This window comes from uncultured Aquimarina sp. (assembly GCF_947495315.1).
Taxonomy (GTDB): Bacteria; Bacteroidota; Bacteroidia; order Flavobacteriales; family Flavobacteriaceae; genus Aquimarina.
Genome location: NZ_CANLYD010000002.1, coordinates 230,686 through 288,356, shown reverse-complemented (window position 1 = coordinate 288,356; position 57,671 = coordinate 230,686). Strand labels below are relative to the sequence as shown.

The window sequence follows — 57,671 nt, the reverse complement described above, 5'->3', positions numbered from 1 at the left end:
TTTTAAAACTTTCCGGATTCAATATGAATAATCGTTCGAATAGTTCAAGCTCTTTTTTAGGACTAAGTCGATATTTTTGATTTTCTATGGATGACACATATTTTTCATCTTTAAGATTGAATAATGACTGACCTAATAATAACTGTTGTACTTTTTCAAAATCCAAGTCAGTTCCGAGCCATTCACTAAGCACCTTAAAATCCCCTTCAAAATAGGTATTATTAATCTTTTCGTAATAACTTACTTTTTCTGGCGTAATCAGTACTTTAGCTAGGGTAATCCCCAGTAATTTTGCACTTACCCATATTTTCTTATCTTTTTCTAAGCGTAAAGTTACATTTGGACTAAATGATTGTTTACCATCATCATACCTTACTTTTATCTTAGCATTGATTGTGGTAAAGTTAAAAGCTTTATTATAGTGATTAGCTACTATTTTTTCTGTCCTTAGCTTTTTAATTGTGGCTCCTGAAATTGCTTTAGTACCTTTACAAGATTGCAGTATAATTAGCGAAAAACATAACAAATAAAATATTCTATTCATTACCTTTTATGATTTTTTTTTAAGTTGAAAGGATCTCTCTTTATATTCTGAAGCTTTTGCTACATTTCCCATTTTTAGATACGCCTGACCAATTTGATCGTAGAAATCTGATTCCATCTTAAGATCATCAATGATATAATCCATACCAATACTTAAGATATCTATGGCTTCTTCATAATTATTTAGGTTAATTAAAGAAACTCCACTCACCAAATACAAAATTGGTTGAGAAGGATACATTTCTATAGCAAGTTCGCTTCCTACCTTTGCTTTTTCGTATCTCTTTAAATCAAGTTGCAATAATAATATCTTTCTTAGAATTCCAAAATTATTAGCATTATCCTTAATTCCTCTTTCATAATAATTAAGTGCCAACTCTTTTTTATCTTTTTCATAGAAATAATTTCCTATTTCTGTAAACACTTTACTACTTCCTGAGTCTTCAGAAAACACTTTTGTCACCTCGATAAGTTGTGTTTCATAATTTGGATTTTTATCTACAAATGTCAAGAAGTCATTAATGATTTTGTATTTAGATTCCTCATCAATCTCGTCACTTGATAACACTATCTTCATCGATTTAATCGCATCTTTCGGCATATTATCATCCAAGTAGAACTTATACAACGCCAAATGAGCTAATTTTGATTTTGGTTTTTGTTCAAGAAGAATTTGAGCAGTTCCAAAAGCCTTTTCAACTTGATTATCCTGGCTATATAAGTAAATCAGATTTAGATAGTTTTGTTCTTCTTTAGGGTTTTCTGCTATTTTTTCTTGTAACTTGGTTATCTGAGAATCAGGGTTACTGATTTTTAGTGCTATTTTTTTTCTTAGCTTATCTCTATACGAATCTATACCTAGTTCTTCTATTAATTCATCTACAACTCTAAGCGCATCATCATATCTTTCTTCCAGAAAATAGAGATTAGCCAATTGTTCTTTATATCTGCTATCAAATGTTACTAGCTTTTCAACCACTTCTACAGACTCAGTATATTTTCTTTCCTTAAAATATACTTCGAATAATAGTTCTAAAACATATCTATTATTTGGTTTTTCTTCTAAAACTTTTTTAAAATTGATAGTAGCCTGATCATACTTTTTTAAATCCAAATAATTCTTCCCGAGCTCATAATATAATGCAATAGGTTTTGGATTTGCAGAAATACACTTTTCTAGAGCGCTAATTGCCTTGTCATAGTTAGTAATGGCTCGTTGTTTTAATGCTTCGAAGAAACTTTCTCGAAATACATCAGACACATCACCAAGATCATCCAAGATCTCTATTTTCTTAAGAGATTCTGGTTCTTGGGAAAAGCCAGTATTCATAACTCCTCCGATAAAGACTATACAAATTACAATATGTCGCCAATATTTAGTCATATAAATTTTTCAAAAGCAATATAAATCACAAATTATTCCAAAGTAGAATAGTCACCAATACTAATCGTTGTATACTTTCCATCGTAATACACATGATTTCCAATCATAGCATTGTCTAAGTTAGCATTTTTTATGACAGTTTGGTTCTGTACTAAACTATTTTTAATATCACTATCCTCTATATTACAACCATCTCCAATAGATACATTAGGCCCAACTGATCCATTCTTAATAGTTACTCCCTTTCCTATACAACAAGGAGGCATAACGGTTGCATTTTCTAATACAACATCATCACTGATCAATTTTTCTCCATCTTTTTCTAAAAAACCTAGCATTCTAGTATTGGTTTCTACCGTCACGTTTTTGTTACCGCAATCCATCCATTCTTCTACCTGACCAGTAACAAATATTTTGCCATCTGCCATCATTCTTTTAATACCATCATTAATCTGGTATTCTCCACCATTAATAATATTATTATCTAATACATGTTGCAGTTCATTTTTTAATACTGCAATATCCTTAAAATAATAGATTCCTATCACAGCGAGATCAGAAACAAACTCTTTTGGTTTTTCAACCAATTCTACAATTTCCTTTTTATCATTAAGCTTTACTACTCCATAGGCTTCTGGTTGGTCAACTTGTTTTACCCAAATAACGGAATCAGCATCTTTATCCAAATTAAAATCAGCTCTAATCAATGTATCTGCATAGGCTACAACTGCTGGTCCTGATAATGAGTCTTTAGCACACATAATCGCATGACCTGTTCCTAATGGTTGATCTTGTCTATAAATGGAAGCTTTAGCACCAAGCTCTTCTGCAAGTGCTGTTAAACTTTCTACAACATCGTCTCCAAAAAATGCAGGATCTCCTAATATAAAAGCAATTTCATCTACAGGTTCTCCTAAAACTTTTGCTATATCAGAAACTAACCGATGAACAATTGGTTTTCCTGCTACAGGGATTAAAGGTTTAGGAACCGTAAGTGTATGAGGCCTTAATCGAGAGCCTCTTCCTGCCATTGGTACAATGATTTTCATTCTTTATATTATTATTTTTGATTGGTTGATTATTTAACTCCAGTACTTCCAAAGCCACCTGCTCCTCTTGAGGTTTCCGAAAGTTCTGCCACTTCATTCCATTCGGCTCTTTCGTGTTTAGCAATTACTAACTGCGCCACTCTTTCTCCGTTTTCTATCACAAAATTCTCATTGGACAGATTCACTAAAATAACTCCAATTTCTCCTCTATAATCAGCATCTATAGTTCCTGGAGCATTCAACACTGTAACTCCCTTCTTTGCAGCTAGTCCACTTCTAGGACGAACTTGCGCCTCAAAACCTACAGGTAACTCAATAAACAGCCCTGTTTTAACGAGTGTTCTCTCTAAAGGTTTTAGTGTTATCGGCTCACTTATATTTGCTCTTAGATCCATTCCGGCAGAAGCAATTGTTTCATAATGTGGCAACTCGTGTGATGACTTGTTGATAATATTTATCTGCATATTGTTTTATATAAATCACTGCCATCTCTCGAATCCGCTCGAGAGGACAGAAAAATTATCTTTTTAATAGTTGTTTTAATTCCTTTTTTTCCGAAGCATACAAAATTACTAAAAACACGAGTAATAAAGGGATAGAAATCACATAATTACTATCAAATATGTAAAACGAAATGATTGAAAAACCTATTGATAACGCTAAATACATTCCTATCTTTTTCAGATCATATGGAATTGGGTAATATTTTTTTCCAAAATACCAAGATAGTAGCATCATTGTTCCATAAGCTGCTAAAGTGGCTATTGCAGAACCTACATAGGTATATTCTGGAATTAGCAGAAAGTTAAGAAGTAGTGTAATAATTGCTCCGCAAACAGATATATATGCTCCAAATCTGGTTCTATCTGTTACTTTATACCACACAGATAGATTATGATAAATTCCTAAACAGAAATTGGCTAATAAAATAAAAGGAACAATTTTTACCGCTTCCCAATAGGATGCATCTCTTAAAAAAGCAATTTTCAAAACGTGAACAAACACAATCACGAACAAAAAGATAAAAGATCCTAAAATCACAAAATACTTAGTAATTCTAGCATAGGTTTCTGGTGCATTTTTATTCCCGGCGTAATTAAAGAAAAATGGCTCTATCCCTAATCTAAAAGCCGTAGCAAATAATGTCATAAACAACGCTAACTTATAACAAGCAGAATATACACCAACCATATGTTCAGCCACATTTTCTGGCAATAACTTATCTAATAAAATTCTATCAAATGTTTCATTGATGGAATATGCTATTCCCGCTATCAGAATTGGCATCGCATATTTCATCATCTTTTTCCATAAAACGGCATCAAAACTATATTTAATATTAGTGTAGAAAGGTAATAATACCAGCAATGCAAATCCGCTAGCAATTAGATTAGAAATAAAAATGTAACTGATTTCATAATCATCTTTACAGATCCAATCTATTACTGAAAAATGAAATGAAAGTTGTTTTAAATAGAGTAAGAAAAAAACATTAAGTCCAAAATTAATCGCGACATTCGATATTTTAATAATTGCATATCTGATTGGGCGTTCTTTTGCTCTTAACCAAGAAAATGGAATAATAACCAAAGCATCCAAGAGTAATATCCAAATTACTAGATTTATATACTCCAACTTAATATCGGTCCAGACTGATATTTCTTCTTTTAATAATAAAGCAATCACTAAGAATATAAAAGATGAAATGGCCATGGATATCGCTGAAGTGCTCACGACTTTTTCCTTATCCGATTCCTTACTAAAGAACCTAAAAAAAGCAGTTTCCATCCCATATGCTAATAACACATTGAAAAGCACTAAATATGAGAAGATAATTGAAACCTTACCATACTCTTCTGTTGGTAGTTGATCTGTATATAGGGGGACTAAAAGAAAAGACAACATGCGCGGTAGCACTGTTGCCATTCCGTATATAAGTGTTTGCTTAAAAAGTTTTTGAAAAATTCCCAACTGCTATTTAATTGTGGCTCTAAAAATACAATTTTTATTGCCTTGGCCGCATTGGATATGCTTTCAATTCCTTCTCTGGTAATTTATCAAGTTTAAAATATCCTTTTTTACCATCTTTAGTGTATGCGACCACGCATTCTCCGTCCTTAAGCTCGAATGGTATTTTTTGTTCGATTTCAGAGACTTTGTTACTATATTCTTCCTTTGGGTCACTACTCATAATAATATCCTTTCTAACTGTTTTAGGATCTGTATATCTTCCACTATAAACAGCTTTATTATTTTCAAAATTAAGTTTCACCTCTTTCCCTTTGAAATAAACGGTTTCTAATTGTACATCAGAAGTTCCATCTAGAGGAAGATAAACCATAAAACCAGCCCCTCCTCCTCTTACTCCAGAAATCCAATTTTGAAAATAAGGGTCTTTAAGTTGTACTGGTGCTATTTTATCAATTTTTTGACTTGTGGCACATTGCGTAAAAGCGACCAAAATACTTAGTAAACTGATTTTGATAATAATTGTTTTAAGGTTTATTCGTTGTCCCATTTTTTCTTTAAATGTTCACGATATTTTTCTTTCATCTTCTTTATATCCCTGGTATTAAAGACAAAGTTCATACCAAAATTAAACGCTACTCCAGAAAATAACTTAGTATCATCACCATTGGTAATGTTTAACCCATACATATACGGAAGACCAAATTCTAATTCTAGACATTTAGCAAATCTATAATTAATTCCGGCTCCGGCTGTTAACAGTAATAAACCTCCACTATTATCTTCAATAGCAATATCAGCAGGATCGTTTGCCTTGTAACGAATAGCACCGATTCCGACTCCGGATTCTAAATAGAAACTAAATTTACCACTATTAATTGCATGTTTCCTAAAAGAAGGAATAAAACCGTATGCCTGAATTTCAGCATCTCTCCCATTTTCCTGTTCAATATCTTGAGGAAATAACACAAAAGCTGATGTATTGATAGCGAAACGTTCGGACACATAATAGGACAAACTTGGTTTAGCTGCGATTCCACTATAACCATTGCCAAAATCCATAAGTGGAACGCCAGCGATCCCCATTTTTATATCACCTGCTTCATAAAGGGTTTCTGATTCCTGCGCATTGACTGTAGATACTAAAGACGCGATAACTAGTAGCGCGAAAAGTTTAATTGTTTTCATTTTTCTTTTTTCCCTTAAAGATAGAAAACGAAAATGTCCTTTATCATAAAAAAAACAAAAAACCTCATACATCATTGTGTATGAGGTTCTTGAATACAATTTTTTGAATTCCTATTTCTACTCAATTTTAGAAATAAGATTTTCTATATATCCTTTTTGAAAAAACGTTATTTGATTTTTGAATTTAGGTGTTCTACATTTTTCGGTACAAGATCAACGGACATAGCATTATAATCGTGATATATTATCTCACCTGTATATCCGTCTATAACTTCAACAAACTTCTCTTTTGCAGCACTAGTAGACATTAAATAATAAAAGGTTTCTGTAGCATTTAATATTTTACTTTGCAAACTCTTCCTATCAATATATTCATATTTCCAAGAATAATCTTTAAAAAGCTTATCAGGATCTTTTCTATCAACAAGTACTAACTTTCTTGGGTGTAATCTCATTTTTATTTCTTCAGGAACAAACAGAGTTTTTTCTTTTAAATCTGCTAGTTTTTCTGAGTTTTCGTGGTTTCCATAAAATCCATGTTTCTCATTTTTTAAAAGTAACCTATTAATCTCTGTTAACTGATTTTTAAGATAACCAAGACCATAATTAAGGCTAAGATACACCTTAGCAATATCTTTAGTTTTCTTTTTACCGTCTTTGATATGGTATTTTAGCTTGTAATAGTTCCTTGTAAATGTGCTACTAGAAAACCAATTATTAGCGTTACCAGCATTGCTTACTGAACAGCTTGAACTTAAAGTACTAGTGTAAGAGCCAAATGAAAATACAGCATACTTAGTATTTCTATCATAGTCCTTATATTCCTCAGTAGATATTACCTTAAAATCATTAAAAGTCCAAACCTCCGAAATTGCTTTCTCTAAAGAATCCTTTTCATAAATATCGAGAACAAAAAGAGTAGTTCTGTTTTTCAGATTTTCATATTCTTCTTTTTCGAAATCCCAAGTAGATACTTGAGCAAATAAAGAATTACTTATTAAGTATATACAAACTAACATTAAACCATTTCTCATAACACAAAATTATTTAAATCTCTTTAATATAATATAAAAAGGTCTTGTAATCACTTACAAGACCTTTTTATATTTCAAATTATATTCTTAATTATTCAACGCTTCTGCACCACCAACGATCTCTAGGATCTCATTAGTAATAGAAGCTTGTCTTGCTTTGTTATATTGTAATTTAAGTGCGTCTCTTAATTCTGTTGCATTATCAGTAGCCTTATGCATTGCTGTCATACGTGCTCCGTGTTCTGACGCAAAAGAATCACGAATTGCTTTGTACAATTGTGTTTTAAGCGATTTAGGAATCAATTGCTCTACAATCTCTTCTTTAGACGGCTCAAAAATATAGTCTAAATTAGCGCTCTTTTCACCCGCTACCGGCTCAATCGGTAGGAACTGCTCTGTAGTTACTATTTGAGTTGCAGCGTTTTTAAATTTGTTATATACAACGACTACTTTATCATAAGAACCATTCATAAATAACTCCATTAGTTCTTCTGCAATATCAGCAACATTAGCAAATGTAAGATCGTCAAAGACTTCACTTTTATTAGCAACGACAGTATGTGTTTTAGAAATAATATCATTCACTTTTTTACCGATGGTAACAAAGTCAACTTGCTTACCTGCATACACATTATTGTACAGCTCTCTTGAACCCTTAATAATATTAGAATTAAAAGCACCTGCCAAACCACGATTAGAGGCAATTGCTACTACTAAAACTTTGTTTACCTCACGCTGCTCAGCATATGAACTTGCACTGTCTCCTTCCAGAGAAGCACTTAAACTCTGTAATAATTCAGTAAGTTTATCTGAGTAAGGACGCATAGCAGTAATTGCCATCTGTGCCTTATTCAACTTCGCTGCCGACACCATTTTCATGGCACTGGTAATTTGCATCGTTGAGGATACAGAGGTAATTCTACTACGTAATTCTTTTAAATTTGCCATTTTTCTTAGTATTGAGTATTGACTAGTTAGTAGATAGTACTTCCTAAAACAACACCTTTCTAATAGTATAACTTTATATAAAATACAGAGTACTAAAAATCTTAATACTCTGTACTCAATACTATTTACTTATATTTTGCTGAAACCTCTTTACAAGCTGAAAGTAATACGTCTGTTACTTCATCTGTTAATTTTCCAGCTTTCAAAGTGTCTAATGTATCTCTATGTTTTGCATTAAGATATTCTATAAAGTCACTTTCGAATTCTTTGATCTTATTTACAGGAACATCTCTTAACAGGTTCTTAGATCCTGCATAGATGATCGCGATCTGATCTTCTACTGTATATGGATCATTCTGAGCTTGCTTTAAGATTTCTACGTTACGCTTACCTTTTTCAATAACATTTAAGGTAGCTGCATCAAGGTCAGAACCAAACTTAGCAAACGCTTCTAATTCACGGAACTGTGCTTGATCTAGTTTTAACGTACCTGCTACTTTCTTCATTGATTTAATCTGTGCTGATCCTCCAACACGAGATACAGAGATACCTACGTTAATTGCCGGACGAACACCAGAGTTAAATAAATCTGAAGTTAAGAATATCTGACCATCAGTAATCGAAATTACGTTAGTTGGGATATATGCTGATACATCTCCCGCCTGTGTTTCGATAATTGGTAGGGCAGTTAATGATCCACCACCTTTTACTTTATCTTTTAAAGAATCAGGAAGATCATTCATATCTTTTGCAATACTATCATCTGCGATTACTTTTGCAGCACGCTCTAATAATCTAGAGTGAAGATAGAATACATCTCCAGGATATGCTTCACGTCCTGGTGGACGACGTAATAATAATGATACCTCACGGTATGCAACTGCCTGCTTAGACAAATCATCATAAATGATTAAAGCTGGGCGACCTGTATCACGGAAATACTCACCGATTGCAGCACCTGCAAATGGAGCATACACCTGCATTGGAGCAGGATCCGAAGCATTAGCTGCAACAATAGTTGTATATGCCAATGCACCTTTTTCTTCTAATACTTTAGCAATTAATGCAACAGTTGATGCCTTCTGACCAATGGCCACATATATACAGTATACTGGTTCACCAGCATCATAAAATTCTTTTTGATTTAGAATTGTATCAATACACACTGTAGTTTTACCAGTCTGACGGTCACCGATTACTAACTCACGTTGTCCTCTACCAATTGGCACCATTGCATCGATAGATTTAATACCTGTCTGTAATGGTTCTGTAACTGGCTGACGGAAAACTACACCAGGAGCTTTACGCTCTAATGGCATTTCGAAAGTTTCACCTTCGATCGCACCTTTACCATCGATAGGGTTACCCAATGTATCCACTACACGACCTACGATTCCTTCTCCAACATTGATGGAAGCAATTCTTTGTGTACGTTTTACTGTTACACCTTCTTTTACTTCTGTTGAAGAACCTAAAAGTACTACTCCAACATTATCTTCTTCAAGATTCAGTACGATTCCTTCTAATCCAGATTCGAACTCTACTAATTCTCCATACTGAACGTTAGACAATCCGTATACCCTGGCGATACCATCACCAACTTGTAATACTGTACCTACTTCTTCTAGTGAAGCCGTAGCTTCAAATCCAGATAATTGTTGTTTTAATATTGCTGATACTTCAGCAGGATTCACCTCTGCCATTTTATAATAGTTTGTAAAAACGAGCCTAAATGCTCATTCTCTTATTATTAAATTTTTATTATTAAAGTAATTTATTAATTACTCAATTCTCTTTTTAAACTTGTTAGCTTATTAGCTATACTTGCATTATACTGCAAATCTCCTACTCTAAGAATAAATCCACCAATGATACTTTCATCGATAATATTTTCTATGGTAGCCTCATTACCAGTTAGTTCCTTTACTTTAGCCATTACTTTAGCACTTAATCCTTTATCTAAAGGAACAGCGGTAGTAACCGTGGCAACTTGGGTATTATTTAACTGATCAAATAAAACAATGTACTGCTTAGCAACATCTTCTAATAGGTTCACTCTTTTATTTGTAATTAACGTATCAAAAAGTTTTTTTGTCAGGTCGCCGGTATTTTCGAAAACCTCACGCAAAGAAGCTAGCTTTACTTCGCTTTTGATCAAAGGACTATTTAATACCATTTTGAGCTCAGCACTACTATCTATAGTAGCGATAATACTTTGCATATCTCTCTGAACATCCTCAGTAGCATTTTTATCTTGAGCTAAACTCAAAACTGCCTTAGCATAACGTATTGCTGCTCTACTCATCTTATGATTAGTTTAAGGTAACATCTCCTAACATAGACTCTACCAACGCTAGTTGCTTGTCTTTGTCAGCTAATTCTTTTCTTACTACTTTTTCTGCTATCTCCACAGAAAGTCCAGCCACCTGACTTTTAAGATCAGCAATCGCGGCTTTCTTTTCACTTTCGATAGTAGCTTGTGCTTGAGCAACAATCTTATCAGCTTCTGTCTGTGCTTCAGCTTTTGCATCTGCGATCATATTCTCCTTCAACTGTCTTGCTTCTTTAAGCATTCCATCTCTTTCTGCACGAGCTTCATTAAGGATACGCTCATTATCAGCCTGAAGGTTTTGCATTTCTTTTCTAGCCGCCTCTGCAGACTCTAATGCATTTTTGATCCCTTCTTCTCTATTATTTAAAGAGTCTAAAATTGGTTTCCAAGCATACTTTCTTAATAAAAACAGTAATACCAAAAGTATTAATGCTTGCCAGAAAAATAGTCCGAATGAAAAATCGTTAATTAATTTATCCATTTCTTATATACTTATTAGTGTTGTCTAATCTTTAATTTCTAAATGGTAAATATCACTTTCAACCAACCGTTGAAAGTGATATTTTTTTAATTTCTTACTTCCCAAGGATTAAAGCAGCGAATGCTAAACCTTCTAAAAGTGCCGCGATAATAATCATCGCAGTTTGAATCTTACCTGTAGCTTCTGGTTGACGAGCGATTGCTTCCATTGCCGATCCACCGATTTTTCCTAAACCGATACCTGCTCCGATTACAATCAAACCTGCACCTACTAAACCTGGAATTTCCATAAAAAAAGTATTAAATATTAAACAATTATTGTTCTTATTCTTAATGATGATCGTGATCTTGAACTGCCAACCCAATAAACAAAGCAGATAACATTGTAAATATAAATGCTTGTAAAAAGGCTACTAAAAGCTCTATCACTGATATAAATATTGTCAACAGTAATGACACAGGTGTCATCACATATATGTTTTGTGCTGTAAAAATTAATGCTATCAAACTCATAATTACTACGTGACCCGCAGTAATATTAGCAAAGAGACGAATCAATAACGCGAAAGGCTTTGTTAATGTTCCTAGAATCTCAATTGGCATTAATACGATTTTCATAAGTACCGGAACACCTGGCATCCAGAAAATATGTTTCCAATATTCTTTATTTGCGCTAAATTGAGTAATGAAGTATGTAAACAAAGCTAAACATACTGTTATTGCTATGTTACCTGTCACATTAACTCCAAGAGGAGTCATTCCCAGTAAATTCAAAATCCATATGAAAAAGAATACAGTAAGCAAGAATCCCATAAATTTTCTATGCTTTTCTTTTCCAATGTTAGGAATAGCGATTTCATCACGAACATAAATAACTAAAGGTTCCAGCACTCTTCCAAAACCGGTAGGTAAATCACCTTTTTTATAAGATTTTGCAAGACCTCCAAACATCAAAAACATCAAAATACATACAATAAGAATGGTTACCACATTCTTTGTAATTGAAAAATCTAATGGCTTTACATTGGTTGCATGATGATCTTCATCATAAGTTATAGTACCTTCTGCATCGGTCTTGTATATTTTACCGTGATCTAACTTGTAGAAATTATCATCAACCTCTGCAACTGTTTCACCATGATGGAATTTAGAAGAAGAGAAAATCTTTAAACCATCATCCCATAAAATTACTGGAAGAGGAAAACCTACATGAGTTCCTTTTTCCCCATCAGACCAAAGTGTAAAATCGTGCGAATCTTGAAGGTGATGTTCTATGTAAGCATCAATCTCACTTTTTGTATCTACTTTACCTTCGTTTTCTCCTTTTTTAGCATCTTTTGCAACCAGATTCAAAGAAGTGAGAATCAAGGCCAAAGTCATAAAAATTCTAACTACACTAATTTTTTGCATTCTAGGTCAGATTTCGGTTCCTAAATTTCGGTGCAAATGTACATAATTAAGTTAGATTCTTAAACTATTTTTAGCAAATAAGTTTTTTGAAAAAAATAAAAAAATAAAACACTGATAATCAGTTATTTATTATTATTAAGTAATTTAGCTATATAATATATTTCCAAAGACAAGCATACTAAATAGGGTATAAAGAAATCCAAGAATACACTTTTATCAATTTCAATATTATTCATCTTTATTAGCGCAAGAAAAATACCGGTTTTCACAAAACTTCCTGCCAGAAAGATGAATCCTATCTGATCTTTATATTTTTTACTTAGTAAAATTATTGTAGATGTAAAAGCAAAGGTAAAAGCAGCGTTAAACTTATAAGATAGATCAACAATTTCAATATTCTCCCCAGCAAAGAAATGATTAATAATTGACTTATGAGCTAAATAACCGCCTAATACTATTAGTATAAAAAGTATTGTAAATCTTACTAAATTCTGAAGCATACTGTTGAATTATATTTTGCAAAGAAAACAAATTATGCTACATAGTTTAATTAGACCTGTTAATTTTATTCAACTGCTTAATAACCAAGTATAATGATGAGGCCACTCCTAAAAGAACAAATACTATTGTTAGCCATTTCTCTTGAAATCCAAAATAAGCGTCTAGTTTTTCGCCTATGTATGCAAATAGAAATATAGTAGCTCCCATCTGAAAAGCTATACCAGTTAAGACAGCAAACTTTCTAAGCTGATTTCCCCTGTCCTTGCTGTCCTTGTTTTTGTCCATCTTGTTTGCCTCCAAGAGATTTAACGCCACCTTTCATCACACAAGATGCATTGAATGTTGCTCCTGGCTCTACAGCCAGTTTACCAACAGAAACTTCTCCTTCGATATGCGCTGTTGGTTTTAGCGATAAGGTGCCAGATATTACAAGGTTACCTGAAAATTTACCTTCGAAATCAGCATCAGAACATTCTAATGTTCCCTGAATAAAACCTGATTTTCCAACCACTACTTTTCCTGTAGTTTTAAAAGTTCCCTCTATGGTCCCTTCTACTCTAAAACCGCCTTCGGAAATAACATCTCCTACAATTTTAGTTCCTTCTGAAATTTTGTTTTGGTTTCTGGAGAAATCGGTTAAAGCTTGATCTTTTCCTTTCTTGTTGTCTGAAAACATATTACTGGGGGGATTAAAATTATTATTCTGATTTAGGCTCTAAATATTTATCCAGGTTCTTATGTATCTGGATAATTCTATAATTAGGTGATGCTACTATAAAAAATTCTTTGTTCACCTTTTCATAGTATTTCTTTTTTCTATTCCATTTAGTAAGGTCTACTCCTCTTGTATCTTCAATTTTACCCAGAATTAAAAGTTCTGCCAGACCTTCTGCTCCTAATTTATCTCTTTTGGTATGGATTACCACAAATTGTTGATCTTTTGTATAGATATCCAATGAAACTTTCATTTTATCATACCTAAGGTCTTTGATGATCGCATCTAGTCGTTCCTTCAGCTCTTGCGCCTGATTATCTCCAAATCTGGAATATGCATACACAAGCTTATGATTTTTTTCCTGCTCAATACCCTCTTTAAAATCGCTGTTTTGAATTTGAGGAATTGTAGTTTGATATATTAATTGTGCTTTTTTGCCTTCTGGACTTTGAGGATAATTTAGTGAAACATAGTTTAAAGCTTCTTTATAAGCCTCAAATCCTTTATAGCGACCAATTGCCTGTGCTTTCAATAACTCAAATTTCGAAACAAAATCCTCTCCACCAAACTTAGTAATCAACTCATCACTTTCTTTAATCACTGAAGCATATTTCTGATTTTTAAAATCCTTATACAATCTATTATACATAGATTCCGGACTGTTTTGATCGTCCTTTAATGCTTCATCAGGGTTTTGAAGAATTTTTGCGTAACGAGAATCTCCATGTGTATTAATGATGTCCTGCTTAAGTTCATTTGATTTTGTTATATCTCCTTGTAAAAGATATATTTTATACAAATTATATTTAGAAGGGACTATTAAGCGTTCTTCGGGATTACTTTTTAAAAGATTTTCAAACTTATCTATCGACAATCCATACTCCTGAAATTTCTCTTTATATATAACGCCCAACTGATAATACGCAAAATTTCTGTCGGTTTGTAAACTATCTAAAACTACCTGGTCCGTTGGCAATTGTGTAATATATGTTTGCGGATCGAAAGTAGGATCAGTATCTATAGAGTATTCGTCTTGTTCAGTCTGATCCTCATTAGATACAGCACTAGGATTTGTAATACTGGAAATTCTCCAATTATCCTGTAATTCTCGATTTCCAAAGGTTCTTTTGAAAGCAGTTTTTCCATAAGCTATCGTAGTCGGATTATAAAAATAAAATGTACCTCCTTCTTCTGGATTTGGACCACTACTATTTCCTAATCCTGTTCTTGGCTGACTAAATCGTTGCTCATTAGGAAGTTCTCCTTTTATTCTTGCGATTTCTGCAGCTTCCTGAGCAGCAATAGCTTCTGCCTTTATTTTTTCTGTATACTCTGAGTAGTATGCTATTCTTTCTTCTGGAGACATTGCCACTACAGATAGAATACTATCATTAGTCTTTGCAATTCCTTCATATAAAATGACATCGTCCAGATTTACTCTTTTCTTTTTAAGTACGCGATATTTTTTAGAATCTACCACCATGCGCTCCAGTGTACTATCATAATAAGCACCAGCGATAGCATATTCTTTATCATCAAAATTAATATCGCCTAAAGCTTTATAGTTCAGTGATTCCAGATGTTTATCTTCAGACTTAGTTCTTAGTGATTTATTGTAATTTTCCACTGCTAAATCAATAGAATCCAGTGTATTGAAGTACACTGCCTTTTGATTATAAATTTTATCAAGGAAAGGTCTATTCTCTCTATTTTCCTCTAGATCCGTTAGAAGTTCCAGAAATTCTATCTTATTTCCCGTTTCGTAGTTAAAATTTCTTGCCTTTGCCATATAAGCATTAAGCATATATCTTCTAGGTGTTTTTCTATTAAGCTCAATAACCTGGTCAAAAGCATAATTAGCACTGTCCTTATACCCTAATTGATTAAGTAACTGTCCTTTTATGTATAAGTATCTGCCTTTTTCCTCATTATTCTTAGAATGGATAGCTGCTTTGCTAATATACGTTACGGCAGAATCTTTCTGTTCCAAATTGATATAAGCTTGAGCAATCATAGCCACAGCATCGGAATAGTCCTGAGCTTCCATATACTCTTCTTCTACCATCTTCATTAGATCTTCGACGGCTTTTTCATTATTATCCAAACGAAGATTAGTTTTTGCTCTCCAGACCTTAGCGTGATTGATATTATTACTGGTAGGATACTTATATAGTATATAATTAAAGGCTTCTAAAGCAGGGATAAAACGCTGTTCATTATATCTGGCTTTCCCTAAAAGTAAAAAAGATTCATCGATTTTAGGGTTTCGCTCTCTATCATCAATAAGCATACTATGCTTCTGAATTGCTTTTGCGGCTTTTTCCTCGGCTTTATCAAAATTTTGATTTAGCACTTCGTTAGGTAATCTAACATCCTCACTAACAATCAACCTTTCTACCGGAAGTAGTTCCCAAAAATTATCTCTATAAGTTTGTACAATATCTTGTTTTCCTTTTTCGAAAGCTACTCTACCATTATACAGAGTATTGTTTTTGGTAGTTACATCGTGCCAAGTCCTATTAGTCCATTTGTCTTTTTTACGTGAACAACTGAACCCAACTGCTATTAGGAGAAGTACAACGATGATTTGTGATAATTTTCTGCTCAAAATCTCAATAATTTATACGCTGATAACTTAAAAACTTGTGTTTTAGTGCATCAGAACGGCACAAAAATAATGTGTGAGATGTAAAAATACATTTCTTTCTGTAAAAAATAGGTTATTAACAACTTTTTCTCACTGGGTTCGTGCTTTTATTATATCTTCCAAAGTTGTTAACAATTTGCCTTTCAGAAAGAAGAACCTCTTTCAATTTGTTTTGTCTTTTAAGATAATAAACAAAAAACTCACCGAATACAGTGTATTACTACTATTTAGATTTATCGATCTTCGCGATTCATTCTTAATTGGCCTAACATCATGAGAATCATAGAAATTCCTATTGACGATATAGAAATCCTGAAGATTTTTTTGAATTCCAATAAAAAATTGGAAGCGATAAAATACATTATAGATACTTATGAATTATCACTGCGCGATGCGAATAAGGTTGTTAAAAAAATAATTGCCAATCCAGGATTAAATGTTATTAAAATTGAAGTAAGTCAAAATTTTCAAAGAGAAGTCAAAGATTCATTATATACTAAAACATCTAAGATTTCCACAATTATGTACTATTTATTGCTTTTTGTTGGACTTTGTTTATTGGTCGGAGGAATATATAATCTTGGTAAAACATTAAATTCTTTAGCCCAAACTGAAAAAACAAGTGCTACTATAATCAGATATGAATCTCATCTTTCGGTTACAAATAGCGATAACAGAAAAATTATACAAACTATGTATAATCCTGTAATGCAATTTACTTTTAGGAATAAGATTTACGAGCGCAAAACAAAAACTTCTTCATCCTCCAAGGACTTTGTCATCGACGAACAAGTTTCTGTTTACATACATAAAGATTTTCCAGCAGTTAATGAAGTCTATTTAGATGATTTCATAGAAAAATATGGGCTTGCATTAGCTCTTCTTTTATTTGGCGTTTTGATTACGGGAGCAGGATTTATTGTAAAAAAATTCTAAGTCTTTTTTATTACTTATTAAAATGCTCTTCCAGCTCTTTTAATGTCTCTTGCGATGTTACCAGATCTTTAATCACTTCTCCTTTATCTAACACTACAATGCGCTCACAGACTTCTGTAACGTGCATTAAATCGTGACTAGAAACCAAAACCGTCACATTAGGATCCGCAGCTAGTTCTTTAATTATCTTTTTTAGTCTAATCTGAGTTGTCGGATCTAAATTCGCAAATGGTTCATCCAGAATAATTACTTCTGGATTACCGATTAGTGCTGCTACTATCCCAGCTTTCTTTTGATTTCCTTTAGAAAGATCTCGTAAATACTTCTTTTGCCCTAAAATTTCTCCGTGAAAGAAATCTTCAAACTCAGCGAGCAATGCATCCACATCCGCTTTATTCTGACCACGAAGTTCTCCTATAAAATAAAAATACTCTTCTGCAGTAAGATATCCGATCAAGAATGTTTCATCAATAAACGCAGATGTAATAGATTTCCATTCTTCGCTTTCGCTAACTTTAATACCACTGTTTTCTATATGGCCTGTTGTAGGTCTAATTAAATCCAATAAGGCACTAAATAATGTTGTTTTTCCCGCTCCATTGTTTCCAACCAATCCAAAACTATCTCCTTTTGGTATTTCTAAGTGCTCAATATTCAACACTGTATTTCCTGCATAAGTCTTCGTAATATTATGTACTCCTATCATCTTCTTATTTTTTTTGTTTGTATGCCCAGATTGTTTTGTACTTCTCTGTTCTATAAATTCTTTCAATTTTATCAAAAACCATATTTCTGAATGCAAAACCTGCAATTCCCGCAACTGCTACTAATAAGTAACCCGCATATGGACTGTATGCATAATGCCCAATTGCGTATAACACCATTGGCAACGCTAATTTTGGTAACGACAGCATTAATGTTTTTATATTGAATGCTTGCTTATCTCCAAACGCTTTTTTATTACTGGTAAGGTCTATAGGTGTTTTTACATAAGCACCTGCCCACAAAACCACATGAGAATTTACTCCCATATTAAATATAGCACCTACAACAACAGCTAAATATGCCTCCCATCCAAAATATAAATAACCTGATGCCAGAATAGCGGAGATGAATGTAGCCATTACCATCAACCACCATTTTGAAGAAAGGTACTCTCGGTATTTGATGTTTTGACTCATCATCAAGGGATAATATGAACTATCCCAGCTTGGTACAAATTGCCCAAAACTCATTAAAAAACCTCCAGACACAAAAATTCCTGCAAATATTTTCCATACAGGACCTTCATAGGCTTCTACAGCGCCAGTAAAGAATAGTAAGCCATAGAAAAGAAACAATGCACTCACTAATACTGTAGTTCTAGCTCTTTTATTTCTTTTGATCAATTTAATATCATTTTTAAGGAAAATCGCAGTTTTACCAAATCGATCTAACCATTCTAAATTTTCGGTTTTTACCGTTTTAGATTTAGCTGCTAATCCGGCATCTAGATATAAATCCTTGACAAAAGATTTAAAGGCAATGATATACAACCCTATTGCAGCTACTATAGGCAACGCAAACAAAAACTGAGATCCATATAATCCTTGGAAAAATGGAGCGGTATACAGTGTAACATCAAAATATCCAAAATAATGCAGTCCTCCTAAAACAGCCATAACTCCTCCAACACCATAAATAAGACTATCCTTATTGTTTAATAAAATATTCAGGAAGTTATTAGCATATGTTAATGCAATCAATCCAATATTCCACAAAAGTACATTTAGTACTGGAGCGTTTCCTTCTATGATTAGTAGCAGGGAAAATGGTACAAAAAAGAACGCATGTATGATATTGAAAAACGACAACATTGTTTTACCCAAGGCAAAAGAAACAATTTTGTTTTTGGTAAAAGGTAAGATCAATAAGGGTGTTATATTGATTACTGGCATTTTTTGTAAAGCATATCTAAAAATAAGATCAAAAGCCCACCAATAGATCAAAAATCTACTAACCACTTCTAATGGATCTAGGCATAATTCTTTATTGATATATTTATAGGCAATAAAGCTTCCTCCCATCATCATCAATATGAAATAGACTGCCCAAAAACCCATAAAGATTTTCATCCAAACTCCTGATGAAGCAGATGCGGATCGCCAAAAGGATTTCCACCGTAATGAAATAAAGTGTTTAAACATAGTTGTGATAGTTTTAAAAGAAGTTAGGAAAAACCTCTTATACTATTTAGTAAGCAAAAAATAGATTTTGTTACAAAATAATTTCGTTAAGCTTTTAATTATAGTGATTTAATCTTCTTCAAAGCAGTTAACTTTGTTATTTTTGCAAAAAATTATTGATCCACGAAAAACAATAGGATTTTAATAATTTCTTCTGAAAACTTAAAAATCAAGTATTCGCTTAAAGTTTATCACATTGCTATGTCAGATTTTCATACACTTACTATAAAAAACATTACAAGAGAAACCCCTAAGGCAGTTTCCATAGAATTCGAAGTTCCATCAGAATTAAAAGAGGCATATTCTTTTACCGCTGGGCAATACATTACCTTAAAAACAGAAATTGACGGTAAAGAAATAAGGAGAGCCTACTCTATTTGCTCAGCTCCAAATAGCGGATCTCTTCGTGTAGCAGTAAAAGAAATTGAAAACGGAACATTCTCTACCACCGCAAATAACACCTTAAAAGTTGGTGATACTCTAGATGTTCATACTCCTGAAGGAAATTTTTTATTAAAATCAAATCCAACTGCAAGCAACACCTATGCTGCATTTGCCGCAGGAAGTGGTATTACTCCAGTAATGAGTATGATCAAAACCGTACTCGAGGAAGAACCTAATAGTGGTTTTGTTTTGGTTTACGGAAATCAAACCTCAACTGAAACCATATTTCTGAACGAACTTCTTGCATTACAATCACAACATCCAGAAAGATTGTATATAGAATTTTTATATAGTAGAAGTCAGGAAGAAGGAGCACGTTTTGGAAGAATAGAAAAATCTACCATTAACTATATCACTAAAAATAAGTTTAAGGATACTACTTTTGAAGCATTTTATCTTTGTGGACCAGAAGAAATGATCAATACGGTTACGAATGTTTTACTGGATAATGGTATTTCAAAAGAAAATGTGCATTTTGAGCTTTTTACCAGTAGTACAGAAGCAACGGAAATTGAAGCAAACTTAGATGGAAAAACAAATGTTACGATATTAGTTGATGACGAAGAAACTTCTTTTGTCATGGATCAGAAAAAAACCATTCTTGACGCAGCATTAGAGGAAGATATTGACGCTCCGTATTCTTGCCAAGGTGGTGTTTGTAGCTCTTGTATTTGTAAAATCACAGAGGGTAGTGCCGTAATGGAAAAAAATAGTATTCTTACTGATGGAGAACTTGCCGAAGGTTTAGTATTGGCTTGTCAGGCACATCCCACCTCATCTACCATAAAAGTTGATTTTGATGATGTTTAGGTTAGTGGTTAGTTTTGAAAAAAATTAACAACTCTTATCAAAAATTGGATTCCAGCCTACGCTGGAATGACAAAGTAATTTCTAGAAAAAATTACAGTTTATCTATGGCTTCGATCACAGTATCTGGTTTGATTGTATGCATTACCTTTTCGTACCCTTCAGGAACCTTGTTTCCGTATATCGATGTAGGGATTTGGTCATATTTTGCCAGATTAGGCAAAATTGCCCTTTCCATAGGTTGCCCAAAAGGCATAAAACCGGCAAAAGGATGTGTTACTCCCCAAAGCGTTATTGTAGGCACTCCGTACATAGCTGCTAAGTGGGCATTCCCACTATCCATAGATAACATTGCATCCAGATTTCCTATAAGTTTTAGTTCATCTTCAAAAGATAACTTACCGGCAACATTAATCACATTTTTATATTTGCTCTCCATATTATTAAGCAAATCAATTTCTTTTTTTCCACCGCCAAACAGCAGTATTTCATAGATATCACCTTGATCGAGTTTTTCAATAACCTCAACCATTAATTCTAATGGGTATACTTTACTCTCATACTGGGCAAAAGGTGCAATTCCGAGCCATTTTTTAGTAGAATTCTCCGTTAGTTTAAGAATCTCTGGAGTTAATGCAGTTTTCTCAGGGAACGTATGTCTTTCTAGGTTTATTGGATATCCTAATGCTTCAAAAACATCTGCATATCGCTGATGTGTTGTTTTTAATTGTTTAAACTCTTTATTTACTGGTCTTGTTAATGTTTTTTTCTCTGCTCTACCTTTGTCAATTTGTACTACTTTAATTCCTCGCAGTGCGAAAAACTTCTTAAGTATATTTGATCGCAGTACATTGTGCAAATCGGCAACTACAGTTATACCGAGTCCTCTTAATTCTTTAGAGAGTTTTGACAACCCAAAAAAACCTTTGTGCTTTCCTTCTACATCTGCGTGATATATTTCCAGATTATCAATACCCGAAAATATAGGCTCAAAAAATTTTCTTGTAAGCACAGTTATTTTAACATTGGGATATTGTGCTCTAAATGTTCGCAATATCGGCACAGTCATAGCCACATCTCCCATCGCGGACAGTCGAATGACCAGAACATGAGCATCAAAGCCCTCAGAAAGGGCTTTGTTATTTTTTACTATGTTTTTGCTTTTACTCAAAAATATGTTTCTATTTCTCTCCTCGCAAAACCGGATTTAACTCATCATCGTTATACATCTTCATCTGCTTATAGACTTTCATGTATTTATCACCTTTCTCTATATCCTTTAACAAGGTATCTATTGCAGTAGAAAGATCTACTTGTTGCTCTAGTAATACATTATATTTTTTTTGGCAAGCAGCTTTATGGGTGTCTGATGCACCTTCTCTAACTGTTTCTTCGTGCATATGATACACTTTAAGCGCTAATATCGATAATCGATCTACTCCCCAAGCCGGACTTTCTGTATTTATTGTTGCATCTTCTTTAGGAATAACATCCTTATATGTTTCTAAAAAGTAACTATCTATATACTCCACCATATCTGTACGATCCTGATTAGATGCATCGATCTGTCTTTTTAGTTTTAATGCCGCTACCGGATCAATTTCGGGATCACGAATAATATCTTCATAATGCCATTGCACCGTGTCAATCCAACATTTACGATATAATAAATGTTCTATCTGCTGTGATTTACTGTCGTATGGGTTCGAAAACTCTTGATCTACGCGATCCATCACGTGATACATGTCTATAACTTCTTTAAAAATCTTGTTTGCTTTATCTGTAAACATTGCTTTTATTTTTCTAAGATGTGTAAATATTCTGTCGTTTTTGTCGCTTTATGATTTCTGTTTTCGGTTTTATCTGCTTTAAATCTTTGATAGGCAGTAGTTACCAAATCATATTTTCCATAACGCTTCATGATTTGCCTTATTTCTTTTTCTGCCATTAATCCTTCATTATTATAACTAAGAAAAATGTAGTTGAATTTTGCATTTCTGATTAATTCTTCAAAAACTAATGCTACTTCACCTTTTTTACAATAATTGGATCTTTCATAAGGTCGTAAACCTGTTTTTCCGGCAGGTACAAAGGTATCATATTTTGCAATAGTATTTAGCATATGATAATTGGCTCCATATTGCCGAGCATTATATGGTGGATCGAGATACAAAATATCTCCTTCTATATTCTTAATCAAAGTATTACTATCTTGATTGTACACTTCATGTTGATTTTCCGTAATTTCGAAATCAGCCGAAATAATCTCTATTTCTTTTTGTGCAGTTTTCTTTAATTCTTTTAGATACGCACCATATACTGAAGCAGTATTGGCAACTTTATCAGCACTCTCCAATAGCGATGCTAGTAAAAAATAATAGATGTCTTCATTAATTTCTCCAGATTCATTCCAGTTTTCGATCTGCATTCTCGCCGCATCTATTTTCCGACCATTATCATTACTAAAATACAGACGTTCTGATGTTCCTCCTGTACAATAATTTTTATAAACGAACCCTTCTTTTCCTTTCAGCAGATTTAATTCAGTAACATAGTCTGAAGCTTCTATGGGTAGGTAGTTCCCAATATAATTTCGATTTAAGGCATAGCTATAATACTCTAAATCATTAGATATCACCTGTTTTACGGAGGTTTTAAAACTTCTTCCTATAATACCTGTTCCGGCAAAAAGATCGCAAAACACTTTGCTTTTCAGTGTTCCACCAACTGTTTCCTGAACAGAAGTTTTGATAAAATCAGAGAGTTTATATTTTGATCCTATATAATTCATTTCCTACACAACCAATATCATTTTATTTTATGGCCCATATTAACCCTGCCTTTGTAATTTTATAAGGTTGTAATTGTAATCTAAATAATTTTGAGTCGTCAAATGTAGCAACATATGTTGAGATAATATCTTTAAGCCAAGAAATTTGTGCTTTTAACTTCCAATGCTCCCCATTATTTGCAAACACAACAACAAACATTCTGTTTTCCTGATGATTTCTCTGCTGTTGGCTTTGATTAGTATACAACCAGTTAATAAGTTCTTCAGGGTGATTTTGAGCATACGCTAATGACTTTTTAAAACCTTTTGGAAAAACACTAGTCTTGTGGTCAAATTCCTGTCCAAATAGAGAAAAATCAATCAATTTATTCTTTTTATTTTTGACAGGAATAACTCCATCGAGACCAGCGAAAATTAATTCTATTGCTAAAGCGCTCCAATAGTTATACCATCGATTGATTGCATAATAAAAGAATTCGTTTTTATCTATGTTAAACTTTGAAACGGCTTCAGAAATTTTAGGCATTAGATCTTCCCATTTTACCGTTGTATATATAAAACCACTATAGCCATCCCATATGTCGTTTTGAATTCTATACCATACATATTTATAAGACAACCTATGTTGTAGTTCTGATTCTATTGTTTCTAAATAAGGTGTGATCAAAATAGCAAAATCATAAATGGTAATAAGAGAAATACCCAAAGATTAATTTCTTGTAGAAACTTACCATGATCCATTTCTAAATAGGTTGTTCCTATAATTGCCAAAGGACATGCTATAAAAATCATTTCTGCGGTATTTTTCTCCGGAACGATCATTACTATAGCCAATGCAATCAACAATTGTGAAATAAGTAGCTTTAGAAAAGGTTTTGATTTTGTAGGTTTTCTGTTAAACTTTATCAAATATATCGTGAAGAAAAACAATGTACAAATCGTTAAAACACCTATAGAAAAAACACCTCCTTTATACCCATATCCTTCAAAAGAAAATGATATTGGTTCTATATATTCTGTAATTACAAAAAATGAATCATAAAATAATAAAGTGAAACAATTGGACAATACATATACTATCAATAATCCAATAATCGGAATAATCCAATTTCTATAATTTTTTGGTTCAAAATAAAAAATCCCTAAAAATATAATGACAATGAAACCGATACTCCAGAAATATGCTAGAGAAGCTACTCCAATACATAAAGATGCGTCAAGAATATTGGATTTAACATACTTACCATTTCTTAAACTCAACACACTTCTTATTGCTAAAACAACAAACAGGTTTGATAATAACATACCTGCATTGGTTAGAGAATTAGGTAATATAGTGGTCAGAAAGACAAATAGCATTATTGTATTTGTGCTTTTTTGGGTTAGATCATTTTTCTGGGTTATTAAGTTTACGATAAGCATTGCCAAAACATATGCTATAAATCCACCAAGAAACATAATAAGAGTACTATAATCCAGAGTAAAACCTTTTTTATAATATGCGATTGTATAAAGTACAAACATATATAAAGCAACGATTATAAAATTAATCGGTTTTGATTTACTAAAAAAGCTTGATAACACTACTATTTTTTATATTTTTGCATCAAACAATATATCATTGTTTTTAATTATAATATAACTAATTTATAAAAAGTTTTTGTTTAACTTTTTATAATGAAAATGAAGATCATATTATGAAAGATTTTTTTGAAGCTATCGCATCTCTATTTGTAGACGTACTTTTCGCTCCTATGGACGCTCTAAGATCTTTAGAGTTAGAAAGTTGGGGTGCTGCCAATATTGTAAACTGGTTATTTATGCTTATCGGCTTTGTGGCTTTTTTCTATTGGATGAAGGAGTTGAAAAAATTTAATGACAATAATGAAGAGGATAGAGATCCAAAAGCTCATTCATTTTTGGATTAAACATTAGGAAATATATTTATTTTAAAAAAGCTCAGTGTTTACTTACACTGAGCTTTTTTAATTCTTTTTATTGATATGATTATAAATCAAAACCAAGATCCTTTCGGTAGTACATTTTATCAAAATGCAACTTCTCTATATTATAATAGGACTTTTTTAATGCCTCTCTAAAATCATCATCAAAAGATGTCACTGCAATAACTCGTCCTCCATTAGTGACTATTTTATTTTCAATAAGTTTAGTTCCTGCATGGAAAACTATAGAATCCGACACTTGATCAATTCCTGTGATTTCTTTACCTTTTTCGTATGCTTCAGGATATCCTCCCGAAACTGTCATTACCGTGGTAGCACTTCTAGGATCTATTTCGATCTCTATTTGATCCAATGTTTGATCAGATACGTGTTTAAATAAAGATACTAAATCCGTTTTTACTCTTGGCAAAACCGCTTCCGTTTCCGGATCTCCCATTCGTACATTGTATTCTATTACCTTAGGATCGTCTCCTACCTTAATCAATCCGATAAAAATGAAGCCTTTATAATCGATTTTTTCTTTTGCAAGACCTTCTACTGTGGGTTTAATAATTTGTTCTTCAATCTTACTCATAAAAGCTTCATCAGCAAACGGAACTGGTGATATTGCTCCCATTCCTCCTGTGTTTAAACCTTTATCTCCTTCTCCAATACGTTTATAGTCTTTGGCCGTTGGTAATGTTACATAGTTCTTACCATCAGTCAACACAAAAACGCTTAATTCGATTCCATCCAGAAACTCTTCGATAACTACCTTTTCACTGGCGGCACCAAACTTTTTATTGGTTAGCATATTTTCAAGCTCTGTCTTGGCTTCTTCGATATCCTGAAGAATAAGCACTCCTTTTCCTGCAGCAAGACCATCTGCTTTTAAGACATAAGGCGCGTTTAAAGTTTCTAGAAATTGTTTTCCTTCATTAACAGTATTTGCTGTGAAACTTTGGTATGCTGCAGTTGGGATATTATGTCTAAATAAGAATTCCTTAGCATATTCTTTACTACCTTCTAATCTTGCTCCTTCTTTTGATGGTCCGATAACCGATATACTCTTTAGGTCATTGTCTTCCGCAAAGAAATCGGTTATTCCTTGTACTAAAGGATCCTCTGGACCCACGACAACCATTTCTATGTTTTCTTTTAACACCAGTTCTTTTATAGCTGTAAAATCTGTTACTGATATTACCACATTAGTAGCAATATTTGCAGTTCCTGCATTTCCAGGTGCAACAAATAACTTTCCACATAAATTACTTTGAGCAATCTTATACGCAAATGTGTGCTCTCTTCCTCCAGATCCTAATACTAAAATGTTCATTCTTTAAGGTTGTTTGATGGCTAATATTTAAGAGTTCAAAAATAACCCTTTACCTTTTTTATTACTAATAATTTTTAGACCTATTCTGTTTGTTCTAGTATCACTTATGACACAGTGACATTCCGTATGACTCTACTACTTAAAATACTTCTCTTTTTGAGCAATAATGGAATAACAATAGAGAAGAATACAATCCCATTAAATCTTACCAACATGGATTCGAAGGTTAGTGATATAAAAAGAATTAAGAAAACTGAAAACTCATTTCTACTTCTTTTCATATGTATTGCCAATAGAATAAAAATAGTGACTAAAACTCCAAATCCAATAACTCCTGTCTGAAGAAATGTCTGAAGGAATTGATTGTGTGCATTATACTTATTTTCATAATTATAAGTATATCCTAATTCTTTATATTTTTGGATCAAAACATCATTCGCATCTCCAATTCCATATCCTAATAATGGTGCCTCTTTAATTAACTTAATGCTGGCGTCCCATGACAACAACCTTGCTTTTTCTGAGGTAGAATTATCATACTCAATAATATTCCCAAAGTCTTTGACTTTCGAATAAAAATCAAAAACTCGAGGATTGTTTAGAAAAACGATTAGTCCTAAAAGAAGCATAATCAACATAGTATGTTTTCTGCTCTTATCCTTAATATTAAAGGTTAGCAATGTTGACATTATTACTAATATCATATAAGCAGCTATAGATGCTAATAAAAATAGATAAAGAAATAGAAGAACAACGATAAACGTCCTTATCCCTGTATCCAATTTGTTTTTTAGGTAATAGCTTAACACTAATAAAATATAAAGTGAAAGATAACTAGGGTTGATTAGTTTAGAAAACTCATCTCCAACAAAGTAATTCCATCCATTTGTAAGTACATCTATGAATGCCGTAAGATCGTCCATTGAAATTTCAAACGAAAACCCTCCCTTTATAATAGATGCTGAATTGTATATATTTATTGAAAGATTTATAAAAAATGAGATAACCAATCCCAAAAGTAAAAAATCAAATAACTTTCTCACCGTAGAGGCGTCTTCTTTAACAAAAAGAAAAATTAAAGGAAATAAGAACAACGATAGGGATCGCTGTAATATGTTTAATCCATCAGAAATATTATCTGTAAAAAAAAGACTAAATAACATTATTATAAAATACAGTGGTAACAGTAACACTATTTTGTTATCCAGATCGAACTTCTTACCAGATTTAAAAATATTGACTAGGCCAAGAATAATGGAAACCACTAAAAATGGGGTTGGAAGATTAATTCCTAAAGGCAACAATAAAAAAGCTATATAAAGGCTATTCCAGAAAATAGTGAGTACCAAATCATCGTCATGTTTATAAAACATTTCGGAAAGCTCGTTTATTTTTTTGTTTACTCTCACTTATTTGAGTCTAGTTATGTGATAATAAGTATTATGTTAAAAGTAAATATCTTTTCAAAAGATCAACCACTTCCGCTTGCGGCTTTCTATTTACTTCACTTTAGAGAGTTAGATCTCACTAATATGCTTTTTCCTGTCCTTTTATAAGGTTAACTATAGTATCGACTATAATTTTTGAATCCAGCAATAAAGACCAATTTTCTATATAAAAAATATCATATTTAATCCGATTTACAATATCTTCCTTATTTTCCACTTCTCCTCTATACCCTTTTACCTGAGCCATTCCTGTTATTCCAGGTTTAACCGAATGGCGAAAAACAAAATTATATTTATCAATTCTTTTTCCGTAATCTTTTGTATATGAAATCATATGTGGTCTAGGTCCTACTACAGACATATCCCCAAAAAGTACATTAAAAAATTGCGGTAGTTCATCTATACTTGTTCGTCTTATAAATCGACCTATTTTAGTAACTCTCTCATCCTCTTTCTTAACCTGCACAAGATCTGAGAAATTTTCATCTCTCATTGATCTAAATTTATAACAAACAAACTCTTTGTAGTTTATTCCATTTCTTCTGTGACTATAAATTAATGGACCTTTGGATTCTGTTTTTATAAGAATATATAATAAAGGAATTAACCAAGAGAGGATTAGAATGATAACTAACAAGGAAAAAATAATATCAAAACCTCTTTTAACTCCCCTGTTGGTAGCACTATTTAATGATACATCTGGAATTGATAAAACAGGTAAGTATTCATAATAATCGGTTTTGAGTCGCTTCGAAAAAATACGTTGTGAATTCGGTATAAACTTAAGAACACTGTAATTTTGATCAGCATATTTTACATATTCATTTACTACTTCATCCGAAATTTCATCTATCGAGCAATAAATTTCATCAACATCTTCTTTCTCTAAAAAATCAAAGCTATCTTGTATTTTGTTAGTAAGTTCATCTGAGAACACCTCTAATACCTGATACCCTAAGTCTTTTCTTTTTACAAAAAAGGTTTTGAGTTGCTGTGCACTTTTATTATTTCCAATAATAATCACTCTCCTATTATTTCCACCCAAATAAGAACGATATCTTCTAAGTGCATAATATGTAATGACCTTAACAATCCCTATAGAAGAAATAGTAACAAAAATAAAATAAAAAGTGTCCTTTACTGAGAAAAAATTTATCTTAAGTAGCCCGAAATAAGCATATAGAAGAATAAGGATTAGTAATCCTTGGCGGATTAATAAAGAAACAATCGTAATTGTTTTGGTAAATCGATATACTTCATAAAAATTCAATAAATATGAAGATACCAACCAAACAATAGACAGAAATATGTAGAGTTGATTTGAAACTATATTACTAAGAAAGTAGTAAGAAGAAGCTAATAGTATTATGAGATCAATTACAATGAGTATTGGTCTAATTAAATATGAATATCCTCCTCTTTTATGGTGCATCCTACATCAAGAATAAGATGAAAAATCCTTATGTTCACTTCTATACAACTCTTCCTGAGAAAGACCTTTAAAATATTCTAAAGTACGTCTCATTCCTTCTGATCTATCAACTTCTGGTTGCCATCCTAAAATTTCTTTAGCTCTTGTAATATCCGGTTGTCTTTGCAAAGGATCATTGACGGGAAGTGGTTTATAAATTACTTTTTGATCCGTTCCGGTTAATTTTATGATCTCTTCAGCAAAGTCTTTAATTGTAATTTCATTGGGGTTACCAACATTCACTGGATATACATAGTCACTAAACAATAATCTATAAATCCCTTCTATTAAATCATCCACATAACAAAAAGAACGAGTCTGTAAACCTTCTCCAAAAACGGTAAGATCCTCTCCTCGTAATGCCTGTCCTATAAAAGCAGGAACAACCCTTCCATCATTCAATCTCATTCTTGGACCATAGGTATTAAAAATACGAACGATTCTAGTCTCCACTTTATGATAGGTATGATAGGCCATCGTTATAGATTCTTGGAATCGTTTTGCTTCATCATACACTCCACGTGGTCCAATAGTGTTTACATTGCCATAATAATCTTCTGTTTGTGGATGGACTAATGGATCACCATATACCTCACTAGTAGAAGCGATTAATATTCTTGATTTCTTCTCTTTTGCTAAACCTAAAAGATTATGTGTTCCCAAAGATCCAACCTTTAATGTTTGGATTGGAATTTTAAGATAATCTATTGGACTTGCTGGGGAAGCAAAATGTAATATATAATCTAAATTACCAGGGATATGAACAAACTTTGAAACGTCATGATCATAAAACTCAAAGTTTTTTAATTTAAATAGATGTTCAATATTCTTTAAGTCACCAGTGATCAGGTTATCCATCCCGATAACGTGGTACCCTTCTTTAATAAATCGATCGCAAAGATGTGACCCTAAAAAACCCGCAGCACCTGTAATTAGAACTTTCTTCATGTTATAATTTTATATCCTTTCTTCCTATCGAAAAATAGGAGACCATTTCTTTTTTCATATCTTTTAGATCATATAAATTTCTTCCATCAAAAATAACTGGATTTATAAGGTCATTCTTTATTTTTTGAAAATCTGGTGTCCTAAAAATACTCCATTCGGTACATATAATTAAAGCATCTGAACCATCTAAAGCTTCATACATAGAATTAGAGAAGGTGATTTTATTTCCATATTTCCTAGCCACATTCTCCATTGCTTCGGGATCAAAAGCTTTTATCTTAGCTCCTTTGCTTAGTAAACCATCAATTATATCTAATGCAGGAGCCTCTCTAATGTCATCTGTTTCTGGTTTAAAAGCAAGTCCCCAAATTGCAAAAGTCTTTCCTATAAGATTGTTATCAAAGTAATCTACAATCTTAGGAATTAATACTACCTTTTGACTTTGGTTTACTTCTATTACAGAATCTAAAATTTTAAAATCATAATTATCATCCTTCCCAGATTTATGTAATGCCTTTACATCTTTAGGAAAACAAGAGCCTCCATAACCAATCCCAGGAAATAAAAAACGCTTCCCGATTCTGGAATCAGTCCCCATCCCTCTTCTTACCTTATCCACATCTGCTCCAACCTTTTCGCAATAATTAGCTATTTCATTCATAAAGGTAATCTTCGTAGCTAAAAACGAATTCGCCGCATATTTGGTTAATTCTGCAGATTTTTCGTCCATTATAATTATCGGGTTACCAGATCTAACATATGGTTTATATAGTTTTTCCATAAGTTCAGTGGCTCTATCTGAAGAAGACCCTATCACAATTCGTTCTGGTTTCAAAAAATCATCTACTGCAAATCCTTCTCGTAAAAACTCAGGATTGGACACTACATCAAAACTACATTTGGCATTAACAGATATAGTAGCATGAACTTTTTCGGCAGTACCTACGGGAACTGTACTCTTATCTACTATAACTTTATAATCAGAAATAAGCTTACCTATTTCATTCGATACACCCAGAACGTATGATAGATCTGCAGATCCATCCTCATCTTCTGGAGTCGGTAAAGCCAGAAAGATAATTTCTCCATGATCTAAGCCTTCCTTAAGCGAAGTTGTAAATCGCAATCTGTTTGCCTTGATATTTCTCTCAAAAAGTACATCTAGATGTGGCTCATAAATTGGTACTTCACCGTTACGCATTTTTTGAACTTTTTGTTCATCTATGTCTACACAAACTACTTCATTTCCAGTCTCTGCTAAACATGTTCCTGTAACCAATCCAACATAACCTGTACCTATTACTGATATCTTCATGTATTATTTTTCTTATTTTTCAAATTAATATGCTTTCTCCTCTCCCTTAAAGATATTCACAATAGTTTGTAAAATTATATTAAAATCCAAAATCAATGACCAATTTTCTACATAAAATATATCATATCTTACTCTATTTAACATATCAGAATCATTTGCTATATTACCTCTATATCCACTTATTTGTGCTAATCCAGTTATACCAGGTTTAACATTATGGCGAACCATAAATTTATTTATTTTATCCTTATAATCATCCGTATGACTCATTAGTAAAGGTCTGGGGCCAACTACAGACATTTCGCCATATAATACATTAAAAAACTGAGGTAACTCATCCAAACTTGTTCTTCTTATAAATTTACCAATGCGAGTAACTCTAGCATCATTTTTTGATGCTTGAACCTTATCTGATTCCGTATTAGCTGTCATCGATCTAAATTTATAACACAAAAACAAATTAAAATCAGCTCCATATCTGTATTGTCGAAAAAAAACAGGGCCTCGGCTTTCTATTTTAATTAATAAAGCTATTACAGGAATTAACCAAGATAATAAGAAGACTATAACTGAAATAGAAAAAATAATATCAAAAGTTCTTTTAATTAAATCTTTTATTGGGTCGTCTAATGGTATTTTAGAGAGAGATAGGATTGGTGTTAAGCTATAATAATCTAACTCTAAATTTTTTGAAAAAAGCTCTTTATCGTCTGCAATGAATTTTATCACTTTCATATTACGCTCACAAAATTCCGTAAGCTCTTTTATCTGTTCATTCGTAAGTTCTTTTGTTGAGCAATATACTTCATCAATCTTATTTTCAACTATAAAATTGTAACTCTCTTGAATAGTTCCTTTAATACAGGAATCGTTATGATTATCAAAGAAACCTTTGAATTTATAACCGTATTCTGGGGAATTATTAAAAAAAGAAGATAGTTTTTTCGTGGACTGATTTAACCCAATAATAATTACATATACATTATTACTTCCAGTAATGACCCTATATCTCTTGAAGAAAACAAACAAAAATACTCTCCAGGTGGTAATCACAATAAGCAACGCTACAAAGAAATTAATAATATTAGCCTTTGGGATAAATCGTTCACTTATATAATAATAGGTAAAAACTAATAAAGCTAGTAATACTGTTTGTCGAAAAAATAAAGATATAATCTTTACAATTTTAGTAAAACGATATATGGCATATATAGAGATAAGAAAAGATAATATTATCCAAAACAAAATTATAAAACCTATATCTAACACACTTTTGGTAAGAAAAAAATATGCCAAGAAACAAACCATTAATAGGTCAATCCCATATAAAAGTGGTCTTATATATTTAGAATATCCACCTTTATTCATAAATAGTTTTTTCTTGTTTGTCTTGAATTATACTATTTTCATTCATCCTATTCTTCCAACGATCATATAGCTCTTCTATTGTTTTTTTAAACTCTTTTTCGAATCGTTCTTGACTAAAAAACTCTGCGTGTTTACGTATTCTTACTTTATCAAAAGACTGTTCGTGTCTTTCAAAAAATTCAACTGCTCCAAGCAATGAACTAATAGTCTGCTCTTTAAAAAAAACTCCTGTATTTTTGTCTACTACACTATCCGTTACAAAACAACCCTTAATCGTTTCTAAAACTCCTCCTTTAGCAAAAGCAATAACTGGTACTCCACAAGCCTGAGCCTCTATTGGTGCTATTCCAAAATCCTCCTCTGCAGCAAAAACAAATGCTCTGGCCTTCCTTAGTATCTCAATCATTTCCGCTTTTCCAACATGCCCCATTAACTCAATATTTGAAGTAGCAAGCTTCTTTATTTTTCTAAAATCCGGACCGTCTCCAATTACAATAAGCTTCTTATTTGTTTTAGAAAACGCCTCTACTATCAAATTTATTTTTTTATAAGGCACCATCCTAGAACAAGTGACATAGTAATCTTCCTTCTTATCCGATATTGTAAAAGATTTAGTATCCACAGGAGGATAAATTACTATCGATTCTTTATCATAAATTTTTTTTATTCTTGCAGCGATATAATGAGAAATTGCAATGTAATGATCAGGCCTGTTAGCAGTACTAACATCCCAAATTCTTAGTTTATGAAGAAAATATTTTGCTATGAAACCCTTTATTCCTTTATTAAGTCCACTTTCTTTTAAGTACTGAAAATATAAATCCCACGCATAACGAATTGGTGAATAAACATAACTTATATGTAATTGATCTGGTCTTGTTAATGCACCCTTTGAGATAGCAGATGATGAAGAAATAATCAAATCATATTCATTTAGATCAAATTGTTCAATCGCCAAAGGGAATAGAGGTAAATAAGAACGGTATTTTTTCTTACCAAATGGCAACTTTTCTATAAAAGAAGTATTTGTTTTTTTACCTTTAAGTACTTTTTCTCTCTGCTCATCAGTTAACGTATCTACCAAAGTAAAATGATCAAAGTCATCCCAAATATTTGTAAAGCTTTCAACACATCTCTCACCACCACTATATTGCGTATACCAATCATGTATTAAAGCTTTTTTCATTTTCAACATTTATAAATTAATTATTGAATTTAAAATTTTAACAAAGAGCAGCAAAAAAGTTTATGATTATTAAACTAAAAACTTCTTGAAGAGTTCTAAATTAAACAAAAGCAAAGTTAAAGCAATTTATCAGTATTAAATGAAATTTTGTCAGAAATGAAGTGTTTAAATAAACTATATTTCTTAAGGATAGAAAACATTTTTAATGCGCTCTTTTTTCCAAAATTGAAAATCAAATCACTATCTATAAGTTTCTGAATTAAACATTTTTGTTAATGTATCCTCTAAACTATAATTTTTTGATAGATTTCCTATTAAACTAAATAATTTAGACGAATCTCCTTTCAAAATTTTTATTTCATTTTTCCTAATATATTTTGGATTTACTTTAATTTCTATTTTGTGATTTGATATTTTTTCAAGAAAAGAAAGTACTTCACTTATATTATTCGTTCTTCCAGTACAAATATTTACAATTTCCGAGGTGTCTTCCGACAACAATAACTTATAATAGCATCTCACTAAATAGTCAACATCATTAAATTCCCTATAAACTTCTAAATTTCCAAGTTCAATTATTGATTTCTTATTCTTAAAATGAGATACTATTTTAGGAATTAGAAACTCCAATGATTGTCCGACACCCGTATAGTTAAATGGTCTAGTAATAATAACATTAAGTTTAGAAAAATAAGCCTTAATCAGATTTTCCATAACCAGCTTACTGTTTCCATAATGATTGATAGGGTGAGGACATAAATCTTCTGAAAGCGTTTCCCCAATATTACCATAGACCGCGGCGCTACTTACAATGATTATTTTTTCTGGATTTATGTTAGATTCAATGATAGCATCCAAAAGGTTTAATGTACCAAAAACATTTACCTTATACATCTCCACTTTATTACTGGCTTCAACAAAAGACACTGCTGCTGTATGAACAATATAATTTGGCTGTAAACCTTTTATGATTTTTTTGATTTCTCCTTTTTTCGTGATATCACATAAAAAATGATTTTTATTTTCAGATGTTTGAAAGGTTGTTCCAAATACTTCCCAACCTTCACTCAGAAAAAAATTCTCTAAATGTACTCCTGTAAAACCTGTAATACCAGTTATAAAAACAATTTTTTTAGAAAGATCCCCCATTAGTATTTCGTTTAATGTCACTCTTTACCATCATTTCAGCAAGTCCTTCTATAGTTGTTTTAGGCATCCATCCTAAGTCTTTCTTCGCTTTGGATGCATCACCAATCAAGAGATCCACTTCCGCTGGCCTGTAAAACTTTGGATTTACTTTTACAATTTCGCTTTGTGTTTTTAAGTCAACTCCTACTTCATGTTCATTCTTTCCCACCCATTCAATATCAATACCTACGGTTTTAAATGATAGAGTAACAAAATCTCGAACTGTGTTTGTCTGATTTGTTGCTAACACATAGGTATCTGCAACTGGTGCTTGTAACATCATATACATCCCTTCAACATATTCTTTTGCGTAACCCCAGTCTCTCTTTGCGTTAAGATTTCCTAATTCTAGTACGTCTTGTTTTTTTAAATGTATTTTTGCTACTGCATCTGTGATTTTTCTAGTCACAAATTCTTTACCCCTTAGCGGGGATTCGTGATTAAATAAAATCCCACTAGTTGCAAATAAATCATACGATTCTTGATAGTTCAATGTAGCCCAATGGGCGAAAACTTTTGCAACACCGTAAGGGCTTCTAGGATGAAATGGAGTTTCTTCGTTTTGAGGAATTCTAGTAACTTTCCCAAACATTTCTGAAGTTGATGCCTGATAAAATTTAATTTTTGGATTTATTGTTCGAATTGCTTCTAATAAATTCATTACTCCAATCCCTGTAATATTAGCAGTTGCTATTGGTTGTGTAAAAGAAACACCCACAAAACTTTGAGCAGCTAAATTGTAAATCTCATCGGGCTCCACTTTCGCAATTATTCTATATGCACTAGACAAATCGATCAAATCATATTCTAGTAAATGAAGGTTTGGGTGATTTTCTATTCCTAACTCTTCTATTCTCCAAAAATTAGTAGAGCTTGTTCTTCGATATGTTCCATATACTTTATAGTTTTTTGTTAACAGCAACTCAGCCAAGTATGCTGCATCCTGACCTGTAATCCCAGTGATTATAGCTTTTTTCATTTTAATTTTTCTAGTTTGTATATAATAAATCGCAGCTATCCAAAAGTTTATATTTTAGCTTAAACTGAGTACAGAGTATTTTAGTTTTAGGAAAAAAACATCTTTTAGAAAATTCTCCCAGTGGACTAAAAGTAACCATTAGACATTAATTGGACAAGTTATAGATTTTATTTTTGTTAGGTGTTTTATCTTCATATGAATCTCTATAAAAATCATATCGATTAACCTATATTATCCTAGTTTATTTTTCATCTCATATTATTTTTAATTATCAAAATAAAATCTTCTGCCGATTTATTCCAATTGTACTTTTTCACATTTAAAAAACCTTTGGATATTAACTCATTTCTCTTTTTTTGATTAGTTAAAATATCAAGGATTTTATTTTTTATATCTGTAACACTTCTGGGTTCACAATACTCCACAGAATCTTGATAAACTTCAGGCAATGAGGTTACATTTGAAATCAAACAGGGAGTACCACATTTCTGTGCTTCTAAGGGAGGAATGCCAAAACCTTCGAATAGTGATGGATAAACAAAGAGCTCTGCTTTATTATAGAGTTCAACCAATTCTTCATCACTTAAGTATCCAGCAAATTTTATCTTTTCCTTTTTTCTTAGCTCTGGAATTTTCAAGTCTGAAAAGGCAGTACCTCTTGCCCCAACTATTATCAACTTATGGGGAATGTCTAATTCATTAAAGCTTTTAATTACGCGTATCATGTTCTTCCTTGGATCCAAAGAGGAAACCATTAAAATTATAGGTTCTTTACTTGTTTGTTTTTTTACAAATATTGATGACGGTGCAGCATATACAACATTAATTTTCTCAGGTAAAATATTATAGGTCTTAATAAGGTCATTCTTTACATAATTACTATCCGTGACGATATGCTTTGAATTTTTTAAACTTTTAGGTATAAACAAATTATACATCAATTGAAAACTCTTAGAAAACCACTCTGGATGATGCTTAAATGCGAGATCATAAACCATCATTATTTTATTTTTATATCCAATAGGCCCTATTCCTGCAAAGTTGATTAACAAAGGAGCACCTCTTCTTTTTAAAAATAAAGGTAAATCTATTTGCTCCCATAATTGACCTTCCAATTTTCCTACAACAACACTATTAAATTCTTTAAAAAGAGGATTTAACATAGCTCCTTGAGGTGCTAGAAAGACTATTTTTTTTCCTAAAACCTCCTTTGGTAATAGTTTACATATCTCAATTGCATACCTTTGAACACCTGTTACTTTTTGTGTTAAAAATCTAGCATTGACATAAATCATATTTCTGTTTTATTTTTAATAGACAATAAGATAAGTGAAGTATATAAACCAAAAAATAAAACTCCGTCCGAACGAGAAATTATATTTTCTGTTAGCATAACAATACATATGACTGTCAAAGCATAAAACAATGAGGCATTTCCTAATATTATCACCTTTCTAAAGCAATAAAACAGAAAACAACAAAAAGAAAATAATGTCACAATTCCTGAACTAATCAAAAAAAACAAATATTGATTATGCGAATTATAATCCTGCCATTGATAAATTTTAGCACCTATTTTTTGATCGTAACATTTCGATAAGTTTTCTTGAACATCTCCAATCCCTAATCCAAATAACCAATTATCTTTCGCAACAATTCCTGAACAGTAATAAATCCCCGCTCTTACATTAGTAGAATTATAATTATATATATCATTCCCTTTTGTTGGAAAAACAAAAATATTATCTAAAATCTCTTCAAACCTTGTTTGCATGGGTTTTAATGTTACAAATAAAAGGCAAAAACACCCTAAAGAAATACATCCTAACAAAATTACCATCTTAAAATTATAGTGTTTGAATATTATTATTGTTATAATTCCTGCAATAAAAGTTGCTATCAAAGGCATTCTTGAAGAAATTAAAACCATCCAAAAAAACATCAACAAAATTATAAAAACCCTAAAGATTTTTTGTGTAGCGGAATTTGAATTAAATTTAAGTTTATGAAAATTAAAATAGATAACAAACGACATCCATAAACCCTGATAAATAGGATGTGAATCCACAAGTTTAGTGATAAAACTCCTTAATCTTCTTATCTTTATCTGCTGAATTTGATCCTGACTTATATTATTTAAATGATGCAGGTTATTTCTTTTAATTTCTATTAGACTGAGGTCATTTGTTAAAATATCAAAATTAAACCCTAAACATAAAACCTGATATAAAACAAAAATTATTACTGACAAACAAAACAAATTAGCAATCCAATCAATTCTTTGTTTTGTAAAAATCTGCTTGTTTAAATAAAATATTAGAGGAATCAAAACTATTGGGAACATTTGGATCAACCTTTTCACTCCATCAGAAATATTTTCCGTATACCACAAACTAAAAATTAAAAAAATAAAAGAAGTGGATAAAAAGACAATTATTGACTTATCCGTTTTATCAGTTATAATTGGGTAGGAATAACTCCTTATCAGACATAAAATTCCTAAAAAACCCCAAACCGCAATAAGTATAGATCTAATTCCAAAAGATAATATTGGAAAAATAGATAACACATAAGAACATATTAAAAACAAACTATTAATACTAAATTCTGACTGTAATCCAAAGAGGTATTTATAGTTATTTAATTTCATAATTTTTATCATCTACCCAATATCTAAACACCAATCCAAGACATATACTCATTATCGGTAATTCAATAACATTTGTAGTTACACCATATCCAAATACATAAATTGAGAGTATATAGAATAATTTGTATACTTCCGTTTTTGTCACTTCTTTATTGTAAACGCCTCTTACCAAAAAACTATATATCACAAATGCTCCAATACCAAAAATAGCCATAAGATATACAAACAAATTATCCCCTGGATGCGATAATTCTGGTTCAAAAATGTTTTGAGGTACTCCTATCCCTCCTATTCCTCTTCCTGTCAATAAATTTCCTGATTCTGAAATTAGTCTATATGCTTCTGGCCAAGTACCTTCTAACCTCATTTCAAAAGACCTTAAAAATTTAACACTGGTCATATCATCAATAGAAAATGACCAAGAAAGCAGAGGTAGCGCAAGATTAATACACAATATCGTAATCAATCCAATTTTTTTTGAAGAATCTGAAATATAATTCCAAAGTAGTACTACTAACGAAATAAGAATATATGCTATTAAAATCCCTTTAGTATCAGTAAAATAAATAGCAATCCCCGCTAATATCCAGACAAGATTAATTTTAAAATTCTTTAATATATATATAATCCCTAAAAAAAGTATATATCCAGCTGTTTCGAATGAAGATCTTCCTAATCCAGAAAGCCTCTTTGTACCTAAGGAGGTCCAAAAACGATTCCCTTCAATAGTTTTTCCATAAACCTCATACTTAAATCCTTCCCAAGGAAAAATAAAAACCAGATTAAGAAGCACACCTACAATCCCAATAATCAGTATGGTCTTATAAAAATGTCTATAACTCAATATTCTTTTAAAAAAAGGATACATTACAAAACCATAGAAAAGAGGTATTAAAATATAAACTCCCATACATACCTGAAGAATAGTATTTGTATAAATGACACCTATAATTAATGCCAAAAGAATCATAATAGCAAGTATTAGAAAATTTCTATTGACTTTAACTTGATTCAAAAAAGACACAAAATGAATACCAACCACAACTATCATTAATAGCTGGGAGACATAAACAATAGGGAAAAATGGAGTGCCTAAAAGGTAATAACGAAAAAAAGAATTAAAAACGCCTAATAGAAGTACTATATAAAAAGTGACACCTTCAAGATTAAAACTAATTTTCATTAATTATCATAATTATTAAACATATCTATTAAATCTATGTTTTTGAGTAAATTTACATTTTTATAGGATATTTAATTATTTGGGGAAACATTTTTCCCAAACTTGAAAATGTCCATCTCTCTTTATCAATCTAAAATCAAGTTGCGAAAGAATCCCTTCACATTCTTGAGCCTCCTCATTAGTTAATATACCTGCAAACGGATGAACTTCGAAAAATATCATTTTAAATTTCGCGATTTCTTCTTTATGATTTCTAAAAAGTTCTAATTCGCCTCCTTCTATGTCCATAATCAAGGTATCGAAAGTAAGAGCATATTTTTTTTGTAATGAATCAAAGGTAGTGCCTGGTATGTTAACTTGGTTTCCTGTTTTTCTTTTAAGGCTTCCTCCTACAATTAAATCATGAATATAAAATGGGATTTCTTTTTCTTTGGTTATCACCACATTTTCGATAGAAAAAAAACAACCGTTCTCTTCTTTGTTTTTTTGAATCCACGGTATCAAATTTGGATTAGCTTCCAAAACTAAGTGTCTCGCTTTATCATTAAGTATTTTATTAGTTAAGCAGGATACAAACCCTAAGCAACCACCTAGCTCAATTACCGTTGCATCTGGAGATAAGTATTTCGAAAGATATTCTGCCTCTTCAGTTTCATATGTATTAAAAACAAAACGTCCTCTAAATTTAAAACTAGTAAGTGAGAATGGTATTGAGATAGAAACCCCGTGACTCTTGTATTCTTTAATGAAGTAAGTAAAATAAAACCCTGCTAAAATAAGCTTAGTATTTTGAGGAAAAAGTTTTATTCTTCTTAATCCATTAGAAACGCTTTTGGGTAATAAATTTTTTATCCGTTTTTTAATTTTTACCATTACTATAATTCTTTCATTTTTTGTTCCAAACTATTCTTTTACAAAGAGAAATGAAATCAGTTTTTTAATTCCTTATATATTTTTATATATTCATCAATCATACTTTCTAAAGAAAATGACTTGTAAAGATAATCTATATCAAAATTAAATGTATTTAACTCTTCTGGATTTTCTAATATTAGTTCTAATAGGTTTTTTAAATCTTCGTTTAAAGGATTAAAAGTAAACTTAGAATTACCACTTAATAGTTCCTTTATACCGCCTTTTTTACTGCCTAATACAGGAACATTGCTTACTATTCCCTCTAATACAACTCTACCAAATGGCTCTTCCCATAAAGAAGGAACTACTAAAACATTTATGGTTTTAAAAAAAGTTTCTTGTTTTATATATCCCATAAACTCTATCTTTTCTTCGGGTAAAAAGGCTGATAAATAACCCCTAAATGATGAATCTACAGTTCCTGCTATATACAATTTCCAATTATTATAATTAGAAAACTCCGCCAGAGTTTTCATTAAAACTTCTATTCCTTTTGCTTTATTTATCTGTCCAATAAAGCCAAACTTCAAAAAAGTCTTCTCATCAAAATTTGAGCTTCCCAATATTCTTTTTGTAATATCGAATCCGTTATAAATCACTTTTTTTGTTGAATGCCTAAAATAACCTTCTTCTATATGATCTTTTAATATAAAATTACTAATCCCTATAACGCTATCCACAAGATGAGACTTAGCCTTCTTTATTTTAGAAAAAAACATGCATTCATTACACTGTTTAGTGCAACTATTGTTCTTAAACTTATTGGTTTTAGGACATTGTAAATAATAATCCCTAAGGGTATGTACAACTTTAATTTCCTTGTTTTTAGCAATATCCCAAATCGCTACAGAAAAACCAGTAAGATTATTTGTGTGAATTACATCTGGATGGAACTCATTAATTATTTCATTAATATTTTTATTATATCCTTTATTATATATATCTGTAAAGTGCCATTTTAGCTTTTTGATTTTCGAATAGTTTACTTGGTCAAAAGGCCAAAATATATTTTTAATTTTAAGACGATAAACAGATACATTATTTATGCTTGTTTTTTCAGTTTTTTCACCCAAGGTCAATACTGCTACTTCTATTCCTTTTTTTTCCATACCTTCAGCAATAGCACGAACAGAAATTTCCGCACCTCCTACTTTATATGGCTGATATAGTGTATTGACAATTAAAACCTTCAACTAAATATTTTCTTTTCTTTAAATAAAATTTTTATTTTTTTCTTAAAATGTAAAAAGCATAAAACCATAACAACAACAAAGATGATAATTTTTATACTTAAAAAATGATACGTTTCTAAATGCGATATATAACTTATCAGTGAAACTATATAAAATCCTAAAGGTATTAAGATCATATAGAGCACAGGATATTGTATCTCTACGAATCTATTATAAAAAAAACTAAGAGATACTGATAATAAAAACTTACTGATCAACGTAGCTACTGCCGCTCCAAAAATCCCATATTGAGGAATAAATGTAATATTTAGAACAACATTTATTATAGCTGCCAATATTGTAAATATAGGTATAATGCGATTTCCTCGACCTTGAATATCATAAAACAAAGCACTCACAAAAAAATAGTATACGCCATGATATACAAATGCAAATGAAATACAAGGTATTACCATCCAAGAAATATGATATGCTTTTGGAGTAATCAACATAATCACTTCTTTACCAAAAAAAGATAACCCTAAAGCAATTATACAATAAAAAACAATGAGAAATTTTGCAATTTCGGGAATAGATTTTTGGTCGTTATTCTTTATTTTCTGATTAAACCAGGGAACAAAAGCTTGGTTTATTCCTGAGGCAATTAAAAAAACAATACTCCCAAAGTTATTACCAATACTATAAATTCCTACTAACGATGTATTCAATAACTTATTAATAATTATTCTGTCAATAAGCATGGTAGTCACTCCAGATAAAGTGTGTGGGATTAGTGGAAAAGCATATTTTAAAGATTTTTTAAGTATATCTATATCAATCCCAAAGGTTATATCCTTTCTAAACCTTGACAAGGTATAGATAAAAAAAACAACATTGGTTATTGCCAAAGATCCCAAAACACCTTTGGCACCCATATCTAATAAAATTACGCTGGTTAATAGTAATACAATATTTATTAAAAAAAATATCGCATTATTTTTTCCAAAACGAACCCCTTCTTGTCTTGCTTGTAATGAACTTTGATATATTGCATAGCAGGGATTAAAAATAACTGATACAAGACCAAGAGCCATAAAGGGGAAAAAATCAACATTTTCCAAAAATGGTAACAATAACCACTTTCTCCCTAAAAAGATAATTAATGTAACTACAAAACTATTAAGTAAAACAAAGGTAATTATAGTTCCAAAAAGTTTTTTTATCTTTTTTTGATCATCCTTAAATTCATAATAAAACCTATTTAATGTACCAGGTAGAGACAACAAATAAAATACATTTAGAAACGTATTAATCGCAATAACAATAGCTACAACACCATAATCATAGGTGGATAAATAAATCGTCAAAACAGGAATCAGAATAAAATTGATCCCTTTTTGAAGCAGCATTAAAATGCTGTAAATTCCAGAATTCTTTAGAAGCTTTTGTTTACTCAATTCATTAGGTTTTTTATCAATAATTACTAACTAATTGAATATTTTCGGAATTTCGATTTGCTTCAAAAAGGTTTTCAATTTCTTCTTTCCGATATAATAATTTATCAGATGGAATAAAAAAAGACCTAAGTCTTAATTCATTCCCAAGAATGATCGACAGCGTCTCAGCAACCGATGAGAAAAAAAGCCCAACTTCTTCTGGAAATTGCGATGAGAAGAGAAAATGCAACTCTAATGGAAGTTCGTTTTTTATAATTTTCCAATTAGGTATTTTTTCAATTAACTCTAAAACCTCATCAGATTCATTTCTATGAGCATAATATTCTATTGTAATTCCTTTTTCATATTCCTTTCTATAGTGCCTATCTATATCTTTAAGCAAGATAATATAAGAATCTAGAGTAACCAATTTAGAATCCACTAGACTTTGTCCAACGAAAGCAATTTTCTTTTCAACCTTTAAACCCTTTTTAATTCTTTGCTGTTTTATAAAGGAAAAATTATTCTCTAATAAATGGATATGACCTTTTACTTGGACTTTCTTAGCATAGTAAGAGAAAAAGGTATATTCTTTGGATATTAAATATGGTTTTAATAATAAAAAACCATAGAGTAATTTTTTTAGTTTATAAGCTGTTGTATTGTAACCAAACATATTTAGAAAAGCGATGTCATCTAACGTTCTTGTACCATCATCTAAAAAAATATATTTTGTGTCATATAAGTTTGCATAACTGGCTTGATATATAGACCTAAAATGGCCTATAATAACATACTCATAGGTATCAACATTTGATTTCTTTTTATTTAATTTTTTTAAGAATAGTACTCTTTTTAAGAAACTTGGATTTTTGGGTATTTTAATCGTTGCTAGCGTTGTCTCAATTTTTAACTTTTCTAGTAACAATGCTATTTGTCTTTCATTGGTGAAATTCCCATCACTAAAAAAAGTAATATCTATATTTTTAATCCCTAAATATTCTTTTGCTTCAATAGCATTAATCAACTGTAAAGGAGATGCTATAATAAGTTTTGCCTTCATAAAAGTTTATCTTAAGATTGAGAGAAAGCTATCAAATATCTAAAGAAATTTTAATAAAACTTCTTCATAGAACTCTCTTACAACACCTTCTCCCCCTTTTTTAGAAAGTTCTATAATGCCCGGAATATTTTTGATTTTTCCTAAAGCATTAGATGGACAAGCTGCCAGTCCAACTGCGCTCAATAATTCTAAACAATTGATATCATCACCTATATAAGCTACATTATCAATTTCAATTCCTTCTTTTTTACATATTTCTAGAGCAGCTGATAGTTTTCCTCCATCCCGTTTTCCCTGATATAAATAATCAACTTTCAATTTATTTGCTCTCCTTTTTACCAACTCAGTATTTTCTGATGTTATAATAGCTGTTTTTACTCCACTCTCACGGATCAATTGAAAAGCCATTCCATCGTGCGTATTGAATTTCTTTAACTCATCTCCATTTTCACTATAGTACATCCCTGCATCTGTCAATACTCCATCGATATCAGAAATGAATAATCCTATTTTTTTGTTTGATTTGTTAGATAGCAAATATTTTTTCATCAAAATTTCTGCTCTTTGCCAATCATCCTCTTCATCTAGTTCTACATCTGTATATTCTGGCATTAAAGATATACCTATATTTCCTGAGAGTCTATTTTGATATTCTTTGATCTGTCCAACGGTATTTATATAAAAAGCCCCATTCTCCATATAAATGCCTTCAAAATCTTGTCTTCTAGGTCTATTATAAGGATCATAATTTATTGGAGTGTTATTTGCACTCCAATAAAACCGTTTTGATAGTACACAAGAAAGAATACTATCATATTTACGTTCTTCAAACATCTTAATTCCTGCGCCTAAATCTTTTGATGTTAATAAAGGTGATGTTGCTTGAATTAAGATAAAGGCATCATTTTCATCTAACTTTCTTGCTTCTAAGTATTCCAAAATAACACTCTCTGTTGATGAACTATCCTGAGCATTACTACTACTTCTTCTATATACCGATACTTTATTAAAGCCAAAAGAATTTACTACAGTCTCAATTTGTGCGTGATCTGTAGCAATAACCACTTCATCAATAGTATTAGTCTCTACAGCAGCTTTTATAGTCCAATACACTAATGGTTTCCCACAAAATTCTTTAATATTCTTTAAGGGAATGGATTTACTGCCTCCTCTAACGGGTATAAATACAATTGTTTTCATTTTTTACGATACTTGAGTTTATCTCTTTGTACCTGTTCTATTTCTAGAATTTCTGTTTGTTTATAGTTCAATGCTTTAAAAGTTGCCAATAAATCTCTACATAGCTTTCTTAAACCTGTAGGTTCTAGAGAAGCTGCATGATCAGTACCTTTCCAGGTTCGATCTTTGGTGAAATGCCTTTCAACCCAAGTAGCTCCTAGTGTATAAGCTGCATTATCAATAGCAATCCCCAAATGATGTCCAGAAAATCCGATATCCCTCACTCTATTACCATATTCATTCTTTAATCTAGAAATTTCTAATAGACACACATCCTTAAATGGCACTGGATATCCTGATGTACAAGAATATATAACCAATCTGTTTTTTGCTTGATCAGTCTCCTCAAAAAAAGAGATAATTTGCTTTTCTTCTTCTTGATTTGTCATACCAAATGACAAGTGTACTTCACCAGCGTATTCATCCCTTAAGACGCGGAGCATATCAAAATGATTATTACAAGCAGATGGAACCTTTAGCATAGATGGATTGAAGGTTAACATTTCTCTTGCGGAAGTAACATCCCAAACGGATGTAGAATATTCTATCCCTATTTCATCACAATAGGCTTTAAGTTCTTCGTGCTGTTTTACTGTAAATTCAAGAAATTCTCGATGCGCACCATAGGTATCTCCGTAAGAATTACTAGGATTAGGATGTGGAGCATTATACTGTTCTTCTGTTAGCAATTCTTTATTGTTCCTTTTCTGGAACTTAGCAACATCAGCATTGCATTCTTTTGAGAGGCGTAATAGCTCCTTTGCTATTTCCATATCTCCTTTATGATTACAACCTATCTCTGCAATTACTTTTGGTTTTTTGTACTCCATATTCATCGTATTTAACCTATTTATTCTAATAGGCCAATAATTATTTGTATTCTCTATATTCTATGTTTAAAACAATATAGAAAATTGCTATTAGATAAAGAGGGCAAAAATACTTAAAATATCTTATAGATCTCTTTTAAATGAATATTTACTAATGTAGTTTGTGGTTATAGAAGCCAATAGCTTGGTTACTTTTATTATTATGGGAAAAACATATTGAAAATAGTATATGAAATTTGCTTTATAAGAAAATCAAATAAGTAATTAATATGCTTTTTCTTCACCTTTTATAGCATTCAGTATTGTTAAAAACATGATTTTAATGTCTAAAAGAAGAGACCAATTTTCTATATAAAAAATATCATATTTTACTCGATTTACAATGTCTTTGTCTGTTTCAATTTCGCCTCTAAAGCCACTAACCTGAGCTAGACCAGATATCCCAGGTTTCACAAAATGACGAACCATGAATTTATCTACCTTACGGGCAAAATCCTCGTTATGCTTTACCATATGGGGTCTTGGTCCAACTACGGACATATCACCTTTTAGTACATTTATAAATTGCGGCAACTCATCTATACTTGTCTTTCTTATAAATTTTCCAATCTTTGTAACCCTATCATCCCCTTTGATCGTCTGATTACCAGTAGTATTAGCTATCATTGACCTATATTTATAGCAATAAAATTCGCCATAATCTATACCGTTTCTTCTTTGCATAAAGAATACCGGACCTTTAGATTCTAGTTGCATTAAAAAGAACAGTAATGGTGTTAACCAAGAAAGAATAAAAATCATTACAGCTAATGCTAATATAATATCAAAACTCCTCTTCAAAAACTTATTTATTGGATCATCTAATGGTATCTCTCTAAAAGATAAAACTGGAACGTACCCATAATAATTAAAAACTAACTTCTTCGTAAAAATATCTTTATTGTCAGGAATAAACTTAAGCACCTTTAAATTATTATCAGTAAAATTTACAATTTCTCTCAACTGTTTGTTTGTAACTTCTGCAACAGAACAATATATTTCATCAATATTATTATTATTTATATAATCAAAACAACTTTGTAAATTAAAATTCTCTTCTCTGACACAAAACTTATTTTGAAATTTGTAACCAAAGTCGCTCCTCTCCTTAAAAGTTTCAATTAATTGATTCGTTTTTTTGTTATCTCCAATTACAACAACATTTCTAAAATTACCTCCAAAATTCTTTCTATACTTATTTAATAGAAATAGAAGCAAATACTTAAAAAAAGTTATTAAAAGAAAAGAAAAAGAAAGATATTTTGCCAATGCTAATCTACTAATGTCTGGTTGTTTAAAAAAACCAATGAAAGCATATAACACTAACGCAAAAAGTAAAAACTGACGAATAACAGATGTTAAAGTCTGAGTTACTTTCTCAAATCGTTTTGTATCATAAAAATTTGTCGAAAAGGATAAAATCAACCAACTAATTGATATATATATAGGAAATAACCATACCGGTTTTGACAAAACCTCTAATAATAAAATTAAGAGAACCAATAAAACCAAGTCCACCAATAAAAATATTGGTTTTATAAAAATTGAATAGCCTCTTTCTCTTGATTTCATTTGTAATATGATAAAAAAGTTTCTTCTAATAAACTTACAGATAAATTAATTTGAATAACTGAAGAAACTTTATTTTTTATGAATTCTTCGTTTACAAAATTTTGAACGGTTTGGTAACTTTTGTCAGCCATATAATCTTGGAATATCTTTCTTATTTTATGATTTCAAGGTTTTCTAAAGCGGTAGATTCATACTTTCAAATACTCTACTTCCTATTAATCTCATTTAAATAATCTTCATATTTTTTGTTGATTATATCCCAACTATAAAGGTTTTCTATTTTGATATAGTTCTCTTTAGAAAATTTAGACTTATTCTTGAACAATACATCCTCGTTCAAAATATTTTTTACATCTTCATGGTTTACAAAATATTCTGCTGAGGTTTCTAATATACTTCTGTTAAATTCATTGTCATTTGCTATTATCAGACTATTTGAAGCCATTGCCTCCAATAGGGAAGGATTAGTTCCACCTACAGAATGTCCGTGGAAATAATACCTTGAAAAATACCTTAAATTATTCAAATGACTAAGGTCATAAATAGCTCCTATAAAACGTACTCTTTTATCATTTTTAAACTTTTCTTTCAGATATGTTCCAAATTTATTTAGTTTACCAATAACCAAAAAAGGATATTCTTTGTTAGATTCATGAAAACCATCTAGTATTGTTTCAATATTGTTTTCAGGCTCCATCCTTGCAATTAGCATTGAATAGTTACTATTTGTAACATTATAAGTTTTTAACAACTCCTCGTTTGGTGTATCAAAAGTAGTAGCACCGTAAGCTATATACTCTGATACTTTATTATATGTTGACAGCAGATGTTTTTGTATTCCTTTAGAGTCTGCGATTAGATAATCACTATATTTTGCTCCCCATCGTTCCGCATGTTTCAGAAAAGTTCGTACAAGTTTGCTATATTTAGATCTTTTCCATTCCAAACCGTCCATGTTAGTCACAATAATTGCATTCTTTGGAAAAAGAAAACTCCAAATGGAGCTACTTGTATAGCCTAACTGTAGAATAATATCAAACTTTTCTTTTCTACAATGTAGAATACAGTTTAAATCATAAATGAACTGACCTGCAGTACCTATTTTGTGTTCTGGGTCATACTTATGAACTATTTGAACTCCTTCCCAAGTTTTTTCCTGATAAGGATGATCATTGGAGTTATATACATATACCTCATGTCCTTTATCCGCTAAGTATTTAGAAAAAAATTCCGCAAACTGTTCAAAACCTCCATGATTATTTGGAACTCCACGTGTTCCTAATATTGCTATTTTCAATTTTACACATTTTTAGCGGTTCCACTACCAAACAACTTATTTTTTATTTGTACAGCCTTATTATAATGTTTTGCAGCAAATTGTTTTATTGCAGATGCTTCTTTATCAGGGAACCAATCTGTAGTTCTGGGTTTCTCCATTAATTGATTATGTTTGGTATAGGCATAGGTTGCTATCGATGTCCTGTAATTGCCATCTGGGAAAGATGTCATATCATACCCATGTAACGTATAAGGCCCACATTCCTGTATTATTAATCTATTAAAAGGAACTCCTAGCTCTGCTTGCTTATTTGTTCTTAAATCTTCGATTTTTAATTCTCCTCCATATTCTTCTTTCCAATCTTTATTTAAATATAGCAATAAGTTCATTTGTCGATAAAGATTTTTGTCCAGAGGATGATAATTAAAATCCAAATGCATGTCAAGAAAGCTATTTTTCTTTCCTTGATGTAACCCTCCTCCATGATTTTTGGGATCCACAAAAACTTTTTTAGCAGAAATAAAAGATAAGAATTCATTAAATCTCTCTGATTTAAAATCTTCATAAATTTCATTAAATAAAGGCCCTAATTCTTTATAATTAGATTTTTCAAATTTATTATTTGCGAACATATAATCCCTGCTTTTATTTTCAAGTTCAGGAATTTGATTTCTCAATTCTTTTAATTTATTCTCATCACAAAAATCATCAATTATTAAGTGAGAAAAAGGTTGGTTTGTCAAGTACTTTAATCTTAACTCTTCTTTATTTTTTTCTAAAAAATCAAAATTTATCATCTTCTTATCAATATTTTTTTATTTTCGTCCCTAAAACTAATCTATGCCTATAGAACGATACAAGTATATAACTCTTTTATTGTTGTTAATAACGATTCCTCTTGCTCGATTATTTAATATAAATACTTATGCTATAGTTATTTTTTTAGCAATGAATTTGTTAGTTAATCCTAGAAAAGTTTACTCTTTTCGCAGCAGTTCTTTTGTTTTGTTTATTATGTATTCCGGTCTGATCGTTTTAAATTTGATATTTATTAATCAAAATAATAGTATTAAATCCTTTACGAAGCTTATTCCGTTAATCATTGTCCCGTTCGCTTTACTTTATGTTAAATTCGACAAAAAAGCATTAAATGTTTTCCTTTATACGATCATTATTTATTGTCTAACTTGTATTATATATACCTATTATATTAGTAAAGGATATATTTTTTTTTATCACAATCCAACAGAAATCATGCAGATCCAGTCTAATTATTTAAGCATTTTTATATGCTTTTCTTTGTGCATTTTATATACAAATATACTAGAAGCAAATATAATTAATTTAAAACATTGGGCTTTTATACTTATCTTGTTTTTTTCGCTAGCTGTTTTCTTCAACAGAGCTAGTATAATTATTTCTATATTAATTACTCTACTATTTGCTCTAACCTATTTAGTAAAACATAAAAACTGGAAGCTCATTACACTGTTTCTTGCATTTTTTACTATTTCTACTGTATGGATTTTAAATAGGCCAATTGTTAAAACTAAATTCGAAGAAATAGTAAATACAGATTATCTCAATATTACAGATTATAATAATGGTATAAACAGTAGAATTCTTTCATGGAAATGCAGTATAGAAAATATTAAAAATACTGGTTTTTGGGGTCATGGGATTAATAACTCAAGGAGTTTACTCAGAGATTGCTATAAAGATATAGCAGGAGAAAACTCTGTTCCTTATTTGGAAAAATACAACTCACACAATCTGTTTCTACAAACTACTATGGATCTTGGGTTTGTTGGCTTAGGAATACTACTTTTAATATATTTTTATGTTCTTTATGTCGGTATAACACATAGAGATTATCTTACTATTTCATATTTTATTGTTATTTTTATATTTGGTCTTACCGAATCATTTTTGAATAGACAGTGGGGAATTATTTTCTTTGCTCTTTTCACTCCGTTCTTACTAAATAGAAAAATTGGACAATAGACAACTCTTGCGTTTTTTGAAATGTTTTTTTGTAATTTTGCTTTTAACTTTTTACTTGTATGCAACTTACAACAAACTTTTTTAGAGCTTTATACGGATTTAAAAAGTAATCTTTTTTATGTATAACAAATGTTTACAGTATTTTTAATTATTATTAATGTTATACTCTCAATTTTTAAGACAGCTATTTAAAATTCCAAAATCACTTAGGGATAAAATAAAAGAGATCACCCCCAGATATGGGCTAACTATATGAAGATCGTTTCTAAGAAATGTTTTCCTAAAGCCCGTTTCCACGTACAAAAACTTGCTTTAGAAGCATTGCAAGACAGCAGGATCAAACACCAATGGGAAGAAGCTATTAATCAGAAGAACGAACAAATCAAACTAACTAAAACTAAACAAATAGAATGTCGACCAGAAACATTTGACAATGGGGATACTAGAAAAACTCTTAGCTATAAGTAATATAAATAACTGGACGCAAAATCAAAAAACATATAACTTCGTGAGATGGAGAGCAAACTGGATTTAAAACTTTTAATACTATCACAAACACAATAACTCTAAATTATAAATCTATATTAAATTACTTTATAAATAGAAGAACAAATGAATCTGCAGAGTCATGCAACGCAAAGATAAAAGTCAAAACAAATCTACAATATAATCTTCATAAGTATTAGCTAGTTAAATTCACAAATAGGGAAAAAATGTCTTTTAAAACTATTGACCAATCAAAATGCGGAGATTGATTTTCTAAAGAAAATCTTATCATAACAAAAAGAGAATGCTCAACAAAGTGCTCAAGGTTAGTAGATCGAATCACGCCATTTTATAAGCTTCTAAAGTTTTTAATGCCGTTTTTTCCCAAATATAATCTGATAGTATTTTATCTTGTAGTTCTTTATTAAATGGAGCATTATAGGCCTTGTCGATTGCCTTAGTTATTGAATTCACATCATCTGGTTCACAGTAAAAACCATAATCTCCAAAATAATCTCTAGTGTCACCTTTTGCTGTTATTACTATGTTAGTTCCCATAGCGCCAGACTCTAATGAAGATAGCCCAGGAGTTTCCATCCAACTAATTAAAGCATGAACTTTTGCAAGCTTATAAAATATAGGTAATTTATCATGTGGTACCTGGCCTAAAAAATGTACATTATCACCTGCTGCCTCATGAACCTCCTTAATAAAAGAAGGGTTGTTTTTTGTTTCATTTCCTATTAATACTAAAGGATATTTATCTCCTACTGATTTTATAAGATTTAAGGTAGATTTCCTTCCTTCAATACGTCCCACAGAAAGAATACAGTCTTTATACTTCAGTAATTCTTTATCCACTTTAGAAATATCAACCTTTCTAGAGTCAAATAGTTTTTTATCTACTGCATTTGGAATTACAACATGTTTATAGTTTTTTAATTTATACTCTTTTTCTACTCTCTTCATTTCGGAAAAAGAGTTTGGTAAAAAAACATCAATATTATGAGCCACTTTTTTCGCTAAACTATAATACCCTCGAAACAACATATAATAAACTCCTTTATTAAGTCTTTTTTCTTTAAAATGTCTTAAAAAAGTTTTTATATAATAAATCGTATATGGCGAAACTATATTTGCCACAAATTGCGCTATACCTCCCCTAGCCCTTCTTTCGTATTCTGTATATAATCCATAAATAGTTGACAAAACAACTTTCTTGTTTTGTTTTTTAGCATTCATCAATTGGGTATATATCTCTTGGGGATCCATTAGATTAAACAAATGAATTATATCATAATTACTCAAATCTGGCTCTAATGAAACAGAAATGTCTATTTCGACTCCCAGCTTTTCCAGATATTCTTTTGTTTTTTCAATCTGAATTGTATCTCCACCAGGTGCAGAATATAAATTAGTTCTTGTTTGAAATAAAACTTTCATAGCTTAATTCTTAATTTTGAAATTATAATAAAAAATGAGCTTAGGATTAATTGAGGAAGTAAGAAAAAGAATCCCGGACCCATAATTCCTCCTACTGCCAATCGTGAAAAATTTAAACTTAATAGGCCAAGTAAGATAAACCAACTTAACTTTCCGCTTCTACTTACAAATTCATAAAACAATCCAGCAATAGTGCCTAATAAAAATGCATGAACAAACACACCAAACCAACCAAAATTTAAATATGCTTCTCCGGGTGATGTTATGGTCATCCCTTCACCTGGAAAATCTAATTTATATTTCTTTTTCAAGATACTCCCCGTAAATCCATTCTCATGTATGCTTAATACAGCACCTATATCACTTATAAAAGTTTCACCGTAATAAAACCTCCCACTTTTATCTGTGTTATAAATAATTTTTTCCAGATTACCAACATTTACTGCCGTTGTCCAGGAGGTTGAGCCAATTGCGTGAATGGAAAGCTTTCCTGTATGTCTATAGTAACCAATTATAGAAAGAATTATAATAAAAAACAGTCCAAATATGACATACTTAAATGAGACACCTTGTCTTAGTAAATATCCTTTTGAAAAAAACAAATATGCAAGGAAACAAGCTACTAACAAATATGCTGCAGGGCCCCTAAATCCAATCCCCATAACAAAAAACATGCCTATGAGCAAATAAAAAACTGACCTTTTCTTTATCTTATTTAATACAAATTTTTCTATTGCAAACCGATAAACCAAACTAACACTTATCAATGCATTACCTATCAAAATATATTTCCCTATACCTTTTTTAGCTTCTACCCGAGAATTTTCAAGATCATCCATAAACATTGGGATAGTTCCTATCTTCACAAAATAGATATATAGATAGACAAAAATCCCTCCTATAAAAAATACATAAAACGCTCTTTTCCAGTATTTCAAATCCATTCTTATATTTGGAAAAATATCAACTAGTCTAGGAAAATTTTTTACAAACAAATAATGTGATACTATATGGGCTGAAATTAAAAACACTAATATGTAAAAAACTAAAATTAATCTTGTCTTATTTGATGTTTCAAAAAATGGGAAGTAATAACATAGAAAAAATGGGAAGATCAACAAAAAGAAAATGTAAGCCGTTAAAAAGAAAATTGCAGGATGCAGAATATTGAAAATTCTAATTTTTCTCAAAACACTAATTATTTAATTCATTGATAAATGACTCTATTCTCTCACAACTATTCATCATATTGAATTCATAAGGATCATACTCATTTCTAAGCTCATTCTTATTTAGAATAAAGCCTAAGAGTTCTTCTTTATTTTTTGCTATATTCGTCTTTAATCGTTCGAAAGAGAAGTATAAATCTCCATTTTGATTAATATAGTTATTTAAATCAAAAATATAAGAAATTATAGGTTTATCTGTTATCATAAAATCAAACATGATAGATGAGTAATCAGTAATTAGAACATCACTAACACATAAGAGTTCCTGAGTATCGTAGCTAGAAACGTCAATTATGTTTTCAAGAGTATTAAAAAATGTCATGTCAAAAATCTCTTTATCCAAAGGATGAGGTTTGAAAAGAAGTACGGCATTGTTCTCTTTTTTGATATTTTGATTGATATACAACAAAGTTTCTTTTATTTTTAAAGTACTCGTTTCATCATTTCTAAACGTAGGTGTATATAAAATTTTTAACTTAGAATCTACTTTATATACCTCATCAAACCTATTATCAATTTCGTTTTGATTTTTTTTGTCATTCAAATAATTATAAATAATTTGAGTTCTTGGTAAACCTAACCCTTTAATTTTGGATTCTTCTAACTTCATCGCTTTACTGAAAATATCATTAAGGTTTTCAGATGCAGTTATAAAATAATCCCATTTTTCATAAGGTAAGACTCTTTTTTCTTGAATATACTTGTCAATCCAAACTCTTTCTTTTTTTGAATCAAAACCAATAGTTTTAATTGGGGTACCATGCCACAAATTTATAACACTAGTTCTTCTCGTTATGAATGGAAAAACATCTTTTATGTTATGTGAAATAATAATAACCTTAGCCCTAAGAACCAAAAATACCGTTTTTAAGTTCCATTTGTAGGAACATTTGAAACCCATTTCTCTTATTTGACGGGCCTCATTTTTGTCTTCAGAAATCCAGTAAGACTCATATTCTATATTTGTATTAGAGTAATGTTCAAACAAAAACTTAGAATTTCCAGAAAATCTTTTAAACCCAGATCCAAATAATAATAAGTCTTTCTTTTGAGGAACAAGCCTACAAAGAAAATTAAACAATATTTTTTCAATAAGGTATAACAAAAACTTCTTCATCAATTTTTAACTCTATTTATTTAAAATAAAAGTATGATACTGCTGCTCTATATACAACAATAGAAAACCAATTTTATTTCTTTAATTTCAATTTACGAACCCCAATTATTCTAATCGTAAAAACAACACTTTGCGCGAAAATTAATAAGTAAACAATTTTATTAACCGTTAAATATTCATAGAAAGTAAAAAGTAAAAACATATGTAATACCGAAGCAAAAACAACGCTATAATTTGCATATTTTTCTTTACCTAAAGCACCAAGTAAAGGGTAACCAATCATAACTGAAGGAACATAAATTAAAGACACGTAACAAAATAATTTCAGTAATTCACTGCTCTGTTCAAATCCTTCTCCAAAGACTAAAAATACAATTTCACTGCTAAAAAAATAAACTCCAGCGGCAACTACTAAATTCATAATAAGAACACTTATTAGTATTTTCTTATACAAAACCATGTTTCTGTTTTTTGCCATATATGGGTACAATGTATCTCCAAGAGGGGTATATATAACCGTCATTGCAGTAAATAATCTCTCTGCTGCACCGAAAATCCCAGCAAAATAATCTCCTAATGCAAGTCCCGACACAAAAGTATTACTGGAAGTAAACATTGCAGCTGCAGATCTTGATAAGAAGTACTGGGTGCTATTTTTTATTAACCTCTTAATTATTCCCAAATTTGGTTTTGTAAAAGCTACATCAAATTGCTTCAAGGCAATAAGGATGGATATGATTCCTCCTGTCATAAATCCTATGGAATATAATAAAGGAACTTTAATATAATCACTTTTAGTTTTTATTATCAGAAATATTAAACCAGTAAATATTCCTTTAGCGATAACATTTACAATTGTTATATATTTCATTCTTTCCATTCCTTGAAATAGCCATATTGGGTTTAAAACCTGGCCGATTACTATTCCAAAACCTAAAAAATATGCCGTCCTATGTGTCTTCAGTACATCTATATAAGATACCAGGTAAAATAAAACAACAAAAGAAGACATTATTAGCCCTAGCTTAATGTAATAAATGTTACTAAATATTTCGTTTATTTTTTTCTTATCATCTCTATAAATTGACACATCCTTTGTTGCCGATAAATTAAACCCATAATCGCAAAATACAAATAGATATTGCATTACTGCGTATACCATTAAAACAACACCATATCTATCAGTACCCAACACTTTCCCCAAATATGGAAGAGTCAAAAAAGGAAGAATCATATTTACTCCTTGTAGTGAAAATAAGGATATAAAATTCTTAAACAATTGATTTTTTCTAAACCTATAATATATTCCTTTTATCTTAGACAATTAAAGCGGGTTATTTTGTGTTTATGTCGCATATATACTTAACTATCTTTTTACAAGATTTTCCATCACCATATGGATTATGGAGTAAGCTCATATTACTATATGC

At 31.0% G+C, this 57,671-nt stretch carries 57 protein-coding genes (2 of these 57 only partly in view); 6 read left to right on the top strand and 51 right to left on the bottom strand.

The features are described from left to right. From Q0910_RS04670 to Q0910_RS04585, 18 genes are all read right to left on the bottom strand, one after another. Positions 1-544, bottom strand: partial view of a DUF4292 domain-containing protein gene (locus Q0910_RS04670; protein ID WP_299213088.1) — the 5' portion only. 230 nt of this gene lie to the left of the window's left edge; the window shows 544 of its 774 coding nt (coding positions 1-544); its start codon is at positions 542-544; the stop codon falls past the left edge of the window. 6 nt (positions 545-550) lie between these two features. Continuing rightward, on the bottom strand, positions 551-1,873 hold the full coding sequence (locus tag Q0910_RS04665) for a tetratricopeptide repeat protein (protein WP_299213086.1): 1,323 nt from the start codon (positions 1,871-1,873) through the stop codon (positions 551-553). Positions 1,874-1,959: 86 nt separating this feature from the next. Further along, positions 1,960-2,976, bottom strand: a complete 1,017-nt coding sequence (locus Q0910_RS04660) for a sugar phosphate nucleotidyltransferase (protein ID WP_299213084.1) — start codon at positions 2,974-2,976, stop codon at positions 1,960-1,962. 29 nt (positions 2,977-3,005) lie between these two features. Continuing rightward, positions 3,006-3,440, bottom strand: coding sequence for a dUTP diphosphatase (gene dut / locus Q0910_RS04655; protein ID WP_299213082.1), 435 nt, complete (start codon positions 3,438-3,440; stop codon positions 3,006-3,008). Between the two features lie 55 nt (positions 3,441-3,495). Continuing rightward, positions 3,496-4,947, bottom strand: a complete 1,452-nt coding sequence (locus Q0910_RS04650; protein ID WP_299213080.1) for an oligosaccharide flippase family protein — start codon at positions 4,945-4,947, stop codon at positions 3,496-3,498. A 34-nt stretch (positions 4,948-4,981) separates the two neighbouring features. Continuing rightward, positions 4,982-5,494 carry a hypothetical protein gene (locus tag Q0910_RS04645; RefSeq protein ID WP_299213078.1) on the bottom strand — a complete coding sequence of 171 codons (513 nt, stop codon included), beginning with the start codon at positions 5,492-5,494 and terminating at the stop codon, positions 4,982-4,984. Beyond that, entirely contained in the window at positions 5,479-6,132 is a 654-nt protein-coding gene (locus Q0910_RS04640) for a hypothetical protein (protein WP_299213076.1), read from the bottom strand. Before Q0910_RS04640 ends, Q0910_RS04645 begins: the two co-directional genes overlap by 16 nt. Positions 6,133-6,299: 167 nt before the next feature. Then, on the bottom strand, positions 6,300-7,166 hold the full coding sequence (locus tag Q0910_RS04635; RefSeq protein ID WP_299213075.1) for a hypothetical protein: 867 nt from the start codon (positions 7,164-7,166) through the stop codon (positions 6,300-6,302). Positions 7,167-7,253: 87 nt separating this feature from the next. Next, positions 7,254-8,114: an ATP synthase F1 subunit gamma gene (atpG, locus tag Q0910_RS04630; RefSeq protein WP_299213073.1), complete on the bottom strand. Its 861-nt coding sequence runs from the start codon at positions 8,112-8,114 to the stop codon at positions 7,254-7,256. A gap of 125 nt (positions 8,115-8,239) precedes the next feature. Beyond that, a complete protein-coding gene (gene atpA, locus Q0910_RS04625; RefSeq protein WP_299213071.1) occupies positions 8,240-9,817 on the bottom strand; it encodes a F0F1 ATP synthase subunit alpha in 1,578 nt (525 codons plus the stop codon). 74 nt (positions 9,818-9,891) lie between these two features. Then, entirely contained in the window at positions 9,892-10,419 is a 528-nt protein-coding gene (gene atpH, locus Q0910_RS04620) for an ATP synthase F1 subunit delta (protein WP_299213069.1), read from the bottom strand. Between the two features lie 7 nt (positions 10,420-10,426). Then, the gene (locus Q0910_RS04615) at positions 10,427-10,927 is read right to left on the bottom strand and encodes a F0F1 ATP synthase subunit B (RefSeq protein ID WP_299213067.1); all 501 of its coding nucleotides are present in this window, start codon (positions 10,925-10,927) and stop codon (positions 10,427-10,429) included. 94 nt (positions 10,928-11,021) lie between these two features. Continuing rightward, positions 11,022-11,216, bottom strand: coding sequence for an ATP synthase F0 subunit C (gene atpE, locus Q0910_RS04610; protein ID WP_201921264.1), 195 nt, complete (start codon positions 11,214-11,216; stop codon positions 11,022-11,024). A 40-nt stretch (positions 11,217-11,256) separates the two neighbouring features. Further along, the gene (atpB, locus tag Q0910_RS04605) at positions 11,257-12,306 is read right to left on the bottom strand and encodes a F0F1 ATP synthase subunit A (RefSeq protein WP_299213493.1); all 1,050 of its coding nucleotides are present in this window, start codon (positions 12,304-12,306) and stop codon (positions 11,257-11,259) included. A gap of 152 nt (positions 12,307-12,458) precedes the next feature. Next, positions 12,459-12,836, bottom strand: a complete 378-nt coding sequence (locus Q0910_RS04600; RefSeq protein WP_299213060.1) for a hypothetical protein — start codon at positions 12,834-12,836, stop codon at positions 12,459-12,461. A gap of 46 nt (positions 12,837-12,882) precedes the next feature. Continuing rightward, positions 12,883-13,122, bottom strand: coding sequence for an AtpZ/AtpI family protein (locus Q0910_RS04595; protein WP_299213058.1), 240 nt, complete (start codon positions 13,120-13,122; stop codon positions 12,883-12,885). Then, positions 13,079-13,513, bottom strand: coding sequence for a polymer-forming cytoskeletal protein (locus tag Q0910_RS04590; RefSeq protein ID WP_299213056.1), 435 nt, complete (start codon positions 13,511-13,513; stop codon positions 13,079-13,081). The genes Q0910_RS04595 and Q0910_RS04590 overlap by 44 nt, the downstream gene beginning before the upstream one ends. A 22-nt stretch (positions 13,514-13,535) precedes the next feature. After that, complete coding sequence (locus Q0910_RS04585; RefSeq protein WP_299213054.1) at positions 13,536-16,160, bottom strand: hypothetical protein; 2,625 nt, start codon at positions 16,158-16,160, stop codon at positions 13,536-13,538. 312 nt (positions 16,161-16,472) lie between these two features. Here Q0910_RS04585 and Q0910_RS04580 point away from each other — a divergent pair, with 312 nt between their 5' ends. Next, positions 16,473-17,135, top strand: a complete 663-nt coding sequence (locus Q0910_RS04580; protein ID WP_299213052.1) for a DUF3592 domain-containing protein — start codon at positions 16,473-16,475, stop codon at positions 17,133-17,135. A gap of 10 nt (positions 17,136-17,145) precedes the next feature. Here Q0910_RS04580 and Q0910_RS04575 read toward each other — a convergent pair whose 3' ends face one another. Continuing rightward, positions 17,146-17,841: an ABC transporter ATP-binding protein gene (locus Q0910_RS04575; RefSeq protein ID WP_299213050.1), complete on the bottom strand. Its 696-nt coding sequence runs from the start codon at positions 17,839-17,841 to the stop codon at positions 17,146-17,148. Positions 17,842-17,845: 4 nt separating this feature from the next. Beyond that, entirely contained in the window at positions 17,846-19,321 is a 1,476-nt protein-coding gene (locus Q0910_RS04570) for a DUF5687 family protein (protein ID WP_299213048.1), read from the bottom strand. 240 nt (positions 19,322-19,561) lie between these two features. Between Q0910_RS04570 and Q0910_RS04565 the strand changes: the two genes are divergently transcribed. Next, a complete protein-coding gene (locus Q0910_RS04565) occupies positions 19,562-20,614 on the top strand; it encodes a ferredoxin--NADP reductase (protein WP_299213046.1) in 1,053 nt (350 codons plus the stop codon). 91 nt (positions 20,615-20,705) lie between these two features. Here the strand turns inward: Q0910_RS04565 and Q0910_RS04560 are convergent, their stop codons facing one another. From Q0910_RS04560 to Q0910_RS04540, 5 genes are read right to left on the bottom strand one after another with little or no spacing between them, the layout of a single operon-like run. Continuing rightward, entirely contained in the window at positions 20,706-21,782 is a 1,077-nt protein-coding gene (locus Q0910_RS04560) for a glycosyltransferase family 9 protein (RefSeq protein WP_366142634.1), read from the bottom strand. Between the two features lie 10 nt (positions 21,783-21,792). Then, entirely contained in the window at positions 21,793-22,401 is a 609-nt protein-coding gene (locus Q0910_RS04555) for a DUF4254 domain-containing protein (protein ID WP_299213044.1), read from the bottom strand. A gap of 5 nt (positions 22,402-22,406) precedes the next feature. Continuing rightward, positions 22,407-23,402, bottom strand: a complete 996-nt coding sequence (locus tag Q0910_RS04550; RefSeq protein WP_299213042.1) for a DNA adenine methylase — start codon at positions 23,400-23,402, stop codon at positions 22,407-22,409. 22 nt (positions 23,403-23,424) lie between these two features. Beyond that, on the bottom strand, positions 23,425-24,108 hold the full coding sequence (locus Q0910_RS04545) for a hypothetical protein (RefSeq protein ID WP_299213040.1): 684 nt from the start codon (positions 24,106-24,108) through the stop codon (positions 23,425-23,427). Further along, on the bottom strand, positions 24,066-24,926 hold the full coding sequence (locus tag Q0910_RS04540) for a DUF6427 family protein (protein ID WP_299213038.1): 861 nt from the start codon (positions 24,924-24,926) through the stop codon (positions 24,066-24,068). The genes Q0910_RS04545 and Q0910_RS04540 overlap by 43 nt, the downstream gene beginning before the upstream one ends. Positions 24,927-25,099: 173 nt before the next feature. On the opposite strand from Q0910_RS04540, the gene Q0910_RS04535 reads away from it, so the two are divergent. After that, complete coding sequence (locus tag Q0910_RS04535; RefSeq protein ID WP_299213036.1) at positions 25,100-25,330, top strand: uracil phosphoribosyltransferase; 231 nt, start codon at positions 25,100-25,102, stop codon at positions 25,328-25,330. Positions 25,331-25,409: 79 nt separating this feature from the next. Here the strand turns inward: Q0910_RS04535 and purD are convergent, their stop codons facing one another. From purD to Q0910_RS04430, 21 genes are all read right to left on the bottom strand, one after another. Further along, positions 25,410-26,681 (bottom strand): phosphoribosylamine--glycine ligase, encoded by a 1,272-nt coding sequence (gene purD, locus Q0910_RS04530; RefSeq protein ID WP_299213034.1) that lies wholly within the window; start codon positions 26,679-26,681, stop codon positions 25,410-25,412. Positions 26,682-26,785: 104 nt separating this feature from the next. Beyond that, a complete protein-coding gene (locus Q0910_RS04525) occupies positions 26,786-28,090 on the bottom strand; it encodes an O-antigen ligase family protein (protein WP_299213032.1) in 1,305 nt (434 codons plus the stop codon). A 118-nt stretch (positions 28,091-28,208) separates the two neighbouring features. After that, positions 28,209-29,561 (bottom strand): exopolysaccharide biosynthesis polyprenyl glycosylphosphotransferase, encoded by a 1,353-nt coding sequence (locus Q0910_RS04520; RefSeq protein ID WP_299213030.1) that lies wholly within the window; start codon positions 29,559-29,561, stop codon positions 28,209-28,211. Between the two features lie 6 nt (positions 29,562-29,567). Beyond that, entirely contained in the window at positions 29,568-30,548 is a 981-nt protein-coding gene (locus Q0910_RS04515) for a UDP-glucuronic acid decarboxylase family protein (protein ID WP_299213028.1), read from the bottom strand. Between the two features lies 1 nt (position 30,549). Beyond that, complete coding sequence (locus tag Q0910_RS04510; RefSeq protein ID WP_299213026.1) at positions 30,550-31,863, bottom strand: UDP-glucose/GDP-mannose dehydrogenase family protein; 1,314 nt, start codon at positions 31,861-31,863, stop codon at positions 30,550-30,552. Positions 31,864-31,887: 24 nt separating this feature from the next. Then, positions 31,888-33,231 carry an undecaprenyl-phosphate glucose phosphotransferase gene (locus Q0910_RS04505; protein ID WP_299213024.1) on the bottom strand — a complete coding sequence of 448 codons (1,344 nt, stop codon included), beginning with the start codon at positions 33,229-33,231 and terminating at the stop codon, positions 31,888-31,890. Continuing rightward, the gene (locus tag Q0910_RS04500; RefSeq protein ID WP_299213022.1) at positions 33,224-34,417 is read right to left on the bottom strand and encodes a glycosyltransferase family 4 protein; all 1,194 of its coding nucleotides are present in this window, start codon (positions 34,415-34,417) and stop codon (positions 33,224-33,226) included. Before Q0910_RS04500 ends, Q0910_RS04505 begins: the two co-directional genes overlap by 8 nt. Positions 34,418-34,657: 240 nt before the next feature. Beyond that, on the bottom strand, positions 34,658-35,566 hold the full coding sequence (locus Q0910_RS04495) for a GDP-mannose 4,6-dehydratase (RefSeq protein ID WP_299213020.1): 909 nt from the start codon (positions 35,564-35,566) through the stop codon (positions 34,658-34,660). Beyond that, on the bottom strand, positions 35,550-36,584 hold the full coding sequence (gene gmd, locus Q0910_RS04490) for a GDP-mannose 4,6-dehydratase (protein WP_299213018.1): 1,035 nt from the start codon (positions 36,582-36,584) through the stop codon (positions 35,550-35,552). Before gmd ends, Q0910_RS04495 begins: the two co-directional genes overlap by 17 nt. Positions 36,585-36,832: 248 nt before the next feature. Continuing rightward, positions 36,833-37,879 (bottom strand): glycosyltransferase family 1 protein, encoded by a 1,047-nt coding sequence (locus tag Q0910_RS04485; RefSeq protein WP_299213016.1) that lies wholly within the window; start codon positions 37,877-37,879, stop codon positions 36,833-36,835. Then, positions 37,876-39,234 (bottom strand): O-antigen ligase family protein, encoded by a 1,359-nt coding sequence (locus Q0910_RS04480; RefSeq protein WP_299213014.1) that lies wholly within the window; start codon positions 39,232-39,234, stop codon positions 37,876-37,878. Before Q0910_RS04480 ends, Q0910_RS04485 begins: the two co-directional genes overlap by 4 nt. Beyond that, positions 39,221-40,417: a hypothetical protein gene (locus tag Q0910_RS04475; protein ID WP_299213012.1), complete on the bottom strand. Its 1,197-nt coding sequence runs from the start codon at positions 40,415-40,417 to the stop codon at positions 39,221-39,223. The genes Q0910_RS04480 and Q0910_RS04475 overlap by 14 nt, the downstream gene beginning before the upstream one ends. Before the next feature lie 75 nt (positions 40,418-40,492). After that, positions 40,493-41,290: an FkbM family methyltransferase gene (locus Q0910_RS04470; RefSeq protein WP_299213011.1), complete on the bottom strand. Its 798-nt coding sequence runs from the start codon at positions 41,288-41,290 to the stop codon at positions 40,493-40,495. A gap of 56 nt (positions 41,291-41,346) precedes the next feature. Continuing rightward, positions 41,347-42,525 carry a glycosyltransferase family 4 protein gene (locus Q0910_RS04465; RefSeq protein ID WP_299213010.1) on the bottom strand — a complete coding sequence of 393 codons (1,179 nt, stop codon included), beginning with the start codon at positions 42,523-42,525 and terminating at the stop codon, positions 41,347-41,349. After that, the gene (locus Q0910_RS04460; protein ID WP_299213008.1) at positions 42,522-43,961 is read right to left on the bottom strand and encodes an oligosaccharide flippase family protein; all 1,440 of its coding nucleotides are present in this window, start codon (positions 43,959-43,961) and stop codon (positions 42,522-42,524) included. The genes Q0910_RS04465 and Q0910_RS04460 overlap by 4 nt, the downstream gene beginning before the upstream one ends. A 16-nt stretch (positions 43,962-43,977) precedes the next feature. Continuing rightward, positions 43,978-45,003 carry a hypothetical protein gene (locus tag Q0910_RS04455; RefSeq protein WP_299213006.1) on the bottom strand — a complete coding sequence of 342 codons (1,026 nt, stop codon included), beginning with the start codon at positions 45,001-45,003 and terminating at the stop codon, positions 43,978-43,980. Between the two features lie 39 nt (positions 45,004-45,042). Next, a complete protein-coding gene (locus Q0910_RS04450; RefSeq protein ID WP_299213004.1) occupies positions 45,043-46,203 on the bottom strand; it encodes an acylneuraminate cytidylyltransferase in 1,161 nt (386 codons plus the stop codon). Continuing rightward, the gene (locus Q0910_RS04445; protein ID WP_299213002.1) at positions 46,200-47,078 is read right to left on the bottom strand and encodes an N-acetylneuraminate synthase family protein; all 879 of its coding nucleotides are present in this window, start codon (positions 47,076-47,078) and stop codon (positions 46,200-46,202) included. Before Q0910_RS04445 ends, Q0910_RS04450 begins: the two co-directional genes overlap by 4 nt. A 258-nt stretch (positions 47,079-47,336) precedes the next feature. After that, positions 47,337-48,683, bottom strand: a complete 1,347-nt coding sequence (locus Q0910_RS04440; protein WP_299213000.1) for an exopolysaccharide biosynthesis polyprenyl glycosylphosphotransferase — start codon at positions 48,681-48,683, stop codon at positions 47,337-47,339. A gap of 205 nt (positions 48,684-48,888) precedes the next feature. After that, a complete protein-coding gene (locus tag Q0910_RS04435) occupies positions 48,889-49,980 on the bottom strand; it encodes a DUF1972 domain-containing protein (RefSeq protein ID WP_299212998.1) in 1,092 nt (363 codons plus the stop codon). Between the two features lie 2 nt (positions 49,981-49,982). Further along, on the bottom strand, positions 49,983-50,759 hold the full coding sequence (locus Q0910_RS04430) for a 2OG-Fe(II) oxygenase (protein ID WP_299212996.1): 777 nt from the start codon (positions 50,757-50,759) through the stop codon (positions 49,983-49,985). A 574-nt stretch (positions 50,760-51,333) separates the two neighbouring features. Between Q0910_RS04430 and Q0910_RS04425 the strand changes: the two genes are divergently transcribed. The 3 genes from Q0910_RS04425 (at position 51,334) to Q0910_RS04415 (ending at position 52,652) form a co-directional block, all read left to right on the top strand. Beyond that, complete coding sequence (locus tag Q0910_RS04425; protein WP_299212995.1) at positions 51,334-51,966, top strand: O-antigen ligase family protein; 633 nt, start codon at positions 51,334-51,336, stop codon at positions 51,964-51,966. A gap of 252 nt (positions 51,967-52,218) precedes the next feature. Beyond that, positions 52,219-52,434 (top strand): hypothetical protein, encoded by a 216-nt coding sequence (locus Q0910_RS04420; protein ID WP_299212993.1) that lies wholly within the window; start codon positions 52,219-52,221, stop codon positions 52,432-52,434. A gap of 80 nt (positions 52,435-52,514) precedes the next feature. Next, positions 52,515-52,652, top strand: a complete 138-nt coding sequence (locus tag Q0910_RS04415; RefSeq protein WP_366142645.1) for a hypothetical protein — start codon at positions 52,515-52,517, stop codon at positions 52,650-52,652. A gap of 139 nt (positions 52,653-52,791) precedes the next feature. Here the strand turns inward: Q0910_RS04415 and Q0910_RS04410 are convergent, their stop codons facing one another. The 5 genes from Q0910_RS04410 to wecB form a co-directional block, all read right to left on the bottom strand. Continuing rightward, a complete protein-coding gene (locus Q0910_RS04410) occupies positions 52,792-53,895 on the bottom strand; it encodes a glycosyltransferase (protein WP_299212991.1) in 1,104 nt (367 codons plus the stop codon). Continuing rightward, the gene (locus Q0910_RS04405) at positions 53,892-55,085 is read right to left on the bottom strand and encodes an O-antigen polymerase (protein WP_299212989.1); all 1,194 of its coding nucleotides are present in this window, start codon (positions 55,083-55,085) and stop codon (positions 53,892-53,894) included. The genes Q0910_RS04410 and Q0910_RS04405 overlap by 4 nt, the downstream gene beginning before the upstream one ends. A gap of 4 nt (positions 55,086-55,089) precedes the next feature. Then, entirely contained in the window at positions 55,090-56,241 is a 1,152-nt protein-coding gene (locus Q0910_RS04400) for a CDP-glycerol glycerophosphotransferase family protein (protein WP_299212987.1), read from the bottom strand. 73 nt (positions 56,242-56,314) lie between these two features. Further along, positions 56,315-57,565 carry an oligosaccharide flippase family protein gene (locus tag Q0910_RS04395; RefSeq protein WP_299212985.1) on the bottom strand — a complete coding sequence of 417 codons (1,251 nt, stop codon included), beginning with the start codon at positions 57,563-57,565 and terminating at the stop codon, positions 56,315-56,317. Positions 57,566-57,575: 10 nt separating this feature from the next. Beyond that, positions 57,576-57,671: the final stretch of a UDP-N-acetylglucosamine 2-epimerase (non-hydrolyzing) gene (wecB, locus tag Q0910_RS04390; protein WP_299212983.1), read on the bottom strand. 1,041 nt of this gene lie beyond the right edge of the window; only the last 96 of its 1,137 coding nucleotides appear in the window; its start codon lies off the right edge, out of view; the stop codon is at positions 57,576-57,578.

Bases quoted from the DNA above. Each gene is read 5' to 3' on its own strand.
- Q0910_RS04665 (WP_299213086.1), bottom strand. From the start codon at position 1,873: ATGAATACTGGCTTTTCCCAAGAACCAGAATCTCTTAAGAAAATAGAG.
- Q0910_RS04660 (WP_299213084.1), bottom strand. From the start codon at position 2,976: ATGAAAATCATTGTACCAATGGCAGGAAGAGGCTCTCGATTAAGGCCT.
- dut (WP_299213082.1), bottom strand. From the start codon at position 3,440: ATGCAGATAAATATTATCAACAAGTCATCACACGAGTTGCCACATTAT.
- Q0910_RS04645 (WP_299213078.1), bottom strand. From the start codon at position 5,494: ATGGGACAACGAATAAACCTTAAAACAATTATTATCAAAATCAGTTTA.
- Q0910_RS04640 (WP_299213076.1), bottom strand. From the start codon at position 6,132: ATGAAAACAATTAAACTTTTCGCGCTACTAGTTATCGCGTCTTTAGTA.
- Q0910_RS04635 (WP_299213075.1), bottom strand. From the start codon at position 7,166: ATGAGAAATGGTTTAATGTTAGTTTGTATATACTTAATAAGTAATTCT.
- atpG (WP_299213073.1), bottom strand. From the start codon at position 8,114: ATGGCAAATTTAAAAGAATTACGTAGTAGAATTACCTCTGTATCCTCA.
- atpA (WP_299213071.1), bottom strand. From the start codon at position 9,817: ATGGCAGAGGTGAATCCTGCTGAAGTATCAGCAATATTAAAACAACAA.
- atpH (WP_299213069.1), bottom strand. From the start codon at position 10,419: ATGAGTAGAGCAGCAATACGTTATGCTAAGGCAGTTTTGAGTTTAGCT.
- Q0910_RS04615 (WP_299213067.1), bottom strand. From the start codon at position 10,927: ATGGATAAATTAATTAACGATTTTTCATTCGGACTATTTTTCTGGCAA.
- atpE (WP_201921264.1), bottom strand. From the start codon at position 11,216: ATGGAAATTCCAGGTTTAGTAGGTGCAGGTTTGATTGTAATCGGAGCA.
- atpB (WP_299213493.1), bottom strand. From the start codon at position 12,306: ATGACTTTGGCCTTGATTCTCACTTCTTTGAATCTGGTTGCAAAAGAT.
- Q0910_RS04600 (WP_299213060.1), bottom strand. From the start codon at position 12,836: ATGCTTCAGAATTTAGTAAGATTTACAATACTTTTTATACTAATAGTA.
- Q0910_RS04595 (WP_299213058.1), bottom strand. From the start codon at position 13,122: ATGGACAAAAACAAGGACAGCAAGGACAGGGGAAATCAGCTTAGAAAG.
- Q0910_RS04590 (WP_299213056.1), bottom strand. From the start codon at position 13,513: ATGTTTTCAGACAACAAGAAAGGAAAAGATCAAGCTTTAACCGATTTC.
- Q0910_RS04580 (WP_299213052.1), top strand. From the start codon at position 16,473: ATGAGAATCATAGAAATTCCTATTGACGATATAGAAATCCTGAAGATT.
- Q0910_RS04575 (WP_299213050.1), bottom strand. From the start codon at position 17,841: ATGATAGGAGTACATAATATTACGAAGACTTATGCAGGAAATACAGTG.
- Q0910_RS04570 (WP_299213048.1), bottom strand. From the start codon at position 19,321: ATGTTTAAACACTTTATTTCATTACGGTGGAAATCCTTTTGGCGATCC.
- Q0910_RS04565 (WP_299213046.1), top strand. From the start codon at position 19,562: ATGTCAGATTTTCATACACTTACTATAAAAAACATTACAAGAGAAACC.
- Q0910_RS04555 (WP_299213044.1), bottom strand. From the start codon at position 22,401: ATGTTTACAGATAAAGCAAACAAGATTTTTAAAGAAGTTATAGACATG.
- Q0910_RS04550 (WP_299213042.1), bottom strand. From the start codon at position 23,402: ATGAATTATATAGGATCAAAATATAAACTCTCTGATTTTATCAAAACT.
- Q0910_RS04540 (WP_299213038.1), bottom strand. From the start codon at position 24,926: ATGTTTGTACTTTATACAATCGCATATTATAAAAAAGGTTTTACTCTG.
- Q0910_RS04535 (WP_299213036.1), top strand. From the start codon at position 25,100: ATGAAAGATTTTTTTGAAGCTATCGCATCTCTATTTGTAGACGTACTT.
- purD (WP_299213034.1), bottom strand. From the start codon at position 26,681: ATGAACATTTTAGTATTAGGATCTGGAGGAAGAGAGCACACATTTGCG.
- Q0910_RS04520 (WP_299213030.1), bottom strand. From the start codon at position 29,561: ATGCACCATAAAAGAGGAGGATATTCATATTTAATTAGACCAATACTC.
- Q0910_RS04515 (WP_299213028.1), bottom strand. From the start codon at position 30,548: ATGAAGAAAGTTCTAATTACAGGTGCTGCGGGTTTTTTAGGGTCACAT.
- Q0910_RS04510 (WP_299213026.1), bottom strand. From the start codon at position 31,863: ATGAAGATATCAGTAATAGGTACAGGTTATGTTGGATTGGTTACAGGA.
- Q0910_RS04505 (WP_299213024.1), bottom strand. From the start codon at position 33,231: ATGAATAAAGGTGGATATTCTAAATATATAAGACCACTTTTATATGGG.
- Q0910_RS04500 (WP_299213022.1), bottom strand. From the start codon at position 34,417: ATGAAAAAAGCTTTAATACATGATTGGTATACGCAATATAGTGGTGGT.
- Q0910_RS04495 (WP_299213020.1), bottom strand. From the start codon at position 35,566: ATGGGGGATCTTTCTAAAAAAATTGTTTTTATAACTGGTATTACAGGT.
- gmd (WP_299213018.1), bottom strand. From the start codon at position 36,584: ATGAAAAAAGCTATAATCACTGGGATTACAGGTCAGGATGCAGCATAC.
- Q0910_RS04485 (WP_299213016.1), bottom strand. From the start codon at position 37,879: ATGATTTATGTCAATGCTAGATTTTTAACACAAAAAGTAACAGGTGTT.
- Q0910_RS04480 (WP_299213014.1), bottom strand. From the start codon at position 39,234: ATGAAATTAAATAACTATAAATACCTCTTTGGATTACAGTCAGAATTT.
- Q0910_RS04475 (WP_299213012.1), bottom strand. From the start codon at position 40,417: ATGAAAATTAGTTTTAATCTTGAAGGTGTCACTTTTTATATAGTACTT.
- Q0910_RS04470 (WP_299213011.1), bottom strand. From the start codon at position 41,290: ATGGTAAAAATTAAAAAACGGATAAAAAATTTATTACCCAAAAGCGTT.
- Q0910_RS04455 (WP_299213006.1), bottom strand. From the start codon at position 45,003: ATGAAGGCAAAACTTATTATAGCATCTCCTTTACAGTTGATTAATGCT.
- Q0910_RS04450 (WP_299213004.1), bottom strand. From the start codon at position 46,203: ATGAAAACAATTGTATTTATACCCGTTAGAGGAGGCAGTAAATCCATT.
- Q0910_RS04445 (WP_299213002.1), bottom strand. From the start codon at position 47,078: ATGAATATGGAGTACAAAAAACCAAAAGTAATTGCAGAGATAGGTTGT.
- Q0910_RS04440 (WP_299213000.1), bottom strand. From the start codon at position 48,683: ATGAAATCAAGAGAAAGAGGCTATTCAATTTTTATAAAACCAATATTT.
- Q0910_RS04430 (WP_299212996.1), bottom strand. From the start codon at position 50,759: ATGATAAATTTTGATTTTTTAGAAAAAAATAAAGAAGAGTTAAGATTA.
- Q0910_RS04420 (WP_299212993.1), top strand. From the start codon at position 52,219: ATGAAGATCGTTTCTAAGAAATGTTTTCCTAAAGCCCGTTTCCACGTA.
- Q0910_RS04410 (WP_299212991.1), bottom strand. From the start codon at position 53,895: ATGAAAGTTTTATTTCAAACAAGAACTAATTTATATTCTGCACCTGGT.
- Q0910_RS04400 (WP_299212987.1), bottom strand. From the start codon at position 56,241: ATGAAGAAGTTTTTGTTATACCTTATTGAAAAAATATTGTTTAATTTT.